This window comes from Paenibacillus glycanilyticus (assembly GCF_023715145.1).
Lineage (GTDB): Bacteria > Bacillota > Bacilli > Paenibacillales > Paenibacillaceae > Pristimantibacillus > Pristimantibacillus glycanilyticus_A.
On the sequence record NZ_JAMBNP010000012.1, the window covers coordinates 57,672 to 115,342 of the forward strand.

Genomic DNA, 57,671 nt, shown 5'->3' on the forward strand with positions numbered 1-57,671 from the left:
CTATCTGGAGAAATTCCCGGATTTCCCGAAGGTCTGGAACGAAGCGCGCCAAAAGGCCATCGAAGATCTGAAGCAGCATGAGGAAGAGTACTATCAGTTTATTGCCGACCTGAACAAAACAACGGTCGAATTGGCGAAGAAGATCAGCCCGATCAGTTATATAACGGAAGATCCGTTCCCGGCGGAAGGGATTACCCGCATTACCGGAACAAAGGACTTCCTGGTGGAGGAAGGATTAGCGAAGAAGGATTACAAGATTGAAGATTGGGAAGTAAAATAGTTAATTGACAGAGCCATTACGGATCCTCGTTTATCGACCTTAAAGGCAGGGGATATGGCTAAGGAAAAGGGAGAAGAAAGGGCAAGCCTTGTCGTAGCAAATGAAGGCGAGCATAAATTAAGGGGGCCGATTCTGGAGGATCCCAACTCCCCCTTTTACCTTCCGGAAGGTCACTTATATTGGTCAGAGTTGCCATGCGATTAAACCATATTTGAACCTTTTTCATCATTGTGCTCGTTCTATTCTTTGTGGTAAATTTTGAGAATGGAAAGGGCGTGGCTTTCATGCGGAGCAATTACTTATCCTGCAGTCGAGTTCCGGCCGGGAGATCCGTCTTCAGTTGATGATACGACGATTACGGTTAAAGGAACCTTGCACCGGAAGCTGTTCCGCAATAAGAGTTTTACGGGAGAAATGGAGATTGCGAAGTATGACGTGACGAAATCAAGGATGTTCCCGGTAACGTTCCATAACGACATTCATAATGGCTGGGGCAGTTTTACTTATATGCTGGGTTTGCGAGACGCGAATGGCGCTCCCATTACAGCCAATTTGATTGGATTTGGCTCGATTTGGATGACTGAGGAATTTGAAAGTGTAAAACTGCTGCTTACGGAACCAGTAGGAAAAGGAGAGGGCCAAGGCAAAGACCTCCAAATCCTGGCTCCGGCCACGGACTACGTTAGCGCCCTTGCACTCTCCGAGCAGTATAAAGAACGCGGGCAATATTAATCCCATGCAAAAATAGAGCGAAGTCTGCGACGGCTATCATGGCCATACGCAAGCTTCGCTCTTGTTTGTTTCGCGGCTATTTGCTACAATATTTATCGTAGTTTAGTAAATTTATTAACTAAATCTTTAGTGAATGAGGCATATATGGCTACGATTAAACAAATTGCGAGCGAAGCGGGCGTCTCGCCTGCGACGGTATCCCGGGTGCTGAATAATGATTTGACGCTGAGTGTCAGTGATGAGACGCGCAGCCGCATCTTTAGTATTGCCGAACAGCTGCAATATAAGCCGGCACGCCTCAAGCGAATGAAACAGGAAAAGCTGCTCTCGACGTTAAGGATTGGGCTCGTTATGTGGTCAACACTCGAAGATGAGCACAGCGATCCGTATTTCGGCGCCATCCGGCGCGGGATCGAGACCCGCTGCGAGGAGCTTGGCATCGGAATCGATAAGGTCATACGCGGTGTGCTGAAGACGGAACTGACGCCTCTAACCGAGCTGGACGGGCTTATCGTTGTTGGGTCTGTTGACGATCAGGAGATTAACCGGCTCTACCCGCACAAGGAGAGAGTGATCTTCGTCAACCACGATATGACGCCGGATGATTGCGATTCCGTGCAGCTGAACTTCGCGCAGGCGATGAAGGAAGTGCTTCGCCATTTGTACGAGCTTGGGCATGCGGAGATCGGCTTTATCGGAGGCAGCTCGGATCCAAGCCTGCAGCGGGATGAGGGGCATTACGAGGATCAGCGGACGAGAATATTTGCCGAGCTGCAGCAGAAGCGGGGAATCTACAATCCGAATCTGATGTACTTGGCGGACTGGTCCTCGAACGGCGGTTACGAGGCCATGCTTCGGATGCTTGATGACGGCTACCGGCCGTCGGCATGCTTCATTGCCAGTGATCCGATGGCGGTTGGCGCGCTTCGCGCCCTTCATGAACGCGGACTGCGCGTTCCGGAGGATATGGCGGTTATCGGCTTCGACGATATCGAAGTATCCGCTTTTCTTACGCCTCCGCTTACGACGGTTCGCGTTCATACGGAGCTGATGGGCCGCACGGCCGTACAGCTCCTGCTCGAACGGGTAGAAGGAAGAGAAATTACGTCGCACATTACGATTAACACCAAGCTGGTCGTCCGGGAGAGCAGCGGAAGCAGCAAATAGCAAGTTGCAAACCAACCACTTTTATCCCCTATGAGGAGGAACACGAGAATGGCTATTTTATACGATAAGGAACTGCGTTTATTCCATCTGCAATCGAAGAATACAAGCTACGCTTTTCAGATTCTGAAGCAGGGCTATCCCGCTCACATTTACTGGGGCAAGAAGGTAAGAGGCCTGCAGCTTGACCGCCTGCTTCAAATTAAAGAAAGAGCATCGTTCAGCCCGAACCCGGATCAGAACCAGCTGAATCTGTCGCTCGACGCGCTGCCGCAGGAGTATCCTTCTTATGGAGCTACCGACTTCCGTACGCCGGCCTACCAAGTAAAGCTGCCTAACGGCTCGACGATTCTTGAACTGACGTATGATTCCCATGTGATCTACGACGGGAAAAAGAAGCTGGAAGGCTTGCCGGCCGTCTATGTCGAGTCGGATTCGGAAGCACAAACGCTTGAGCTGAAGCTCAAGGATGATATGACCGGGCTGACAGCGGTATTATCCTATACCGTCTTCGAGAATCATGATGCGATTACGCGTTCCGTGAGGTTTATCAATGGCGGCGATATGACGCTTGATCTGCAGCGCGCGCTTAGCATGAGCGTAGACTTCGTCCATGACCGGTTCGAACTGCTGCAATTGTCGGGCGCATGGGCGCGCGAGCGATATGTTCACAAGCGCAAGCTTGAGCCTGGCATGCAATCGGTTGAGAGCCGCCGCGGTTCCTCGAGCCATATGCAAAATCCGTTCCTCGCTCTGCTAAGCGAAGGCGCTACAGAAGATCACGGCGATGTTTATGGCGTTAACCTTGTGTACAGCGGCAGCTTTATCGCCGGCGTAGAAGTGGATCAGTACCATTCGTCGCGTTTGTTTATCGGCATTAATCCATTTGATTTTAACTGGAAGCTGGAAGCCGGTCAGGAGTTCCAAACGCCGGAAGCGGTTATGGTCTTCTCGTCTGAAGGTCTTGGCGGCATGTCCCGCACTTACCATGAGCTGTACCGCACAAGACTGGTCCGCGGAGAGTTCCGTGACAAGACCCGTCCGATCCTCGTTAACAACTGGGAAGCGACTTACTTCAACTTCAACGCGGATAAAATCGAAGCGATCGCAACGGCCGGCAAAGAGCTCGGCATCGAAATGTTTGTCCTCGACGACGGCTGGTTTGGCAAACGGAACGCGGATACCACGTCGCTTGGCGACTGGTTTGTTGACCGTAACAAGCTGCCGAATGGACTTGAAGATCTGGTTGATCGCGTGAAACGCCTGGATATGCAATTTGGCCTGTGGTTCGAGCCGGAAATGATCTCGCCGGAGAGCGAGCTGTACAAAGCGCATCCTGACTGGTGCCTCCATGTGGAAGGCCGCCGCAGATCCCAGGGCCGCAACCAGCTTATTCTCGACTTCTCCCGTCAGGATGTTAGAGACTATATCGTGAAGACCGTATCGGATATCTTGTCGAGCGCGCCTATTACGTACGTAAAATGGGATATGAACCGCAACATGACGGAGATTGGCTCCGCTCTCCTGCCGGCAGACCGCCAGCGCGAGACGGCTCACCGCTACATGCTGGGTCTGTACGAAGTATTGGAGACGATCACGTCGTCGTTCCCGCACATCCTGTTCGAGAGCTGCTCGGGCGGCGGCGGACGTTTCGATCCGGGCATGCTGTACTACATGCCGCAAACCTGGACCAGCGATAATACCGACGCGGTATCCCGTCTGAAAATCCAATACGGCACCAGCATTGTCTATCCGATCAGCACAATGGGCGCCCATGTATCGGCGATTCCGAACCATCAGGTTGGCCGTAAAGCCTCTCTTGAGACTCGGGGCAATGTCGCCTTGTCGGGCAACTTCGGCTACGAGCTGGACTTGACTGTATTTACGGAAGAAGAGAAGGAAGCCGTGAAAGAGCAGGTTGCTCTGTACAAAGAAGTGCGCCCTTTGGTGCAATTCGGCGACTTCTACCGTCTTCTCAGCCCGTTTGAAGGCAATGAGACGGCTTGGATGTTCGTGTCGAAGGACAAGAGCGAAGCCTTTGTCGTGTATGTATCTGTTCTTCAAGAAGCAAACGCTAAGCTGGACCGTATCCGCCTGAAAGGCCTTGATCCAAACCGTGATTATGAGCTTGTTGGCGAGGCAGGTGCATTTGGCGGCGACGAGCTGATGAATGCCGGCCTGCAGACGCCATTGTTCCATGGCGATTATTCGAGCAAGGTTTACCGTTTCCGCGAAGTAAAATAATGTTCAAAGATCCTGAGGGGGCGCAAGTCCTTTCGGGATCTTTTTTATATCAAAAAGAGTTTGTATAAATTTGCGGGCTAAGCATATGTATATGGCGGGGAACGAGTACAATGGAAGGAAGAGAATCGATCAATAACCGAAGGAGGTTATGATGAGGGTGAACATAAATATTCGCAGCTATTCGCTTGACCGGATCTTTACGATCAAGAGCCTGACGGCACTGCTGATTGCTTTCATGCTGACTCCTTTGCTGTTTACCTTGCATGCCGTGCTCCAGAAGCGGTATTCCCAGTCCGTTATGGAGGACCGCATTCTCTCGCAGAGCGGTTACCGGATTACGAGCCAGCAGCAGGCGGTTAAGCTGGATTTTCGAATCGATCCCAAGTACATCCCCAAGAAGCAGGGTGAGGTGTTTCAGCTCCACGAGGTTATTTATAACCGCAATCATACGAAAATCTATTTGGAGACGGTTGCCTGGTACAACCCGCCTAATAATTCTGACCATATCTATATAAAGCTTAAGTTCGAGCCTACCTATCTGTACGGCAAAGGAAGCTTTGTCACCGACACGATATTTAATGAGGATAATACTTATAGCCAAGTAATGTTTATGCCCCGATATTATGCCGACGATGGCAGCCTGCTGCCGATTAATGACGGGAACAGCAGCCGCGATGTCTTTATTCCTGCGGAGCAGCTGGAGGGTTTGGCAGGAGGGGTAACGCTGAAGTTCGAAGGATTTAACCTGGTGAAATACGAGCGGGAGTAGGAGGCGGACACGTGATCATTCAGCATTTAGAACTATACACGCATGTTTTGGAGGAGCAGAAAAGCTTTTATGCCCGGGTGCTTGGCATGCCAATAACGAAGGAAACGGCGGATTCCTTCACCGTCCGGGCCGGATATACGCGATTAACGTTTAAACGGGCTAATGAAAGACGCATCTATCATTTTGCCGTTAATGTTGAGGAGAATAAGCTGGATTCAGCGGTCGGCTATCTAAAAGCAAGGATTCCGCTGCTGAGCGATGGGGCGCAGGAGATCTTTCGTTTCGAGGACTGGAATGCACATGCCTGTTATTTCTACGATGCCGCTGGCAATATCGTCGAATTTATCGCGCGGCATAACCTCGCGAGCCACTCGCCCGGAGCATTCTCCATCCAAGATCTGATGGGGATCAGTGAGCTTGGCATGGCGGTGGAAGCTGTTGCGGACACGGTCCGGTATTGCTCGGAAGAGCTGGGGCTCGCGCCTTGGCGCGGCAACGGGACAACCTTTCAGCCCGTCGGGGACGAGCATGGCCTGTTTATCGTTGCGACGCAGGACCGTGCATGGTTTCCCACGCAGGACCGTGCGGAGGCAGCTCCGTTCTCCATAACGATAGCCGGGCCATCTGAACGGCAGGTTACCATTCCCGGCTATCCCTATGAGATCATCATCTCCGGCTCTCAATGAAATTGCTTCTTGTATTCGCTAGGCGGAATGCCAACCGTACTGCGGAAGATCCGGCTGAAGTAGAGCGGATTATCGTAGCCGACAACGGCAGCGACCTCCTTCACGTGAAGCGATGATTCCGAGAGCAGCTTTTTCGCTTCGTTCATCCGGATCTCGGTTATATATTTCATCGGCGTCATGCCGGTTACTTCCTTAAACTTATGAATAAACCGGAATACGCTAAGGCTGCACTCTCCGGCCAGATCGGCGATGCTTAAGCTTTCGCTGTATTTCTCGTGGATAAAAGCGATCATATGATTAATGTCGGGATGCCGGCCTGGCGTTCCCGGTTCATCGGCTGCTTGCAGTCTTCGGCCAACCAAGGTGAGCATCTCGAACAGATAAGCGGCTGTTAATGGGAGGGCTAGCGGCATATGGCTGTTTAATTCTTGTATGATTTTCTTGAACAGGGCAATCACTTCATCCATGATCCCAACCGTATGAACGGACTGCTTCAGAAGACCAAATTGCTGCAGGTAACGATGGGCGTCATGTCCGGTAAAATGAATCCAGTAAGCCTCCGTGCCATCCTCCGCATTGTAGCTGTAATACTGCGGCTGACCAGGGGTATAGATAACCAGGTTTCCGCTTGCTACCTCCATCGTTTCATGGCCAATATGGAACGTTCCTTTTCCCTGCGTAATATAGATCAGCTGGTAATCCACCCTGCCTTGATCCCGGCTGCGAGATAAGCTTTTTGTCAGCAGCTTCTGATAACCGCACCAATTAACGGCCAGAAACTGTTCTTTATTCTCAATGCCATATTCCTGCCAGCCGTGCGCATCGCCGGAAATACTGATCAACAGACTCACGCTCCCGCAACAATTTTGTGTATGTTTACAGCAATTTGATTCATTCTATATTCCCTATTATAGCTCTATAATCTAGGTGAATCGCAATTTTGTGAATGCGAAAGGGGTAAGCAGATGAACAAGGGGCGTATCATTAAAAATATCAATTTGAATTGGAAATTTCATAGAGGTGATGAGCCGCGCGCCTGGTATAAAGGCCTGGACGATTCTAATTGGCGTCAGGTTACTCTTCCTCACGACTGGTCGGTCGAAGAGCCGTTCTCGGAGGAGCATTCCAGCGGGACGGGCTATCTGCCCGGCGGTATCGGCTGGTATAGGAAAGCGGTAAACCTTCCTTCAGACCTCCAGGGAAAACGCGTCTACATCACTTTTGAAGGCGTTTACAATAACTCTCAGGTATGGTGCAACAGCTATTATATCGGAAAACGTCCTTACGGCTATAGTTCTTTTACGTATGATATAACGGATTTTGTTGCATTTGGAGACCAAGATAATGTGATTTCGGTAAAAGTAGACCATAAGGATATCGCCGATTCCAGATGGTTTACCGGTTCCGGTATTTATAGGGATGTATACGTGACGGTTACGGATCAGGTTCATATCGATACTTACGGGGTGTTTGTCACCACGCCTGTCGTATCGGAGGAGCAGGCTGAGGTGTCCGTCCAAGTGAAAATAGCAAATGGTTCGGACAAGGATGAGTCCGTGCAAATTCGGAATGTCCTTCTGGATCAGACAGGGCAAATTGTTCAAACCGTGAACAGCATCGTCACCGTGCCGGGCGATTCTGCAAAAGATACGGAGCTGACGCTTATCGTTGCCAATCCGAAGCTATGGTCGCCAGGCAGCCCTTATCTCTACACGGTAAGGACGGAGGTCAGCAGAGACGGCGAGCTGATCGACCATGTCGAGACTCCGGCCGGGATCCGCTGGTTCGACTTTGATCCGGCGAACGGCTTCAGCCTTAATGGCGTGAATATGAAAATGAAAGGCGTATGCGTTCACCATGATGCAGGCGGCTTAGGCGCTGCCGTTCCGGCAAAGGTATGGGTTCGCAGGCTGGAGACGCTGAAGGAATTGGGCTGCAACGCGATCCGGATGAGCCATAATCCGCCGGCCTCCAATCTGCTGGATCTATGCGATCAAATGGGCTTCCTTGTTATTGACGAGGCGTTTGACGAATGGGAAGGCGTGAAGAACAAATGGTCGACGGGTCATAACGTGTATCCGCCGAAGCACTTTGGCTATTACGAGGATTTCCCTCAATGGGGCGAGATCGACTTGAAGGAAATGGTGCTGCGCGACCGCAATCATCCGTCGATCATTATGTGGAGCATCGGCAATGAAGTGGATTATCCGAATGACCCGTACTGCCATCCTTATTTTGAAACGATGACCGGCAACAACGATGCCAATAAACCGGCTGCGGAGCGTCAATACGATCCGAATAAGCCAAACGCGGATCGTCTTGCGGTTATCGCCAGAAAGCTTGCGAAGGCGGTCAAGGAATGCGATACGACAAGACCGGTTACGGCAGCGCTTGCTTTTCCGGAGCTGTCCAACCTGACGGGTTATGCGGAAGCGCTCGACATTGTCGGCTACAACTATAAGGAGCATCTGTACGAGGAGGATCTCCGGAAGTTTCCGGACCGGGTTACTTACGGCAGCGAGAACGGCTCCAGTCTGCAGGCATGGCTTGCCGTCCGGGATAATGATGCGATAAGCGGGCAGTTCATCTGGACCGGCATCGATTATTTAGGCGAAGCCAAAGGCTGGCCGGTGCGCGTAGCCGGAGCCGGGTTTATGGACACGGCGGGATTCAAGAAGACAAGCTATTATTACCGCCAAAGCTTATGGAGCGATCAGCCGGTTGTTTTCCTTGCCGCGATCAAGGCAGAGGATTCCGAGAAGGGCTCGAGAAGATGGACAGGCGGCGTGCCGCATTGGAACTGGGAAGCGGGAGAGCGGATCAAGGTCAGCTGTCATACGAACTGCGATGAGGTGGAGCTGTTCCTGAACGGCCGCTCTCTTGGCGCGAAGAAGCTGGCGGATGCGCCGGAATTGTACCTGACGTGGGAGACCGCTTATGAGGAAGGAACGCTCGAAGCGGTAGCGAAAGGGAAAAACGGAGCAAGCCATACCAGCACGCTTAGCACGGTCTCGGAGCCTGCTCAGCTGCAGCTGAAGGCCGATGCTACCGAGCTTCATGCCGATGGGTTGGATATTGCGCATATCGAGATTCAGGTGGCTGATGCCGATGGCCGTCCTGTTTATCTGGCGGATCACCCAATCGCGGTGAGCATTGAAGGTCCCGGAGAAATTATCGGGATGGAAAATGGCGATATTCAAGACCTGGAGCCGTACAGCTCGCGGGTTCGCAAAGCCCATCGCGGCAAGCTTCTCGCTTACGTGAGAGCAACAACAGAGGCGGGAGAGATTGTGGTGACCGCAGCAGCGGATGGACTCCAATCCTCGAAAGTAACCATTAAAGCCATTGACGTCACGGAAGCCGTAAACGCATAAGCAGGCTTACAATTCATATATCCAGGGAGGCTACTCAATAACATGAACGCTTTTAACGGATTAGGTATGGGACTTGGCAATTTGGCAAGAGTTTCGAATGCGGTATCGAGATCGATATCCCCGGAGAACTTTACGGGCGAGAAGGGCAAAGGCGCCATGGCGTCTGAGGGTACGGGCGCTCAAGCGGCCCGTGACCTTGGCGTTGGCTGGAAGGTCTCGCCTTCGGTCAAGATTGAAGGTCATCAGGAGTTCACGATGGGGGTTATCGACGGGCCTGGCGTCATTCAGAATATTTGGCTGACCTGTCCTCATCAGGCGGTAAGATCCCTTATCTTCAACATTTATTGGGATGAAGAAGAGAATCCGTCGGTAAGTGTGCCGGTAGGGGATTTCTTCTGCAACGGCTGGGGAGAACGCGCGCTAGTTAATGCGCTGCCGATCTCGGTTAATCCGGCGGGCGGCTTCAACAGCTATTGGGAGATGCCTTTCCGCAAGAAGGCTCGTATTGTGATGACCAATCTGTCGCATGAAGCTACTTTCCTGTATTACCAGATTAATTACACGCTGACGGAAATTCCGGATGATATGGCTTATTTCCACGCCCAGTGGCGCCGGAGCAATCCGGTTAAATATATGGATGTCCATACGATTGTTGACGGGATTAAAGGTAAAGGGCATTACGTCGGCACTTATCTCGCCTGGCAGGTAAACAGCAACAACTGGTGGGGGGAGGGAGAACTGAAGTTCTTCATGGACGGCGACAAGGAGTATCCGACGATATGCAGCACGGGCACAGAGGATTATTTCGGAGGTGCCTGGAACTGGGATATGAACGGGCAGTACGTGACGTATTCCACGCCGTTCCTCGGCATGCATCAGGCGATTAAGGCCGACGGCTTGTACAAGGCGAATCAACGCTTTGGCATGTACCGGTTCCATGTAATGGATCCGATCCGTTTCGAGGATGATCTGAAAGTAACGGTGCAGGCGCTGGGCTGGCGCTCGCACGGACGTTATCTGCCGCTGCAGGACGACATCGCTTCGGTGGCTTACTGGTATCAGCTTGAGCCGCATGTCCCACATCCCCCGACTCCAACCATTGATGAGCTGGAGATTATCTAGGTCGTAAAATAGGAAGCTGGCCTCAGGTCTTTGACTTTGAGGCCAGCTTTTTCTTTTATGCGAGTTCGGATTGATAACGTTTAAATAGCGTCCGCATAGAGTTTGGACTTCGGTCCGAGGTGGCATGAATCGCCTGAATCAGCTCGTTGATGCGGTATGTCATCATGAGGAGATAACGTGCCGGCTCCGCCTTTGGGTTCCAGTAGGTATGGGCACTCCCTCGGGGAGCCAAGACGCAGTCACCGGCTTTAGCCTCTACGATCTGATCGCCAATTCGAAAGCCTAATGTTCCCTCAAGCACGTACCACGCTTCATCATCCTCGTGATGAATGTGCAGCGGGGCGATCCATTCGGGCTCCGTTCCTTCCGCGCAGCCTTCTGCCGTCCATTCGGCAATGACCAGATTGGATCGTTCGCTTGACAGCAGGTGTCCGGCTAATGGAGATTGAATAATCGTCATAACTTCTTGCCCCTTTCTAGATTAGAGATAGCTTATTTTCCGAACAAAGGAATTTAGATGTCTAAGCTTTGAACTAGTATGTCTATTATATCGAAATGAGGAATGAAGCATTGTATCGGTATTCCAAACGGTCAGATTTCAGCAAAAGATCAGACGGCAACGGCTATTCACTGGAATAGGAGAGAATTTGATAAGTCATTTTCCGTATCTTAGTTGACACTCAAAATCCAGATATTATATAGTTAGAGCAAGGATTAGCACTCTGACTCATAGAGTGCTAACGTAATCAAACGATATTGGAAGGGGAACATCACACGAATGGAAAAGCAACAGTTCAAAGCGGAATCGAAACGGCTGCTGGAGATGATGATCAACTCCATTTACACGCAGCGCGAAATTTTCTTGAGAGAGCTTATCTCGAATGCCAGCGATGCAATCGATAAAATCTACTACAAAGCTCTAACGGACGATACGCTGGTATTCAACAAAGAGAGCTATTACATAAAGGTTACTGTCGATAAGGCTGCCCGCACGCTGACTCTGTCCGACACGGGTATCGGCATGACAAGCGAGGAGCTGGAGAACAATCTTGGCGTTATCGCGAAGAGCGGATCGCTCGCTTTCAAGAAGGAGAATGAAGCGAAGGACGGCCACAACATTATCGGACAGTTCGGCGTAGGCTTCTACTCCGCGTTTATGGTGGCGGACAAAGTCGAAGTCATCAGCCGCGCACTCGGCTCGGACGAGGCCTTCAAGTGGGAATCGGAAGGCGCGGACGGCTACTCGATCACAGCTGCGGAGAAAGCATCGGTGGGTACGGACATCATCATGACGATCAAGCCTAACACCGAAGACGACAACTATGACGAGTTCCTGGAAGAATACCGCCTGAGAGCGATCATCAAGAAATATTCCGATTTCATACGTTACCCGATCAAGATGGATATGAAGGGCCAACGGCCGAAGGAAGGCAGCGAAGGCGAGTTCGAGGAATACCAAGAGGAACAAACCGTCAACAGCATGGTTCCGATCTGGCGGAAAAACAAAAACGAGCTGACGCAGGAAGATTACGATAACTTCTACTTCGAGAAGCGTTACGGCTTCGACAAGCCGCTGAAGCATCTCCATATCAGCGCGGACGGCGCGGTTGTCTATAACGCCATTCTGTTCATTCCGGAGAATACGCCATTCGATTATTACACGAAGGATTTCGAGAAGGGCCTTGAGCTTTACTCGAACGGCGTCCTCATTATGGACAAATGCGGCGACCTGCTTCCGGATTATTTTGGCTTCGTCAAAGGGATGGTGGATTCCGAGGATCTGTCGCTGAACATTTCCCGGGAACTGCTGCAGCATGACCGTCAATTGCAGCTTATCGCGAAGAACATCAAGAATAAGATCAAGAGCACGCTGCAAAGCCTCTTGAAGGAAGAGCGCGAGAAATACGAAAGCTTCTACACGTCGTTTGGCCGACAGCTGAAGTTTGGCGTATACAACGACTACGGCGCGAACAAGGATACGCTGCAGGATCTGCTCCTGTTCTACTCGTCGAAGGAGAAGAAGCAGGTTACGCTTGATGAATACGTAGCGCGTATGCCGGAAGACCAGAAGTATATCTACTACGCATCAGGCGAGTCCATCGAGCGTCTGGAGAAGCTGCCGCAAGCCGAGATTGTAACGGACAAAGGCTACGAACTGCTCTACTTCACGGACGATATCGACGAGTTCGCAATCAAGATGATTAACGCGTACAAAGACAAGTCGTTCAAAAACGTCTCGAGCGGCGATCTCGGTATCGAAGCGGACGAAGCGGATAAACAAACCGAAGAAGAAGTAAGCGAGAACAAGGATCTGTTCACGTCGATGAAGGAATTCCTCGGTGACAAAGTAACGGGCGTCAAAGCTTCGAAACGTCTGAAGTCTCATCCGGTCTGCCTGTCTTCCGAAGGCGAAGTGACGATCGAGATGGAGAAAGTGCTGAAGGCAATGCCAAGCGGCCAAGATGTGAAAGCGGACAAAGTGCTCGAAATCAACGTTAACCATGACGTGTTCAAAGCGCTGAAGGATGCTTACGCAAGCGATAAAACAAAGCTGAATCTCTACACGAATCTTCTGTACAACCAGGCGCTTCTTATTGAAGGCTTGACGGTGCAGGATCCGGTGGAGTTTACGAACGATATTTGCAAAATCATGGTGTAACCGCCGCACTAAGCGGTAACGCAGACAACCGGCCAAGGATATTCCCTTGGCCGGCTTTTTTGCGTCTTCGTTCTAACACTAACCTGCCATGCATAGGCTTGTATCACTATGGTAGCGTTTTCGTGGAACTGCGCGTCGAAATCTATCAATAACGCTAGCAAGCTACTTTTCGAAAAGGAGATGGTTAGCCCATGATTTATGCTGAGCCGGGTAAGCAGGATTCGAAGATTACGTTCAAGAAGCGGTACGATAACTACATAGGGGGAAGATGGACGCCTCCAACGCAAGGCCAATATTTCGAAAATGTTTCCCCCGTGAACAACGCGGCCTTCTGCGAGGTAGCCCGTTCCACCTCCGAGGATATTGAGCTTGCGCTGGATGCGGCGCATGCGGCAAAAGCCGCCTGGGGACGGACGTCGGCTGCGGAACGCGCCAATATCCTGAACAAGATTGCAGACCGAATAGAGAGCAATCTGGAGATGCTTGCCGTTGCGGAGACCTGGGATAACGGCAAGCCGATCCGTGAATGCCTGGCAGCGGATCTGCCGCTTGCGATCGATCATTTCCGTTATTTTGCCGGCTGTATCCGGGCGCAGGAAGGCTCGCTCAGCCAGCTCGACAACGATACGGTTGCTTACCATTATCATGAACCGCTAGGCGTGGTTGGTCAGATCATCCCGTGGAACTTCCCGCTGTTGATGGCTACCTGGAAGCTGGCCCCGGCGCTTGCCGCCGGCAACTGCGTGGTCCTGAAGCCTGCCGAGCAGACTCCGTCGTCGATCTGCGTTCTGATGGAGTTGATCGAGGATTTGCTGCCTGCAGGCGTTGTTAACATCGTTAACGGCTTCGGGCTGGAGGCGGGCAAGCCGCTGGCATCGAGCAGCCGGATTGCAAAGATCGCCTTCACGGGCGAGACCACAACCGGCCGGCTCATCATGCAATATGCCTCCCAGAATCTCATTCCGGTTACGCTGGAGCTTGGCGGCAAATCGCCAAACATCTTCTTCGAGGATATTATGGCGAAGGACGATGCCTTCTTCGACAAGGCGCTCGAAGGCTTTACGTTGTTTGCGCTCAACCAAGGCGAAGTGTGTACCTGTCCGTCCCGCGCGCTCATTCAGGAGTCGATCTACGACAGCTTTATGGAGAAGGCGCTGCGGCGGGTTGCTTCGATCCGTCAAGGCAATCCGCTGGATACGGAAACGATGATCGGAGCTCAGGTGTCCACCGAGCAGATGGAGAAAATCTTAAGCTATATCGACATCGGCCGCCAGGAAGGGGCGGAATGCCTGATTGGCGGAGGACGCGCGGGGCTTGCCGGCGATATTTCGCAGGGCTATTATATTCAGCCGACGGTGCTTCGCGGGGATAACAGCATGAGGATTTTTCAGGAGGAGATCTTTGGCCCCGTTGTAGCCGTCACCACCTTCCGTTCGCCGGAAGAAGCGCTGGCGATCGCCAATGATACGCTGTACGGGCTTGGCGCCGGCGTATGGACGCGGGATATCAACGCGGCGTTCCGGATGGGCCGTCAGATCGAAGCGGGGCGCGTCTGGACGAACTGCTATCATGCTTATCCTGCGCATGCGGCGTTTGGAGGCTACAAAATGTCCGGCGTTGGCCGCGAGAACCACAAGATGATGCTGTCTCATTACCAGCAAACGAAGAACCTGCTCGTCAGCTACAGCCCTGATGCGCTGGGCTTCTTCTAAGAGGCCCGCCGGCTTATGGCAGCGGAATCCGTGCTGAAGGTGCTTGCGACGGACAGCGCGCTTGAACTGATCGGGCGGCTTAGGGCCAAGTATGGCGACGTCATGTTTCATCAGTCGGGCGGATGCTGCGACGGCAGCTCGCCGATGTGCTTTCCGATCGGCGAACTCCTAATCGGCGAGCAGGATGTGTTGCTTGGCGAGATTGGCGGCGCCCCCTTTTATATGACCAAAGCGCAATACGAGTATTGGAAAAACACGCAGCTGATCATCGACGTTGTCCCCGGGCGGGGCGGGATGTTCTCGCTGGAAGGACCGGAGGGACTGAGATTCCTGACGAGATCCCGCGTCTTTACTGCAGGGGAGCTGCGAAGCTTGGGTCTGTTGTGAATTTAAAACGGTCTCTGCTTTGCCTGAATCAGGCAAAGCAGAGACCGTTTTTCGTAGGGTGCGTTTAGTTTTCCAGTTCCTCGTCTTCTTCATAGGCGCCGACGCGGTAATCATCGGTCTTCTCGCCGTCTTCCCAAATCTCGACGAACAGCGCGTCGCAGTTCTCGAAATCCTCCGGATTCAGCGCCTGCACTCTTTCCTCGTCGTCACCGACGTATACATTCTCCATCCCGTCTTCCGTGAACGAGACAACGACATAAATTTTCATTGCTGCTGGCCCTCCAATGCAATTCTTTATTGAAGCAGTATACCATAAACGGCTTATCTCGCACCTGCCTTAATCAAGAGATTATGGCCATCATTTGAATCAGTCCCGGAAAAATGGGTAATAGTAGTGGAAGAGTTAGGAACGGGGGGATTGAAGGTGAAGTTTACGCCCGAGCAGCGGATTACGCTGCATGGTTTTAACAATTTGACGAAGTCGCTCAGCTTTAATATGTACGATATCTGTTTTACGAAGACGAAGGAAGAGCGCGAGGCTTACATCGAATACATTGACGAGCAGTACAATTCGGACCGGCTTACGAAAATCTTAAAGCAGGTTGCCGACATCATCGGCGCGCATGTGCTTAATATTGCGAAGCAGGATTATGTCCCGCAAGGCGCGAGCGTCACGATACTGGTCTCGGAAGGGCCAATCGTTGAGGTGCCGAACGAATCGACGTATGACGAATCGCCGGGACCGCTCCCGGACAATGTTGTGCTCCAGCTCGACAAAAGCCATATTACCGTTCATACGTATCCCGAATACCATCCGAGTGAAGGAATCAGTACCTTCCGTGCCGACATCGACGTTGCTACCTGCGGAGAAATCTCGCCGCTTAAGGCGCTGAATTATTTGATTCATTCGTTTGACACGGACATTATGACGATTGATTACCGGGTGCGGGGGTTTACGAGGGACATTAACGGCAACAAGCTGTTTATTGACCACGATATCAACTCGATCCAGAATTACATACCGGATGAAGTGATCGATCAGTACGATATGATTGACGTGAACGTGTATCAGGAAAATATTTTCCACACCAAATGCAAGCTGCGGGAATTCGATCTCAATAACTACCTGTTCGGCTATACGAAGGACAAGCTGAGCATGGACGAGCAGATCGAGATTACGGAGCGTCTGACGGACGAGATGTACGAGATCTTTTACGGGAAAAATATTAAATGAGCTTACGGACCGGGGGAGGAAGCATCTCCCGGTTTTTTGGCGCGTCCCGCTGACCTATACACCGGCATGAAACGCGATTCGTCGCCAATAGATGGCGAAATCGCCTTATGGTATGATAAAGCAAATTCATGTTTATGGGGGAGAACCATTTATGGCATTAGAGATTGAACGCAAATTTTTGCTGGCGGTACCATATGAGCAGCTGGAGGGCCGGATTCAGGTCCGCTCGGAGCAGCGGATTGAGCAGACGTATTTGGCACTGGAAGCCGACCAGGAGCTGCGCGTACGCCGGATTACGGACGTGGGCAGCGGCGAAGTGACGTATACGCATACGTTTAAGAAGGGCTTTGGCATTAAGCGCGAGGAAGTCGAGTATTCCATAAATGAGGGACTATATGAGCAGGTCGTGAAGGCGTTTGGAGCGGTGGCTCTAACGAAGAACCGCATTACGGCGGATTGGAACGGTATCATCATAGAGATCGATGTGTATGACCAGATCCAATTAACTGTGCTTGAGGTGGAATTCGACTCCGAGGAGGCGGCGAATGCTTTCGCGGCACCGGACTGGTTCGGCCAGGACATCAGCAGCTCGAAGGAGTACAGCAACAAGACCGTCTGGAAGCAGCTGCAGCAGAAGTAGGAGGCGGATTAGATGCGTAAGCTTGTGTTTTTCGTAGGCGGCGCGGGCGCGGGGAAAACTACGCTGGCTAAAGCGCTTGCTCGCAAACGCGGCGTGGCGGTATTCGATATGGATACGATGCTGCGGCCTGCTGCCGTGCAGATCATGACGGTCGCGGGGCTGGATCCAAATGACCGCGATTCGGAAGAATATAAGGTGCTGTGCCGGGATCTGGGCTATCGGATTACGATGGATGCAGCGCTTGAGAATATTGATATAGGTACGGATGCCTTTGTTATCGGACCTTTCACGAAAGAGATCGGAGATCCGTCCTGGCTTGTGAAGGAATTGGCTTCCGTTGGCGCCTCTGTGCAGGATGTGGACGTGAAGGCGGTTATGGTCTATTTGCAGAATGACCGGCAGCATTACAGCCGGATCGAGAAACGCGGGCTGGAGACCGATCAATACAAGCTGGAGCATTGGGAGTCCTTCAGCCGTTCGCTAGCGAAGAAAACGCTGGCTTGGGAGCTGCCGGAATCGTCGGTACTGTATTACGATAACTCTCCGGCAATGGAGGAAGAGGCGCTTCAGCGGCTGGAGAGGTTTGTGTATGGCGATGTTATTTGACCCGACCATCTTTGATAACCTGAAGATCGCTTTGGAAAACCAGCTGTATGATTTGGACAACCTGGATGAACGGGTGAGGATCGTTAATCGCGTGGACCGTCTCGATATGGCCGTCATGTCGCGCGAGTTCGCGCTGCAATTTATCCTGGCCGGAGGCGAGCGGTCAAAGCGGATTATTGGCGAGATCCGGCTCGATACGTCACTCCGCGATTTGGCGGCCGAGCTGCTGGAGCTGCAGGAGGGCGATCCGCCGGGCTGCAGTCTTCGCCTGCTCTTCCATCTGAAGGTGACGGATGCGGACGCGCATTGTCCTCGAATTGAAGCGGCTCTGCGCGGGCAATGGGGAGCGGAACTGTCGCTCACCCAGACGCTTTGCTTTGTCTACGGCGGTGAACGCGGCAGCGGGAATTACAAGAACACGGTGGAGCTCCGCTTCAACCGCCGGATTGACGAGGAGCAAATGAATGATTTGCCCGAGCTGCTCGAGCATATGATGCTTACGCTCGAGGTACTGGAGCGGCTGTAGCCTTGAATAGAGGATGGATGAAACGAGTGGCCATGCATGATTCATGCTGGCCGCTTTTTTTATGCCTATCGTCCGTTCGGAGCTCCTTGGCTGTCTCGGAGCACAACCGGACCTGTCGAACCTCTGACAAGCAGCCGGGTAGACAACAGCGTCTCCGTGCGCGGCTGCTCGGAATCGTTAAGCCGGCTGATCAGCTTCTCGACCGCGCAACGCGCGTACAGCTGAAGATCGACATCTACCGTTGTTATTGGCGGGGTAGCAAGTCTGGAGAGGTAGCCGTTGTCGAAGCTGACGACGGAGATATCCTCCGGCACATTCATTCCCATCTGCTGCAAAGCCGAATTCACCATAAAGCCAAACCCGTCGTTGACGCAGAACCAGGCGGTCGGCAAATCGGCCATTCCCTCGAGCAACGATCGAATTTCCCCGCTTTCTTCCTTCGCCGTGGTTACGATCCATTGCTCTTTAAGTTCGATCCCCAGCTCAAAAGCTGCCAGGCGCATCCCTTCGAGCCTTTCGTAATAGCTTGGCGAGATGCGGATATTCCCCATGTATCCAATGTCCCGGTGCCCTAAACCGGCCAAATGACGGATCGCTTCGTATGCGCTGAACCGGTTGTTGGTCAGTATAGAGTCGGCCGCAAGGTCGGGGTGGTGATGGTCAATCAGTATGGAAGGAATGCCGGTCTCGAGAACCGCGCGAATATAAGGCGTCGTTATATGAGACAAAATGAGAATGCCGTCTACGGCGCGCTGCTGAATAAAAGGCGGCAGCGTAAGGGAGGCTGCGTCCTCCGGGCTGATGGACTGAATAATGAGCTCCATGCCCCTTTGTTTCAATTCCTTATCGACGCTGAGATATATGTCGCCAAAGAAGCTCTTCATGGAGAACGCATAATTGGAAGCGATCAAGGCAATCGTACGAGGACCCGAATATGTCGAATTTGGCTGTTGGGCCCTCTTGCCGTACACATAGCCCATATCGTCGGCCGTCTGCATGATCAATCGGCGCGTCTCATCGCTTACGCCCGGTTTGCCGGTGAGCGCTTGAGAAATAGAATTCTTGGACAACCTTAGTTTATCTGCGATATCCTGCATCGTAGTTTTTCTGTTCACAAGGTAACCTCCGTTGGAATTTGGGACTGCGACAAGTGCAAAATGCCCAAATAAAGCTGGTTGTCTTTCATTGTTCCCGTTCCTCGAAAGAGTGTCAAGCAAGCTCTTCATGAATTGGATGAGCGGAATCAAAACAAACATCCTGCATACAATTGTAACGTTACAAAACAAAATAGTAAAGTTAATTGTAATGTTCGTTTGTCGACAAAATTCGATAAAATCACTTGACAAAGAGGTGCTTACGACGCATAATCTAGGTAGCAAACGCTTTCAGTTACTTTACGTCATGTCGCTTTACATGACAGGTTTATTTTTGTAATTATAAATCATGTTTCCGGGAGGTTATTGATCAATGAAGAAAAAAACACCGATTTTGCTTACGGCTGTCGCGGCGCTTGGCATGCTCAGCGCCTGCTCCACCGGCCAAGGCGGCCAGGCTCAGACGGGAAACAACTCGTCAAACGGGGGCAAGGTAACGACAATTGAATTCTGGGCGGCTCCAAACCCGACCCAGCAAGCTTATTGGCAAGAGCTCGCCAAAGCCTACGAGGCAACTAACGATAAGGTGAAGATCAATGTCAGCGCCATTAAGGAATCCCCAACGTCCGAGGCCAGCATTCAATCGGCCATCGCGGCGAAGAGCGCGCCGACGATTTCCGAGAACATCAACCGCGGCTTCGCCGCGCAGCTGTCCAACAGTAAGGCGCTTGTGCCGCTCGATACGCTGGAGGGCTACGACGAAATCATTCAAAGCCGCAGCATGACCAAAACGATCGAGCCATGGAAATTCGCGGACGGCCATCAGTACGTGCTGCCGATCTACTCCAACCCGATGCTGTTCGGATGGCGCCTGGACGTTCTGAAGGAGCTCGGCTATAACGAACCGCCTAAGACTTACAGCGAAGTGCTTGAGGTGACGAAGAAGCTGAAGGCGAAATACGGAGACAAGAAATTCCTGTGGGCAAAGCCGGATCTTGCCGATCCTACGGCGTGGAAACGCTGGTTCGACTTCTACATGCTGTATGACGCGGCTTCCAACGGCAATAAGTTCATCGAAGGCGATAAGTTCACCGGAGACGAGAAAGCCGGAACCGCAGTGCTTACCTTTGTTGACAATCTGCGCAAGGAGAACGGTCTGCTGTCCCGCCAGGTGACGGATCCGTTCGAGAACGGAACGGGCATCTTCACCGACGTTGGTCCATGGACCTTCACGACCTGGGCAGCGAAATATCCTAACCTGAAGTTTAACGAAACGTTCGCGCTTAGCATGCCGCCTGTGCCGGACGACGTTGATCCGGCGCAAAGCAAAACGTTCGCCGACACGAAAGGACTCGTCATCTACGCTTCCTCGACGAAAGAGCAGCAGCAGGCAGCCCTTGATTTCATCAAATGGGTGTACAGCGACGCGAAGAACGACGCCAAGTGGTTTGAGCAGACAAATCTGCCGCCGGCTCGCGACGACCTGTCGACGAACGATTCGTTCAAGGTCATTCTGGATGAGAAACCTCAACTGAAGCCATACGCGGATAACGTGCCGAATGCCGTGCCGCCGATGGACAATGCCAAATACAACGACCTGCAGACGATTATCGGCGAGCAGGCATTCAATAAAGTCGTCAAAGGCGAAATCGCTCCAACTGAGGGCTGGGCGGCGATGAAGGCTGCTTTGGAAAAAGCCCTGAAGTAAGGGAGGCTCCTACTCATGGACCAACGCAATAACAAACTGGGCTGGTTATTTACCAGCCCATATCTCATCTATTCCTTGATCTTCTTTTTCGGGCCGCTAATCTGGTCGTTCTTCCTGTCCATCACAGACTGGGACCTGATTGCCCCGACATTTAATTTCGTAGGCTTTGCCAACTTCATGGACGCCTTGCAGGATTCGAGCGTGCATGCGGCCTTCTGGAATACGTACAAGTTCATGATGATCTTCGTTCCGCTCGTTATCGTATTGGCGATCGGCGTGGCGGTGCTCGTGCACGGGCTGCACCGGTTCAAGAGCCTGTTCCTGATCGGGTTCTTCCTGCCTTACCTGAGCTCTGGCGTTGTTAGCGCGCTGATCGTGAAAGGATTGCTGTCCTATACGAGCCCGGTAAACGTCTCTTTGCGCAGTATTGGGCTGGACATCAACTGGCTGGGCTCGCCTTTCTCGGCGCTCTGCGTGGTAGGCGCAATTCTCGCTTGGAAGTTCACGGGCTATTACGCGCTTATTATTACTTCGGGTCTTGAGAGCATAGACAAGGAAGTGTATGAGGCAGCCGCGATTGACGGCGTGAAGGACAGCCAGCGGTTCTGGCGCATTACGCTTCCGCTGCTGTATCCGTCGCTGTATACGACGCTCATTCTCGCGTTTGGCGTCACCTTTGGCATTTTCACCGAGGTGTATCAATTGACGGGCGGCGGACCGGGTCATGCGACGAATACGTGGCAGATGGAAATTTTCAAGCAGGCCTTCCAGAACATGCAGGTCGGCTACGCATCCGCGGTAGCGCTGCTGGCTTCGGTGGCGACATTTATTTCTATCTTCGTTATCCGCAAAATTTTGGAGATATGGGGGAAACGCAATGGTTGGGTCTAAACAGCACAGCGGTACAAGAAGGGCGATCCGTTACGGAATCGCGGCCGTGCTCCTGCTCATTATGGTGTATCCGTACCTGTATATGGTGCTCAGCTCCTTCGCGGATTGGACGCAGATCGACAAGCAGCTCTTTCCGACCAAATTTACGACCAAGTCGTACGATTGGCTCTTCAGCGGCGGCGAGACCGGCATTACCCGGCCTTGGGTAAACGCCTTTTTCAACAGCATCTTTGTTTCTCTCGCCTCAACGGCGCTAATGATGTTCTTTGGCATTATGGTCGCTTACGCCCTGTCGAAGCTGAACTTCTTCGGCCGGAACGCGATCAATAACTTTGTTCTGTTCCATATGTTCTTCCCGGCTATCATTTTGCTCGTGCCGTCGTTCCTGATCATTCAGCGGGTGGGCTTGTATGATACGTACCTGGGACTAATCATTCCGAAGGCCGTCAGTCTTTGGGCGATCTTTATGTATACGAACTTCTTCAAGGCGGTACCGACAGTCTTCATCGAGGCGGCCAAGCTGGACGGGGCATCCGATTTGAAGATTATGTTCCGAATTATGCTGCCCATGTCGAAGTCGATCACGACCGTTATTTTCCTGTTCCTGCTTATGGAACGGTGGACGGAGCTGCTGTGGGACATGATTGCGGTCAAGAGCGACTCGATGCTGACGCTGAACGTGCTCTTGTCTCAGATGTTCGGACCGTACGGTTCTTATCCGGGTCCTCTTTACGCGGCTTCAACCATCCTGACGCTGCCGATTATCGTAATGTTCCTGATATTCAGCAAGAAATTCCAAGAGGGCATGCAGTTCAGCCTGAAATAATCTCAACCTTGGAGGTACCGAAACATGACCGTTCACGAAACAAACGCCCGCCGGGCGCTGGCTTGCTCGGAGCTTCTCGAAGCTTACCGCGCCTCCGCAGCCCGGGCCGACAACCCGTCGCACATCGTCTTTGAAGGCGTAGGCGACAAAGACGTGTACAATATCGCCGCTCCAATCCGGGAGAACGGGAAGGACATCATTCCGGGGCGCGTGGAATCCCGGGACAGCGAGCATTCCGACGTCGTCTTCTTCGCCGAGCAAGACGGCAAGTGGCTTCCCGTAGAGGATGCTCCCGTGCTGGCGCTGCAGGATCCGTTTCACTGCCGGATCGGCGGAGAGCTGGTGCTGGGCGGCGTCGAGATCTATCCGCATCCGGAAAAGGAGGACGCGCTCATGTGGCGCACGGTCTTCTACCGCGGCAGCGGTATTCGCGATTTGAAGCCTTTCTTCAAAGGTCCGGACGGAATGAAGGATATCCGTCTCGTCGAGCTTCCGGGCGGCAATGTTGGTGTCTTCACCCGTCCGCAAGGCGAGAAGGGCGGCCGAGGCAAGATCGGCTTCGCGCAAGTCGCGTCGCTGGATGCCTTGTCGAAGGCCGTCATCGATGACGCTCCGCTTCTTGAGGGACAATTCGCGGAAGGCGAATGGGGCGGCGCTAACGAAGCCCATTTGCTGAATGACGGCCGCGTCGGCGTGCTCGGTCACACGGCTTGCTTCGACGAAGCCGGGGATCGTCACTATTATCCGATGGCCTTCGTATTTGATCCGCGGGACGCTTCGTTTACCGATATGGCGATCATCGCCGAGCGCTGCCGATTCCTGCCTGGACCGTCCAAGCGGCCGGATCTGCAGGACGTTGTATTTAGCGGAGGCCTCGTGAGGCATGCGGACGGCAGCGCCGTGCTGTATGCCGGCATCAGCGACGCCGACGCCCAGACACTGACTATCGCCGACCCTTTTGCCGGTTTGTAATGGTTATCCGGCCCAATGCGGCCGTTCAAGCAATGAACGAAAGAAAGGAATCATCCTATGAACATTTACAGATATGAACAGAACCCGCTGGTTACGCCTGCGGACGTTAAGCCGCACCGCTCCGATTTTGAAGTCATCGGCGCATTCAACGCCGGTATTGCGGAATATAACGGCGAAGTCATTATGCTGCTCCGCGTCGCGGAACGGCCTATCAGCCCGGATCCGAGCGTTGTGCTGGCACCGGTCTATAACGTGGAACGAAACGATCTGGACCTTTTCCCGATCCGTTTGGATGACGAGCGCTACGATTTTTCCGATCCGCGCGTCATCGTGCGGAAGGAGAACGCTCCGTCTTTTGAATATCTGACTTCCTTGTCCTACTTGCGCATTGCGCGGAGCAAGGACGGGCGGAACTTTACAATCGACGACCAACCGTTTGTCTATCCGTCCCAATCGCTCGAAACGTTTGGCATCGAGGATCCCCGCATTACGCAGATCGGGGATACCTACTATATTTACTTCTCGGCGGTTTCCCCAGTCGGCATCGGGGAATCGCTCGTGTCGACGAAGGACTTCGTGAACGTGACTCATCACGGGATGATCTTCGGCCCGGACAACAAAGACGTGCTGATCTTCCCTGAACGCGTGAACGGCAAGTATTACGCGCTGCACCGTCCAACGACCAAGAGCGTCGGACGTCCGGAGATGTGGATTGCGGAGTCCGACAACCTGCTCTACTGGGGCAATCACCGCCATTTGATCGGGCTGCGCGATGGCATGTGGGACAGCGGCCGTCTCGGCGGCGGCGCCGTGCCGATCAAGACGGACAAAGGCTGGCTGGAGCTCTATCACGGAGCGACTAAGGATAACCGCTACTGCATGGGCGCGGTACTGCTGGACCTGAACGACCCGTCCAAGGTCATTGCCCGTTCCGGCAAGCCGGTCATGGAGCCGGAGGCCGACTATGAGCAGAATGGCTTCTTCGGAGGGGTTGTCTTCTCCTGCGGCGCACTGGTAGACGGCGATCGCATCCGTATGTACTACGGTGCAGCCGATACGTCCATGGCTTGCGCAGAGCTTAGCCTAAGCGAGATTCTGGACAGTCTGGAAGCCGTATAAGATTAATCACAAAGCCGTTTCTTCTGCCTTTGGGCAGCAGGGACGGCTTCTTTTGCTGTAGCTGGCTGCTAGTAGTGATCATAAGACCCCGAAGCGGGTCTTATTTGCTTAGGTTAGGCGGGAAATGCACGTGTTGCTGCCCATACGGCCAATGCTCGCCAGGTTAAGGTCCCTGAGGGACCTTAACCTGCCTTGGGCAGACAAAAAGAAAGCCGTTAAGGCCCTTAATGGACCTTAACGGCCAACGAAGTGACTGAAATGGCGAGAGAACCGCCAATGTCAGCTAAGTTAAGGTCCCTGAGGGACCTTAAACTGCTTTGAGTAGACCAAAAGAAAGCCGTTAAGGCCCTTTATGGACCTTAACGGCCAACGAAGTAACTGAATTGCGAGAGAACCGCCAATGTCAGCTAAGTTAAGGTCCCTGAGGGACCTTAAACTGCTTTGAGTAGACCAAAAGAAAGCCGTTAAGGCCCTTTATGGACCTTAACGGCTAACAAAGTGACTGAAATGTCGAGAGAACCGCCAATGTCAGCTAAGTTAAGGTTCCTGAGGGACCTTAAACTGCCTTTGGTAGACCAAAAGAAAGCCGTTAAGGCCCTTAATGGACCTTAACGGGTAACAAAGTGACTGAAATGTCGAGAGAACCGCCAATGTCAGCTAAGTTAAGCTCCCTGAGGGACCTTAAACTTCTTTGGATAGACAAAAAGAAAGCCGTTAAAGCCCTTAATGGACCTTAACGGCTAACGAAGTAACTGAATTGGCGGGAGAACCGCCAATGTCAGCTAAGTTAAGGTCCCTGAGGGACCTTAAACTGCCTTGAGCTGACAAAAAGAAAGCCATTAAGGCCCTATATGGGTCTTAACCGCTGACGAAGTAACTGAATTGGCGAGAGAACCGCCAAGGTCAGCTAAGTTAAGGTCCCAGAGGGACCTTAACTTGCCTTGAGTAGACAAAAAGAAATCCGTTAAGGTCCTATATGGACCTTAACGGCCAACGAAGTGACTGAAATGTCGAGAGAACCGCCAATGTCAGCCAAGTTTAAGGTCCCTGAGGGACCTTAAACTGCCTTGGGTAGATAAAAAGAAGGCCATTAAGGCCCTTTATGGACCTTAACGGCTAACGAAGTGACTGAAATGGCGAGAGAACCGCCAATATCGCCAAAGTTAAGGTCCCTGAGGGACCTTAAACTGCTTCGGGTATACAAAAAGAAAGCCGTTAAGGCCCTATATGGACCTTAACGGAGAAACTGACGGGAAAGGTGCACAGGCAAGGGCGCCACGCCGGGCTGTGCGGCATGCCGGGGGAATCCCAGCACTACATGCCATCCCCGTGCTCGCTGCCCATCTCCGCGTACGCTACGCGAACGGCCAACGCTGGCGCTACAGCGGCAGATCACGCTTGCTGAAGGCAATAATGCCTGCGGCAAAGCAGGCAAGACCGATCGCAAGCAGCACAAGCGAGGCGAGCAGCGGATCGCCGCTGCCTGCGGCGATATCGCTTGGGCGGTACAGCGAGAAGATGGAGCCGTAACGCAGCCAATCGACGCTGCCGCTTATTTTGCCAAGCATATCGAGGGCGAACATTCCGATAATGATAAACCCGGAGGTGCCAAGCGCCTTCTTCTCGTCATTTATGACCGAGGAAATCAGAAAGGTTATGCCGCTTGCCGCGATAAACAGCATCCAGGCCACTACGTTCATCTCGATGTAACGCGCGCCGTTGAATTCGAACTGATCCCCGATAAACCATACATAACCGAGCAGGCCGGCACCTGTTGTCACCAGGATAATCAGCAGCAATCCTGCGGACAGCACGCCTGCCTGAGTAATAGCAACCTGCCTCCGCGTAGTTGGCGTAGACAACAGATAGGACATCGAGCCTTGATCCACAAGGCGGGCCATCAGACCGGTGGACAGCATAATGCTGAATATGGACAGCAGAAGAGGAAGAATAAGTCCGTAATATTCGCCGGAGATGAAGGCCTCCATGCTGCCAAAGCCGCCTTGAATATTAAAGGCATTTACGATGCCTTCGGGCATGGATTTCAGCAGCTCGTTCAGCGCGCCCGTATTATCCGCAATGCCGGGATACAGCCAGAACATCAGCAGAATATAAAAGGCAGAGCCAAACGCGTAATTGCTCATGCCCTTCGCATGAATCTTCATCATTTGCTTAAACAGGGGAAGGTTCATCGCGCAGCAGCCCCTTTCCGATCGTAATACTGCATAAAGACGTCCTCAAGATTCTGCGCGGTAATGTCCAGGCTCCGCACCTTGTATTTCGCCGCCTCATGAATCAGCTCGTTGTAATTCCCCTGGACGGCCACGGTGACCCTTCTTCCGTCTCGCGACTCTGCCGGGACCTGGCCGCTTTGCACAAAAGCCTCGGCATCCTCCGGATGCTCGAACACGATCACAACCAGCTTCCGCTGCATCGACTGCAGCTCATGAATATTATTGGTGGCGACAAGGACGCCATCCTTTATAATCGCGGCGCGGTCGCAAGTCCGCTCAATCTCCGGAAAGCTGTGGGAGGACATGAGGAAGGTCGTGCCCCGGGCTTTCTCTTCCAGCACAAGCTCGATGAACAGCTGCTGCATAAGCGGATCAAGGCCGGAGGTTGGTTCATCCAGAATAATGAGCTCCGGGCTATGCATAAAGGCAGCGACAATCCCGACCTTTTGCTTCATCCCTTTGGACATTTTACGGATCGGGGTGGAGACGTCGAACTGGAGCCGGTCGATCAGCTGCTTGCGCCGGACCGCGCTGTCCACGCGCTGCATGCGGGCAAGGAAGTCCAGAAACTCCTTGCCCGTCATCCCCTCGATAAAAGCGATTTCCCCCGGCAGATAGCCAACCAGCTTCTGAACGATGCCCTGCTGCTTCCATGTATCAAGTCCCTTAATCGACGCGCTTCCGCGATCGGGCTTCATGAAGCCCATAATATGGCGGATTGTTGTCGATTTCCCGGCGCCGTTAGGGCCAAGAAAGCCAAACACCTCACCTTGCTCCACGGTGAAGGACACGTCGTTAATCCCTTTTCCTCCCGGAAAAAGCTTCGTTAAACCGTCTACGACCAGCATGCTGACCGCACCTTCTTTCGAAAAGTTATGAAATATGATAATCCTTATATTTCATCATTATGATAGGCTCGGTCAAATGAGAAGTCAATGGGTTTATGAAATATTTATGTGCTATAATTTCATTAAATTCATCTTCATACAAAAGCCGGAGGGTATATGAACGGATTCGAAAAAAGAGCCGAGCAGCTCAAAGCGAAGATCAGGACAACTGTCTTGACCATGCTGCAGACATGCGAGCCTAAAAATATCCGCATCGCCGACATCGCTGCCGAAGCAGGAGTGTCGCAGGTGACGATCTATAACTATTTTGGCAGCAAGGAGGATCTCATCCGGGATGTCTTTAAGCAGTACGTGACGGAGCATGTCGATGATTTTGAGGTCTTTATGAGCCGCGGGCCAACGTTTCAGCAGTTTGTGGAGTATGTGGTGTTAGCCGACAAGGAAGCCTTCAGCCGATTCTCGCCCGAATTCATTCAGCAGATGATGAGCGGTGATCCGGGGTTTGCCGAATACGTGGAGGAAGTGACGCAGATGAGGGCGATGCCGCTCATGCATGCCTTCATCGAGGAATGCCAGCAGCAAGGGCAGATCTCGGATAAAGTATCCACGGAAATGATTCTGACCTACGTCAATATGTTTGTATCCCAATCTCAAAAGCTGCTGGAGCAGGCGCAGCAAAGCGGGAAGGGAGAGCGATTCTTCGAGGAGTTCCTTCATTTGTTCTTCTACGGCGTATGCGGGCTGGAGCCCGAAGCTTGAACTATAGAAGGCGATAACAACGTAATAATTGCTATTACGCCCCGGCTATTGGTACAATACAGCGTAGTAGAAGACAAGGGAGCGGTATAGATTGACTAAGGCAAAAAAGAGCGGCATCGGACAAGGAACCGGCAAGAAGGGCTGGAGCCGCTGGGACAAGGCAGCAAAGAAGAAAAGCGCAAAACGCGTATTCAGCAAAGGTCCTAAGGCTGGCGCAGACAAGAAGGATTCGGCTGAAAGCAAGGACGGAGCAGGCGAATAATAGGTTATTGCCTAATATTCTCATATCCGTTATAGTGAATGTAATTGCATAATGCGTGCGGGTGCTGGATGAAGTCCGGCTGAGATAGGCAACTTGTTTGCCTGACCGTTAATCTGAACCAGGTAATGCTGGCGTAGAGAACCGATCGAATTTTCGCCATTCGTGTATTCTCGAATGGCTTTTTCTGTTGTTCGAACGCCCTCGCGTTTAGTTACCTAAGGTTACTAAAACGAAGGAGTGACCAGAAACAATGAAGACCGAAACCAAAACCGGCAAATTCACCGAAAGATTGTACGAGAGCTCGAAGGGAATCTGGGAACGGAGCCACCGTCATCCTTTTCTCGAGGAGCTCAAGGCAGGGACGCTGGATCCCGCGAAATTTATCTACTACCTCAAGCAAGACTACGTCTACTTAATCGATTATGCCAAAATGTTCGCTTACGGCAGCATTAAGGCTAATGACCTCCATACGATGGGGAAGTTCTCCGAGCTGTGCCATTCCATTCTGAACGTGGAGATGGGACTGCACCGGCTGTATGCCGAGCGATTCGGCGTCTCGGGTGAAGAGCTGGAGAGTACGGAACCGTCGCCTACCACTATCGCTTATACCAAATATTTGCTTGATGTTGCCGCGCATGGCTCCCTTGCGGAGGTAGCGGCTGCCGTTCTGCCCTGCATGTGGAGTTACAGGGAGATTGGCGTTTTATTCGCGGAGGAGCCGGGCGCGCTCGATCACCCTCTCTACCGCGACTGGATTCTCATGTACAGCTCGGAGGAGTTTGGCGAGTTGACCGACTGGTGCATCGGCATTATGGATCAGCTGGCTGACGGATTGCCTGAGCAGGAAATGGCAAAGCTGGAGCAGCATTTCATCATGGCATCGAGGCTTGAATATATGTTCTGGGATATGGCCTACAGAGAGGAAGAGTGGCCGGTGTGAGCGGGGGGCATGCAGCCGCGGATCCGCCTCTTCACGCCGGCTTGTCGGTACAAGGCTTAACCTACGGATTTGAAGGGGAGGAACCGCTGTTCAAAGGGCTTGATCTGGAAGTGCCCGAGGGACAATTCGTCAGTATTGTAGCGGCAAGCGGCATGGGCAAAACAACCTTGTTCCGCCTGCTCGCCGGTCTGCTCCAGCCGGAATCCGGCACGATAAAAGCAGCCGGTGCCGTCCAAGGTCAACTAGGGCAAGGCGTCCACGGCGCAATCGGCTATATGCCGCAGCGGGATTGCCTGATGCCTTGGCGGACGGTGCTGGATAACGCCGCTATTGGTCTCGAGCTTGCTGGCGTACCGAAGCGCGAAGCGAGACGCCGGGTGCGCGAGCTGCTGCCGGAGCTTGGGCTGGCCGGCACGGATGCGAAGTATCCCCATGAGCTGTCCGGGGGAATGAGGCAAAGGGTGTCCTTTCTCCGCTCCTTGCTTGCCGGCGGGGACCTGTTGCTGCTCGACGAACCGTTCAGCGCACTTGATGCGATGACCCGGGTCAGCATGCAGCAATGGCTGCTTGAGGTGTGGGAGAAGCATAGGAAGACCATCCTGTTCATCACGCATGATATTGACGAAGCGCTGCTGCTCTCGGATCAAGTGCTGGTGGCCGCATCAAGACCCATTACAAAGCTGGAGCCGCTCGTGGTTGATCTGCCTCGCCCGCGGACATACGAAGCTACGCTTGATGAGCGGTTTGTTTCGCTGAAGCGCCGGCTTCTCGGCCAGCTTGGACGGATAGCTTCCGGCGGGGAAGGGGGAGCAGACTGATGAAGCTGGTGAAGGATAACCTGCCCATTCTCCTGTTTATATTGCTGCTCGCGGCAGCTTGGGAGCTCTCGACCCGTATATTTCATATTCCGTCTTACATCATTCCACGGCTTTCGGATGTGTTTGCCGCACTTGGACATCATGCGGCCCTGCTGAGCAAGCATTTTGCCCTGACGCTGTGGGAAGCGCTGCTTGGACTTGCGTTCTCGGTTGTCTTCGGCGTATTGTCTGCTGTTTGGATCGACAGCTCCAGCCTAGCGCGAAAGACCATATACCCGCTGATCGTCGCTTCGCAGACGGTGCCGATCATCGCGCTGTCCCCCATTATGGTGATGTGGTTCGGCTACGAGATGGGAAGCAAAGTTGCGGTTGTTATATTGTTTACGTTTTTCCCGGTTGCGGTGAATACGGCGGACGGCTTCCGCATGGCCGACCGCGAGATTGGGGAGCTGCTTCGTTCGATGGGGGCAGGCAAGGCGCAGCTGTTTCTAAAGTGGAAGATCCCCTCGGCCCTGCCGTCCTTCTTCACCGGCCTCAAGATGGCAGCGGCCATCAGCGTTGGCGGCGCGACCCTTGGGGAATGGCTTGGAGGCGAATCGGGACTTGGCGTGTATACCAAGCGGGCGGCCAATATGCTTCGCGGCGATGATGTATTCGCTGGCGTGCTGCTGCTGTCGCTGATGGGAGTCGCCCTGTTTGTTGCCGCGCAATTCATAGAAAGACTGGTGCTTGGGCGCCGGCAAGCTAGATAAATGCCAATATGGCTGGAGTCAGCCATCTAAGAAGGCATAAATGCTTACGAAGTGAGAATTGCCATTATGGCTGGAGTCAGCCATCTGAGAAGGCAATTCTTAAGTTCATGCTTACGAAGTGAGAATTGCCATTATGGCTGGAGTCAGCCATCTGAGAAGGCAATTCTTTTAAAAGGAGATATTCACTTATGTTCAGGACTAATAATCGATTCATGAAATCAGGATTAGCCGTGGGGCTCATATTCGCTTTGCTGTTGTCAGCTTGCTCTTCGGAGAAGAACAGCAGCACCGGCGGCAGCTCGGAGAAACAAACAGAAGAGTTCACCGTTCTGCTGGACTGGTATCCAAATGCGGTACATACCTTTTTGTATGCGGCGGAGGAGCAAGGGTATTTTGAAGAAGAGGGCCTTAAGGTCAAGCTTCAGACGCCCGCCGATACGAATGACGCCTTGAAGCTGGTCGCTACGGGCAAAGCCGATCTGGCGCTCAGCTATCAGATTCAAGTTGCGGTTGCGCGGTCGGAGGATATTCCGGTTGTATCGGTTGGGGCAATCGTCCGCCATCCGCTTAATCAGCTGTTTGTCTCGGAGGAGTCGGGGATCAAGAGCCCCAAGGATCTGGCCGGCAAAAAAATCGGCTATCCTTCCCTCCCGCTGGATGAAGCAATCGTAAACACGATGGTGGAGGCCGATGGCGGGGATTCGTCGAAATTAGATTACGTAGATATCGGCTGGGATCTGATACCTGCAATGACAACAAACCGCGTAGATGGTATTATCGGTGGTTATATCAATCATGAGAAGCTGCTGCTGGAGAAGGAAGGCGAGAAGCTGACGGCGTTTAACCCGGCGGATTACGGCGTTCCTGATTATTACGAGCTGGTGCTGACGGCAAGCGAGAAGGAGCTGGAGGGCAAAGGCGACGCGATCAAACGTTTCCTCGCGGCGGCGGCCAAAGGCCAGGAGTATACGGCCAGCCATCCGGACGAAGCGCTGAAGCTGCTGCTCGACAAGCAGAGCACCGACTTCCCGCTGGATGCGGATATCGAGAAGCAAAGCCTGGCTATTCTCCTTCCTTTGATGGATGCGGGCGAGGAACCGTTTGGCAGCCAGTCCGAGGATTCCTGGAATAAGGTAATCGGCTGGCTGACGGAGCATGGTCAGATCACGAAGCCGGTGAAGGCGGCGGATGCTTTCCGCAACTTGTAGGCAATATTGGTTGATGCTTACGAAGCAAGAATCGCCACAATGGCCTTAAAGAGGCCATTTCTGTGACAATTCTTTAAGCGAATGCTTACGAAGCAAGAATCGCCACAATGGCCTTAAAGAGGCCATTTCTGTGACAATTCTTTTTAGGAGGTTTGACGGATGGACGAGAGACTGGAGAGATATTCAAGACAAATGCTGTTTGCGCCAATCGGCGAAATAGGTCAGCGGAAGCTGAGCGAGAGCTCGGTCTGCGTCATCGGAATGGGCGCGCTTGGCACCGTGCTGGCCAATCATATGGTTCGGGCGGGTGTTGGCAAGGTCCGCATTGTAGACCGTGATTATGTGGAGAAAAGCAACCTGCAGCGTCAGATGCTGTACGACGAGGATGATGTGCGGGAGGGCTATCCGAAGGCAATCGCCGCGGAACGCAAGCTCCGCCGGATTAATTCCGATGTGCAGGTCGAGGCCATTGTGGCCGATGTGACGGTTCACAATATAGATGATCTTCTGGAGGGAATGGACCTGGTGCTGGACGGCACGGATAACTTCCAGACCCGGTTCCTGCTCAATGACGCCTGCTTCCGCAAAGGTATTCCGTTCACGTACGGCGGCGCGGTCAGCTCGCGCGGCATGAGCGCGATTCTGGTGCCGGGCAAGACGCCATGCCTGCGCTGCTTCCTCCCGTCGGCGGACAGCGGCGGCCAGACCTGCGATACGATTGGCGTTATCGCCCCCGTTGTTGATATTGTCGCTTCCTACCAAGCGGTTGAGGCGCTTAAATATTTGGTTGAGGCCGCCGGGGCGAGACGGAGCAGCCTGGTTACGTTTGATCTATGGAGTAACTACTATTACGAGATGAAGCTTGGCGAGGCGAAGAAAGACTGCCCTTGCTGCCAGCTGAAGGAATATCCGGCACTGCAGGTGACGGAGACGGATCAGACGGTGTCCTTATGCGGCCGCAGCACCGTTCAGATCAGCGGGCACGGTCCGCTTGACCTGGGCCTATGGAGCAAACGGCTGGAGCCGGCCGGGGTGAAGGTAGAACGGAATGCTTATTTGCTTAAGGCGGAGCTGCCGGAAGGAGAACGGCTTGTGTTGTTCCCGGACGGAAGGGTGCTTGTGCAGGGGACAGAGGATATGGTCCGTGCCAAGACGCTGTACGCGAGATACATTGGTTATTAAGAAACGAACATCAGAGGAGATGAGAGCAGGATGAAGGATTTTCGTCTGTATGCGATCACAGGAGAGCAGTTCCACCCCGGCCGCGACATGCTGGAAGTAATGGAGGAAGCGATCAAGGGCGGCGTAGACATCGTTCAGCTGCGGGACAAAGACGGCAGCCCCGAGGAAGTGCTGCGTAAAGCGAAGGCATTGCGCGAACTGACGCGGAAATACGGCGTGACGTTTATTGTAAACGACTATATCGATATTGCTCTGGAAGTAGACGCGGACGGCGTCCATCTCGGACAAAATGACGTCACGCTTACAGAAGCAAGACGGCGCGTCGGAGACAAGATTATCGGCATTTCCACTCATGCGATTGAAGAGGCGCTGCTCGCCGAAGAACAGGGCGCCGATTATATCGGCGTTGGACCGGTATTCCCGACAAAGACCAAAGTGGATGTTGTGGACCCGGTAACGGTTGCGTATGTTCAGCAGGTGGCGGAGCGGGTCCGGATTCCTTTTGTCGCGATTGGCGGAATTAAGCTGAGCAATGTGGATGAAGTGCTTGCGGCGGGAGCAACCCGGATCTGTGCGGTAAGCGAAATCGTCGGAAGCACCGATGTTGCCGGCACCTGCCAGGCCTTCCTCCGCAAGCTGGAAGGAGCGGGAGAGTCTCATGCAGCTCATCATTAATGGCGAGGCAACGGAACTCGAAGCCGGTACGATTTCGGATGTCATTCGTCATTTTGGCCTGGAAGAGAGGCCGGTTGTCGTAGAAGCGGACGGAGAGATTGTGTCGAAGGAACAATGGCCGGCTATCGAAGTGCGGCCGCTGATGAAGATCGAGCTGGTTCATTTTGTCGGGGGAGGCTGAGCGTGGGATGAAGAAGGATGTATGGCATATCGGGGGACATGAGCTCACCTCGCGGTTTTTTATCGGGACGGGATTATTCCCAAGCCCTTATGTGCAGAAGGAAGCGATCCGGGAGTCGGGAGCAGAGGTACTGACCTTTGCAATCCGCCGGATTAACCTGGCTTCAACCGAAGATGATTCCATTCTGCAGCATGTGGAAGGCGAAGCATTCCGCTTCCTGCCTAATACGTCAGGCGCCAGCACGGCGGAGGAAGCCGTTCGCATTGCCCGGCTGGCGCGCGCTTCGGGGCTGAGCGACTGGATTAAGGTAGAGATCAGCGCCAATGAGCGCACGCTGCTGCCCGATCCGATGGAGACGCTGAAGGCAACGGAAATTCTCGTGAAGGAAGGCTTCACGGTGCTGCCCTACACATCAGATGACCCGATTCTTTGCAAAAGGCTCGAGGAGGCCGGCGCAGCCGCGGTTATGCCGGGCGCCGCGCCAATCGGCACGGGGCTTGGCATTCTAAATCCGTATAATATCGGTCTGATCGTGGAGGAAGCGAAGGTGCCGATAATCGTGGACGCCGGACTTGGATCGGTAACGGACGTGGCACAGGCGATGGAGCTTGGCGTGTCGGGCGTCTTGATGAATACGCCGGTTGCCAAGGCGAAGGACCCCGTCTCAATGGCCCGGGCCATGAGGCTGGCGATTGAAGCAGGCCGTCTGTCGTATCTGTCGGGGCGGATCTCGAAGAAGCGTTACGCATCGGCAAGCAGCGGACATGAGCAGTTTATCGTGAAATAACCTACCTGATATATAGAAAGCTGGTTTAACCATGGGAGAAACAATTGTCGTAATGGGCGGAGGCGTAGTAGGTCTCTCCTGCGCCTTCGAGCTTCAGAAGCGCGGCCATCAAGCGATTGTGCTGGAGATTGGCCGCTGCGGAGGGCAGGCTTCAGGTGCTGCTGCCGGGATGCTGGCTCCTTACTCGGAAAACGTAGAAGGACCGGATGATTTCTTCCGTCTATGCAGACAAAGTCTGGAGCTGTATCCTTCCTGGCGGGATGAGGTCAGGAAGATATCCGGGCGGACTTTCGAATATACCGATTCGGGCAGTCTCTATATTGCCTACCATGAGGCAGACCGTCTGGCACTCGAAGGACGGCGCCTCTGGCAGAACGAGCATGGGTCAAGCGGGGTTGTGCTGGAGGGGGATGAGCTGTTCCGTCAGGAGCCGATGCTCTCCCGCGAGGTGAAGGCCGCTCTGTACACGCCCGAAGAAAGCCATGTTTACGCGCCGGACTATGTTCTGGCGCTTGAGCATGCCTGCCGGTTAACCGGCGTTCAGATCTTTGATCAGCTTGGCAGGGTGTCGGTTGCGGAATGGCGCAACAACGTCGTTCTCGCTTCGCGGGATGGACGGAGGTTTACCGGCGACCGCCTGGTCGTCAGCTCCGGCGCCTGGGCACAGGAGCTGGAAGAGGAATTTGGCATCCGGATTCCGGTCTACCCGATCCGTGGCCAGATCTGCGCTTATGAGGCGGAAGTGAAGCCGGTGCAGCATATGGTGTTCTGCAATCAGGGGTATCTCGTTGCGAAAGCGAACGGAACGCTAGTATGCGGAGCCTCCGAGGATGTGGCGGGCTTTGATACAACCGTAACGGAGCGGGGAATTGAAAGGCTGCGCAAATGGAACAAGCAGGCGTTCCCGTTCCTGGCGGAGAGGGAGCCGTTCCACCGCTGGGCGGGCCTCCGGCCCTCCACGCAGGATGGGTTCCCGCTGCTTGGGCCGCTGCGGGAATCCGCAGGCCGCGTCGTCATGGCGGCGGGTCATTACCGCAACGGCATATTGCTCAGCCCGGTAACGGCACGGGTTGTTGCCGATTATATCGATCACGGCAGCAGGCTGCCGGCTTTTGCGCCGGAACGGTTTACCATATAAGAATTTATAAGAGATTGAAGTTTTCTCGCCTATTAAACGATAAACGGGGTGAAGCATAGATGGCGGAGTACATAAACGGGAACGTGGCCCGGGCACTGACGATTGCCGGCTCGGACAGCGGCGGCGGAGCCGGCATTCAGGCGGATTTGAAGACCTTCCAAGAGCTTGGCGCGTACGGGATGTCTGCTCTAACGGCGATTACCGCCCAAAATACGCTTGGCGTACAGGGCGTTTTCCCGCTGGCTAAGGAAGCGGTCAAAGCGCAGATTCACTCTGTCGGCAGCGATATCGGCGTTGATGCGCTGAAGACGGGAATGCTGTTCAGCGCCGAGATTATTGAGGAAGTGGCCGAGGCCATTGCTTATTTCGGCTGGACGAAGGTTGTCGTTGATCCTGTTATGATCGCGAAGGGCGGGGCATCTCTCTTGCAGGCAGATGCCGTCCGGTCACTGACCCGGAAGCTGCTGCCGCATACGATGATTGTTACGCCCAACATCCCCGAGGCAGAATATTTGACGGGGATGGCGATTCGCAACAAATCGGATAAGCTGGAAGCGGCAAAGAAGCTGATTGGCTTTGGTGCCAGGTATGTCTTAATTAAAGGCGGTCATGAAGCCGGTGATGAAGCGGTTGATCTGTTGTTTGACGGCAGCGGTTGCTCCGAACTGTCGGGCAAACGAATCGATACCGAGCGCACGCATGGCACGGGCTGCACCTACTCGGCTGCGTTAACCGCCGGTCTTGCTCAAGGGCTTGGCATCGAAGAAGCCGTGCATCAGGCAAAAGCTTATATTCAAGCCGCCATCGAGGATGGGATTGCGATCGGCGGCGGTCACGGACCAACCAACCACTGGGCATACCGCAAGAGAGGGCTTGTCACCAGGTAGCAGGACAAGTTATGTCCTAATTCCGCTTTTCACATCATACATATGTGATAGAGGAGCGTGAATAAGGTGGAAGATAAGACGGTCAAACGGTATTATCAGCTCAAGCAAAAGCAGAAGGAAATTGAACAGGAATTATCCGAGCTGCGCGGCGAGATTGTACAGCACTGTGCAGGACTGGAGCTCTCCGAGCTGGAAGTAGGCAGCTACAAGATTAAGATCATTTCACAGGAACGCAAGGAATTCGATGAGGCTAAGCTGTTCGCCGCTCTGCCGGATGCTGAAGTATGGCGGCTGCTCTCGAAGCCCGATACCTCCAAGATCGCGGGACTGATTAAGCTGAATGTCATTTCGGAAGAGACCATTAAGGATACGTATTCGGTTAAGCAATTATCTCTTCTTCAGGTGGATAAAAAATGATGAATTACCGCCCGGTCCGTTGGCGAACTCAGCAAATGAGCTTCCCTTTCGAACATGGGCTATTTTTTTACTGATTAATTGTTGACAATATTAAGAATTGTGAGATAATTATAATAAGCTTAGTTCTCGGCGATGCCGAGAAGCGGGGAAACCAATCTTTTGGGGCGAATCAGCCGGTATTTGGCTGTAGGGAACCATCTATCCCGAGTCCGTCAGCTAACCTCGTCAGCTTTAAGATGGGTCTTTTGCGCATATTTTGCAAAACGACAGACCCTACGAAGGGTCTTTTTCTGTTTTAAAGGCCCAAAACGCACACAGACCATGATCATGCTCTGTGCTGCGGGGGTCTTTTTTTTCATTTTTCGTGGAGGTGGGATGGACTTCCCGGCATAGGTGATGCTTCTAATAACCTTTTGGAGGGATGGGAAATGGTACAACCAATGGCCGATAACGGTAGAACGGATGGTCTGTCGGAGGCGGAAAGAGAGCAGCTCAAGAGGCATTTTCGCGTTAATGACTATTACTTAAACCTGATTGATTGGGATGATCCGAAGGATCCGATCCGCAAGCATCTCATTGCGGCGGCGGGGGAAGCCCCTCACGGGATCCAGGAGTACACTTGGGAAGCTGCCGGCTGCAAGCACATTTATCAATCCATGGTTCTTCTCCCTGTGTCCCAGGCAGCGGAAGGAATTGCTTACATTGCCGAACATAATGAAATTCATAAGGTTGTGCTGACGGGGGATAGTCTGCTGCTCGGGATTTCCAAGCTGCGCAGAATTATCGAACAGCTGCGGGAGATCGAGCATGTCGGCACGATCAGGCTGGATTCCAGAATGCCGGTTCATAATCCCATGCGGATTTATGAGGATCATGAACTGCTGGAATTGTTGAGCCAGTTCTCAAGTCCCGAGAAGCGGATCTATTTGATGACAACGATTAACCATCCGAGAGAAGTAACGGCAGAAGCGAAGAAAGCCTTTAATGCCCTTCACCAGGCGGGAGTTGTCGTTCTTAATCAAACCCCTATTGTCAAGGGCGTTAATAATGACCCTCTTCTGTTAGGCAAGCTGATTGATCAGCTGTCGCAGGCTGGGGTTTCGCCATATTCCTTTATCATTAACCGTCCTAATTCTTTGTATGCCGAATCTAATCTATCCCTGCAAACGCAGTTCTCCATTGTTCAGCAAGCCAAAGAATTAACGGCGGAGCTTGGGAAACGAATCAGGCTTTTGATGGCCCATGATTATGGCAAGGTTGAGCTGCTGGATGTAGAAGGCGGCAAAGCCTATGTCAAATATCATCACTACCAGGAAGAGGGGAAAGGCCGCTTTATCATGCTGGACTGTCCTCCTGAAGCATCGTGGCTGGAGGATCTGTCGGAGCATGACGATCATATGGTCTATCGGCCTTCCGGTCAGCCTGCCAAGAATAAATAAAGGAGGTTCCCGAGGCTAAGGAGAAGTAAGAAGGGATAGCATTTCACATCCCGGGAGGCTTCCGTTAATGAGAGAGTACAGCCAGGAACTTGTGAACGCCCTGCAGGCTCAGCAGGAAGAAGTGGACTTGAACGGCACGCAGATTATTGTAAAAGTAAATCCGGAAGAGACAAGAGCCGGTTATCTGGACCCTTATGAGCTTAAGCTCATGAAGAAAGGGGCTCAGAAGCAGCAGGAAGCTCCTGCCGTGCCGTTGTCTCCGGAAGAACAGCTTCAGCTTGTTCGTGATTCAATGGGATTTCCGAATCGGAACTTGAACACGGTGGAGATCTATACCGGCTATGAACGCGTGAAGCTGGGCGATAATGAGGTTGGCCTGTGGCGGTATTACCCGCGCAAGTCGATGCGGAAGCCGGGTAAGCCTTGCCTGATTTATATTCATGGCGGAGGCTGGATCGGCGGTACCGTGTTCGCGGTTGAGAACCCGTGCCGGCTTATTGCCGAGCTGGCGGATGCCGTTGTTTTCAATATCGATTATTCGTTGGCTCCGGAGCATAAATTCCCTAACGGGTTTAATGATTGCTTTAATGCCGTTCAATATATCTATGAACATGCCGAGGAGTACGGGATTGACCGGAATCGGATCGCCGTTGGCGGCGACAGCGCCGGAGGGAATCTGTCGGCTGCTGTTGCAACCAAGGACCGGGATCTGGGTACGGGTATGGTTGCGCAGCAGGTGCTTATTTATCCGTGCGTAACCTTCCTTAATGGGGTGAACGGTTATCGGTGGGAGCTGTCTCAGTTCGAGATGGCAGACGAACAACGGGCGATGATTGATCCGATGCTGGGCATTGGAAGGCCTACCGACGCCGATCCTGAATTGAGAAAAGGCTGGGAGTCCTACCTTCCTAGCGAAGAGGAGCTCCGTAATCCATACGTTAGTCCGCTTCTGGCAGACAGCAAAGGCTTGCCGCGTACGCTATGTATCGGAGCGGAATTTGACGGACTGCGCATTCAATCGGAAATGTACAGCAGGCAGCTTGCGGCGGCCGGCGTTCCAGTGAAGACGATCCGCTACAAAGGCTGCACGCATGCTTTTATTGACCGTTTGGGCTTTGTGCCGCAGGCTGAGGATTTATGTATCGAAATTGTAAATGCTTTGAAAGCACTAAAATAGAAGAGATATATCTGGAAGGCCCGCTCTCCTCCGTTGGAAGAGCGGGCTTTTTTGATAGACCAGCGTATATATCGTTTATCTATACGCGAGTCTGTATATGCAAAAATATGAAAAAAATCGGATTATAGCATAGAAGATCGGGAGCAACAAGTAAGAAAATACTCATCAAAGGCTCAGGGATTCTCAGAATGTGGTTAAGACCCAGCAAACGCCTAGATTTCAGCATTCATAACGCTTTCATTTACCGGTCGTTTCCATTTTTTGCGGGTATAAACCGGGTCGATACCTCCTTATAATTAACCCTATCACCAAAGATAGGGAGTGAACAATTAATGAAATTCATGACAAAAATCGCAATGCTTCTGGTGGCCATTACATTACCGGTTACGGCGCTGCTACATACGACAGCAGATGCCGCTTCGATGTCAGCAGATTCGAAGAGAGCAAAGGTTGTCCAAACCGCATTAAATCTAAAAGGTAAAGTTAACTATGTAAGCTGGCAGGACCGTCAAGAGAAAAAAGCCCCTTACAAGACAGATTGCTCCGGCTTCACGGCACTTGTATATAGACTTGCTAATGTTGGTGTTACCCTGGTTAACCGCGATGATGATGATCAAGCTAAAGTAGGAACTAAAGTAGGTTACGGCAGCTTCAAAAAAGGCGACCTGTTGTTCTTCTGGAACAGCGGCTCGAAAAACCATAGCGACGTAGGCCATGTCGGCATCTACATCGGCGACGGTAAAATGATTCACAACGCAAGCCCTTCGAAGGACGTTATCATTTCGAATGTTAACGACAGCTACTATAAAGAGCGTTTCATCGTGGGAAGACGCGTAATTAAATAGGTTGGCTGATTAGCTGAGTTAACACTTGCACTGCACATTCGAATATTCCTTTCAACCGCTGTTGTTCGGGGGATTAATGGAATAAGGTTGAATAGGAGAAATCCCCCGAACAAAGGCGGGCGCTACGCTTTTCAAGAAATATTCGAATTCTTCGTTCGAGGTTTAACCAAAGCTAAAAGGCAACTTAATTTAATTGCTAAAAGAGACCGAAAGAGGCCGTACGGAGCGATCCGTACGGCCTCTTTTTTATATGATTTCCGCGTTGACGGAGGAAGGATCTTTGACGATATGCTGGCGGACATGCTGTAACATCCGCTTTATGCGAACGGCTTCGGCACTGGCAGGGTCCAGCTTTTTTAGATGGGAAGTGAGAGGGAAGACGCGGAACGCGCTCCTGCCTCCCGACTTGCTGATTCGCGTCCAGGTTGGAATGAAGTCGGCTTTTCTGATGCGGATAGAGCCGTCGTCCAGCTTGCGGACCTGCAGCTGAGTGATAAGTCCGGTTAAGGTATGATCATTGTAGTAGAGGCGGGTAGAGATGATATTGCCGAGGGAATAGATGGCGAATTTGCTGATACCCGAGCCGCTCTTATAGAAGACAGCCGGCTGGATCGTATGCGAATGGGCTCCCAGAATAATGTCCGCGCCATTTTTGAATAATAATTGCACCATATCCTTTTGCTTCTGTACCGGATAATTCGCGTATTCTCTTCCCATATGCAGGCATACGATAATCAAATCCACGTTCTTCGCCTTCAGCCGTTTCAGATCGGAGACCATTTTGGTCGGGTTGATAAGGTCAACCGCCCATTTGTGATCCGAGGGAACCGGAATCTTGTTTGTTGTTTTGGTATAAGCTAGGAAGCCGATCTTGATGCCCTTCACTTCCTTGATGACAAGATGCTGGGCCTCGCTTGGCGTCCGGTAAGTACCGGTATGGGCGATCCCTTTGGCGTCCAATATTCGGAGCGTACGCTTCAGACCGTTAATGCCGTTGTCCATGCAATGATTATTGGCGGTCGAGACAAAGTCGAAGCTCAGGTTCTTTAATGTATCGGCGAAAGCATCCGGGCAGTTGAACATCGGCCAGTTCGTGCGAGGATGCCGCTTTACAACGCTGTAAGCGTCCTCGGATGTTTTGCCTGCGAAGACCGTCTCCAGGTTGCCGATTGTCAGATCGGCATTACGCAGATATGGCGCAATCGGCTCGAACAAATGGTCGAAGGAATAACCCTTTTCCCCTTTGCAGGAGTTGATAATTCGCGTCTTCATGAGGAAGTCACCGACCGCGGCTATCGTTATTTCCGTGCTCATGGTTCATCTCCGTTTATTTGGTTTTTGGATGCAGGCTGCGGGCATATTGGAAGTGAGTGTGCAGGCTTTGCTCCCAGGCTTTTTGTCCGTACAGCTGCCGCATAATCAATTTCCCCGGCTTGATGTTGATCTCGAGCAGCCATAGCTTGCCGTGCGTATCAACGGCGAGGTCAATGCCAAGCTCGCAGAGGCGGGAGCGGTAAGATTTCTCCGTGAATCCGGGAATATATTCCGCTACTTCGCGAATGGATTTGGCGAGTGCTTCACCTTTCTCGTCGCCAAATTCTTTCTTCAAATACGAGCTCGCTTCATAAGCATGGCCGCCGCTCTTCAGGTTGGACGTAATCCGGCCGCGCCTGGCTTCACGCACGGCAATCCCCGTAGTCTGCCAATTTCCTTCGCTTTTCTTCAGCATCAGCGCCCGAATGTCAAACACAATCCCTTGCTTGTTCCGGATATCAATCCACTGCTGCATCAAATGCCGTTCCTTGCTCAGCACTTTTCTGATCATGCTGCGGACGCCGGAAGCGCTCATTATCTGCGTCAGCTCGCCGTTTTTCTGCACCTTGTACTGGCCGTTCTCCAGCGAGATGCGCACGATACCTCTCCCGCCCCAGCCGTTAATGGGCTTTAGCATAACGCTGTTATATTTTTTTGCAAAAGCAATAAAGCTGTTCGGATCCTTTACCTGCTCGGTAGGCAGCAGATAGGGCTTCAGAACAGGAGAAGCAATCAGATGCTTCTGAATCCGGATTTTGTTGCCGATGCCATACCCGGTGAACGGGAATGAAGGGGCTTTTTTGACCAAGGTGGCTCTGGTGCTTTGGGTTCCCGTGTAAAATCCGATATCCATATTGATCTTTGGAAAAGGCATCGTCTGCCTGCTCCAGTTCCCGCCGTTATATACGTAGCCTGTAATTCTTCTGGTTGTCAGATTCACGTCTTTAGGGGTGTACACGAGTATGCCACTAAATTTCTCAGCCTGAGCCGATTTGGCATGTCGCGAGAAGCTGCCCGGATGGCCGATCCGATGGGTCATGATTCCTAGAATGTCGCTCATCTTTGTTTCTCCTGTCATGTGGCTTGGGGGCTGTAATCGGAACTGTGTAATATCATATGAAGCAAGGCTATTGTCCGGTATGGATAAACGCCCATTCCTGAAGGAGATGGCGGGTGCGGAAGGTACTTTTTGCCGCGTGAAGGAATAGTATGGAGCAAGCGACTAGCCTCATGCAGAAGGACATGTAACTGCTGTACATCAATGGAGGAGATTCCACCATGAAAGGCTATATGATTAAGTATCCCGGTCGAAAATGGTTAAAGCATGTAGCACTGTCGGGTGAAGAAGAGCTCCGCGATTACTTGCCGGATACGGAGCCATTTACGCCTAAAGGTTTTGTCAGCATGATTGATCGTTACCCCGTCTTGTTCGTGAAGCCGGATCTCGGCATGAAGGGACAGGGCGTTATGAAGATTTATTATAAGGATGGCAGAATTGTTATCCGCACGGAGGATGGCCGGTTTTCCTTCCAATCCGCAAAGTTTGCCGCTCTGAAGCTGAAGCAATTGATCGGAACAAAACGATATATTATGCAGCAAGGCATCGATCTGGTGCAGATAGACGGGAACCCGATAGATTTTCGCATCCTCTTGCATCTGAGGAAGGATGCGACGTGGAAGTATTTTGGCGTGATGGGCAAGGTGGCGGCACCCAACAAATACGTAACCAACCACAGCAGCGGCGGAAGAGCGATCCGGCTTCATCATGCGCTGGGAATCACCACGCAGGAATGCGAGCCGTGGGAGAAGAAGCTGAAGGAGATGGCGCTTAAGATCGCGCGCGGGATGAAAAAGCATTTTCCGCTCATTAGCGAGCTTGGCCTTGATATCGCGATCGACAACGAGCACCGCGTCTGGCTGCTGGAAGCCAATACAAGACCGCAGTTCCAGCTGTTCCGCCACCACTCGAATCCTCGGCTGTACGCGCAGATTGCCTCATCAGTGAAGCATATCCGGGCGGACGATTAGGGGAAGCAAGAGGCGGCAGGCGAATCTGCAGCGTCTACTGTTGTGGGTGTAATGCTTGGTGTATAATGGGAATCAAATAGCGTGTGAAGCACACCGCTCTTTTCCGTTGCTGACGGGAAGGGGCGGTTATTTTATTTTTAGGGGGAAAAGGTGTGGTGTCCGGCATTCGGGCAGATGGAGCATTTGTATGGAGAATATGAAGTAAATGACTATAAGGATGGCGTGCGTTACTTGAATTTCGCCTATCTACGACATCCGCACAAGATTGCGATAGAGATAGACGGTTACGGGCCGCATTGCCGCGATATCGATCGTCGGGGCTTTGCTGACCGTTTGCTTCGGCAGAATCATTTGATTCTGGATCACTGGTTGCTGCTTCGTTTCTCCTTAGATGATGTGAAGGAGCATCCGCGTCAATGCCAACAAATGATTCAGCAGATGCTGGGGATGCTATACAGCCATAGTGCCGTGAAGGAAATCAATTTGCATCAAAGGGAGATTATTCGAATTGTATCGCATCATGTGAAGCCTGTATCACCATCTGAGATAAGTGCTTTGTTAGGCATCAGCACGCAGTTTGCGAGAAAACTCATGCAGGAGCTGGTGACAAAGAAATTTTTAATGTCTGCCTCTCAAGGGGAACGTGTACGTTATTACCGTATCGGAAAAAGAAAGCTCGAGCGATAATCCTTGCTAGTGGTGCTCAGTCATACGTCGACGGTCAAACAAGCTAGGCCTTGACGATGTGCGGCAACGTTAAGGCTGCCGGAGCGGTGGTTAAAGCTGAGCTTAACGATATGGCATATCGTTAAGCTTGAAGAAAAATCCCATTTTGCCCGTCCAATGAGTTGAAATGGGCCTCTTAACGATGTGCCGCATTGTTAAGGCTGCTTTACCGGCAATAAATGTTGGGCTTAACGATGTACGGCATCGTTAAGGATTTTCAATCGTGTTAGGAAGACAGCAAAACGGCCTCTCACACTCATCGGATGTCCCAAAAAAAACCAATCAGATGGAGGACAGCTCTTTTTACGCGTCAAACGGGTCGGAATGGGTTGAAAATTTTACTTTTGGGGATGCGTTAAAGTAAGATGGATACATAAGAATTAACGTGAGATTACCGTGGTATGGAGGGAATTCCCATTACGAACATGATGTTGAATGATGCGATGGAAATGCTTAAGCTGACAAGCCGGACTTTTTATATTCCCATTAGCAAGCTTGTGCCTGAATTAAGAGAAGCGGTATCGTCTGCCTACCTGTGCATGAGAGCAATTGACGAGGTGGAGGACGACGAGAAATTGCCGGCTCCGATCAAGAAAGAACTGCTGCTTGGAGCGGCAAAAGCAATGAAATCGCCAAACATGGAGGAAGCGCTTCATCAGGTGTGGCAGCCGCATCGGGACAAGCTTCCGGAAGTAACGCTGCGGATGAACGAATGGGCGCAGTTGTGCCCGGCGGGCATTGCCCCTGCCGTGTACAACTATATTGCGATGATGGCCGAACAGATGGCAGATTGGGTCGGCACCTCGTGGAATATCCACACGGAAGAGGATCTGGACAATTACACGTACAGCGTTGCCGGCATGGTAGGCGAGATGCTGTCCGATATATGGCGCTGGTATGACGGAACGGAGACCGACCGCGACAAAGCGGTTGCATTTGGCCGCGGTCTGCAAGCGGTTAATATTATGCGCAATCGAGCGGAGGATATGGAACGCGGCGTTGATTTCTTCCCGGACGGCTGGGATCTCAAGGACATGCTTCGTTACACCCGCCGCAATTTAAAGCAAGCCGATGAATATCTCGCAGAATTGAAAAAAGGCCCTGCGCGCACCTTCTGCCAAATCCCGTTGTCGCTTGCCCATGCCACCGTTAATCTGATTGCCGTTGGCGGCAACAAACTGACAAGGGACGCCGTGCTGAAGATCGTAAGCAAGATCAAGTAATCCCCATATAAAGAAAGTGCCCCGCAGCATCGGGCTGCGGGGCTAAGTATTTATATTATTAAAAGGGGGGTTGAGTCCTATTATAGGCAATGTTCATTAAAGTAAGATGAACATTAGATTTCGAGTATGTTACAAATATTAACCAAATGATTCCAATTGCTTAAATGAGCTTATATATAAAGATAATTCTCCTATTGCGAAAAAAAACGATGCCAAGGTAACGGTGCTGCTCACAACGGGGGCGAGAAAGCTCATCACCTTTAATAAAGGCGGAACGGTCATCGTTGGCTCAGGCGGCGTAAGTCATTACAGCAAGCCGCATTGGGCGCTGGATATATAAGCGGATCAGCCTCTTGAAGCCGTATGGCAAAGCGATTTGAATTGTCCAAGCCATGCGGTTTCCAAGGGGGACATTTTTATAGTAAGATGGATTTGTTATGATTCGGATGCAGGGAGAGAAGCAGCTATGAACGATTTGATGAAGACATTGCTTGCACAGGAAGAGGAGCTTCAGTTCGATTCTTTCACGAATGAGGATGCGCTGCAACTAGGCAACATCGTAGTGCAGCACGCGAAGGACGTTATCGGCAAAGGTATCGCTGTACATATCGAGAACGATGAGCATCCGCTCTATACCCACTATATGGCGGGCACTTCGAAGGATAATATTTATTGGGTGAATACGAAGAAAAACGTTGTGAACCACTTTGGCCACAGCTCCCTATATGTTGGCGAGTCGTTCCGCGATCAAGGAACAACGTTCCCGGAAAGCTCGGGCCTGCCATTGTCGGAATATCAGGGCGAAGGCGGTTCGTTCCCGATTATCGTCCGCGGTCAGGGCAAAGTCGGCACTATTACCGTATCCGGCCTGACGGGTGAAGAAGATCATCAAGCGGCGGTTGACGGCATTCGCAAGTTCCTGAAGAAGTAATAGAATGGATAATTACAAAGACACCTCCGTGTAATCTTCGGGATTAATTAGGAGGTGTTTTTCATTTTGGATCACAAATCATTTCACATGGCTCTTGAGCTGTGGGAGATGGGGTGGGAGCAGTTGACGAGCACGCCTTCCCGCTTGACGGCGGAACCCATGGAGAGGGCGGAACGGGATCGGTTTTTCACGCAGGTTACGGCTAACGCTTATGTGGATAACTATACCGGAATCCGGATCTCCAGCTCGGGCCGGCGGTTTTATATCGTAAACGCCACGGTATGGAACCTGGTAGATGAGCAGGGGATATACCGGGGACAGGCGGCAACCTTCGTGGATTACAAATATATATATAGAGTTCCTGACCAGAGAGGAGCAAGATGCAATTATGCTAATTCAAGCCGTTAATTGTTCAAGCAAAGCGGTTGCTTTTACGTTTGATGATGGACCTAATCCGGTGTATACGCCCGAGCTGCTTGAGATTTTTGCTGAGGCGGGAGGAAAAGCGACCTTCTATATGATTGGCGAGCAGATCGCCGCTCATCCGGAGGTGGCGAGACTTGTTCATGAGCAGGGGCATGAGATCGGCAATCACTCCTATACGCATCCGAATATGACGGAGCTGACGGATGAAGAGATTGGAAGCGAGCTTTCCCGGACGGAGGAGCTCATCAAGCAGGTGACGGGCTCGCGGGCGGCAACGATGCGTTTGCCTTATTTGGCCGGGGACGAGAGAGTGCATTCTCTTCTTGAACGCGAAGGCTATCCGTCCATTGGCGCATTAAACATGGATGCGAAGGATTGGGAAATGCCCGGTGTTGATCATATTATCGAATGCTCGCGCAGAGAAGTCCGCAATGGAAGCATCCTGATATTCCACGACGGATATGGCGACCGTTCGCAGTCGGTTGAAGCAGTGCGCGTGCTGACGAAGGAGCTTACGGCGAGCGGATACCGGCTGGTAACCGTCAGTGAGCTGCTAAGTTTGGCCGAGTAGAAAAGCAATCTTTAAGCAAAAAAAAGTCATGGCCCGACAGGGGCCATGACTTTTTTTGTGCTTACTCCGTTGCAGGCGGACGCTTGCCATTCTGCAAATCTTTGATAGAATAGCCAAAATCCATTTGCAGGTGAGGGTAATCCTTGAAGCTTGTCCAATCTCCGCCCCATGCAAAACCAAGCTTTTTGGCTGCCGAGACAACCTCCATCCAGTCGGCCCTTCCGTTATCGTTCCCGTCATATTTCATATCCCAGATGACATCGCCATCGGGCTTTACCAGCGCAAAATCAACCGCAAGGCCGTAGTTATGGTACGAAGCGCCGCCCTTGACATTGGTGACAACTTGTCCGGGCTTGGATCGTCCCTGCTTGTAAAGCGCGTTCTGCTCCTCGCTGGAGCGGAAATCATCCGTAATCAGTATCTTTATGCCGATTTTACCGGTTTGAGCAACAAGCGCATCAGCTTTCTTCGCAACAATCGGGTTAAGGCCAGTGACCGTAGCACTTCCGGTTTGGCTCTGTTCCGGAGCGGGTGCAGGGCGGTTTTGCACGGTATCCATCCATCTCCAGCCCATCACGATAATCGCGATCAGCACAAGCGAGGTCATGACCCGGCTTCGTTTCTGCTTCTGCCGCGGTATGACATACGGCTGACCTATTCGGCCGACGGTTGTATCCTGCCGCGCCAAAGGTTCGGGCATTCTAAACGTCTCCTCTCCAAGCTGTCTCTCTCTTAATCTATAACTCTCTCTATTAGCATGCGCAATTATGTAGGGTCGTAAACCCGGATTGTCTTATTGTAGCATAGATGGACATACGCTACCCCCGACCAGGGGAGGGGATGGAAACCGGGCAAAGAGGTTGTACCGCAGCGTAAGGCGAATGGCACGAACAACACAAAAGGCCCATCGAAATGGGCCTTTTGCTTGCGCTATATGGTGCATACTCTGCTTCGGATGATTCGTGTTTATTAGCTAGGGATTAATAAAATTTACCAAAGCCACAACCGCAAATAATGATCACCAACAGTATAAAAAGCACCAGGATGAAACCTGTAGAGTTAACACCACCAACGTAACCGGACATTATACATGCACCTCCTTACGTTTTGAATACTCTATAACTTATGACATTTTGCGCCGAGGTGCTTGGGTGTTTGTTCCTGAGGCATTTGACTAATTATGAATGCGGCACTGCGTTGCTTGTACCGGATGTACACATACCGCATATCCAAATTCCCATTTTCTTGCCGATGAACACCCGCTTAAACTTTGTTACCATTAGAGAATCGTGACCTTATCTATGAATGATCATTCTTTTTAGGAGGGCATTCTCTTGATTGCTAGCAAGTTTAAGAGATGGCTCGCTGGCGCTGCGGCTTTGTCCTGTCTCATCGGAGTCGTGCCAACCGTTGATGCAGCAAGCGCGGACAAGCTGCCTTTCGACGATATTGCGGGAAGCTTCGCGAAAGACGCCATTATACGTTTATATGACAAACAACTATTATCGGGTACTTCTGCTAGAACCTTTTCGCCGAAACAACCGGTTACGCGTGCCGAATTCATCACGATTCTGGACCGCGTGCTCGGCATCAAGCCCGTCCACAGCGCAATCAGCCCATTTAAGGATATGACGGCGAGTGCATGGTATTACGACGCGATTACGGCAGCCGTCCAGATTGGTCTTGTGGATGGAACCGGCGTGCATACCTTCGAGCCTTCGAAGCCCGTAACCAGGCAGGAAGCCGCGTCTATGCTCGTTCGTGCTTTCAAGCAGTCTAATGTCACAGGCAGTACATGGGATTATGCCGACGCGGGCGAGATTGCCGCCTGGGCAGATACGGCGGTAGGAGCGGTTCGGACGCTAGGTCTGATGACCGGCGATTCGAATAACAACTTCAATCCGGCAGACGGATTGACCAGACAGGAAACAGCTGCCGTTATTGACCGCGCGCTGCAAAACGCGAAATGGGCTTCCGCTCTTGCCAAGCCGCAAAATGCAGCCCGCGTCCAATTCGGCTGGCAATATGGCCAGACGGCTGCCCAATATGAGCAGTCCGTGGTTCAAGCCAAAGTCACAACCTTGTCGCCAAGATGGTACTTCTTCGATCCGGCCGGGGGAGTGTCGGACTATACGGATCAGTCGCTCGTGAATTGGGCATCCAAGAACAAGAGGCAGATTTGGGCCATGGTCGGCAACCGGTCCAGTCAGGAAGTTACGCATCAGAACTTGTCCAATGCGACCTACCGCGGAAAAGTCGTTGATCGTCTGGCAAGCTACGTGCAGAAGTATGGCCTTAAAGGGCTCAATATTGACTTTGAAAATGTCGCTCCCGGCGATCGCGCCTACATGACGGCTTTTATTAGCGAGCTCAGCACGAGGCTGCATAAGCTGGGAGCCGTTGTCTCGGTTTGCGTATCTCCGGACCTTGGCAGCGACTGGACCGAAGGCTTCGATTATCAAGCGCTTGGCGCTTCAGCAGACTATATTGTAATGATGGCCTACGACGAGCATTGGAGTACGAGTCCCAAAGCCGGTTCCGTAGCTTCCATGCCTTATGTGAACAATGCCGTAAACACCCTGCTTCAGGTGGTGCCTGCGAACAAGGTTATTCTGGCGCTTCCTTATTACAACAGGGACTGGGCAATCCAAAATAACGGAACCGTCACGGCAACGGAGCTGACCTTGATTGAGCAAAATAACTTGATCCGCAAGTATTCGCTGACGCCAACCTGGGACGCCTCCGTCGGGCAGTATACGGTCACTTACCAGCTTAACGGCCTGAAGCACCAGATCTGGATCGAGGACGGCCGTTCGCTCGCAGCCAAATACAAAACCGCAATGGATCATGATTTGGCCGGTCTTGCCTACTGGTATATGGGCGGAGCAAGTCCGGATGTTTACGCCAGTCTCAGCAACGCGGAACGGTTCTACGGATTAAATTTTAATTAGGTTATGGATTCACGCCATTATTTATTAATCAGATTGTTAGGTCCAAGAACCACGCGGAAGGCGAAAGACGCCCGGCGTGGTTCTTTTGCTTGAGGCCATTTTATGCCATGATAAGATTATGCTTACGAAGCAAGAATTCCCGCCAAAAAGCGGCGTTAATTCTTTAGGTTTATGCTTACGAAGTAAGAATTCCCGCCAAAGAGCGGCGTTAATTCTTTAGGTTTATGCTTACGAAGTAAGAATTAACGCCAAAAGGCGGCGTTAATTCTTTAGGTTTATGCTTACGAAGCAAGAATTCCCGCCAAAAAGCGGCGTTAATTCTTTTTAGGAGGTGATGGGGTGTATTCTGATATTCAATTCGTTGGCGACCGGCCGGTATCGATGCAGGTCAAGGATTATATGAAACGGCTGATGATAACGGGCGCGCTGCAGGCGAATCAGAAGCTCCCCTCCACGCGAGAGTTAAGTCTGCTGATGAATGTCAGCCGCAATACGATCGTGACCGCTTATTCGGACTTGGTGGAAGAAGGATTTATTTATGCCGTAAAAGGCAAGGGCAACTTCGTCGCGCAATCGGCGGGCGGCGTTGCTGCGGAAGAAGGCGCCGGCAGGCAGCTGAACTGGAGCGAGCGGATCAATGATCTGGCCCGCACGGCCGAGGAGCATGATCTGATGAAGCATGGCATCCGCGCGAAGCGGGGGGCTATTTCTTTTACAAGCATCGCTCCGGACGAGAAGCTGTTTGACCTGCAAAATGTGAAGCGGGCGTTCCTCGACCGGATGTCGCTGGAAGGCAACATTATACTCAATTACGGCTACGCCAAGGGTTATAAGCCGCTGATCGAGTTCCTGATGCGTTATATGGAGAATAAAGGCGTCGATCTGAGCGGCAAAGACATGCTCATTACAAACGGCTTTACGGAAGGGTTCGACCTTGTCCTGTCGGCGCTTGGAAAGCGCAGCGGACACGCGTTATGCGAGAACCCTACCCATCATACGGCAATAAAAAATTTAAAGATGCACCAATTCGCCATAAACGGCGTAGATATGGAGCCTGACGGCATTAGCCTAGAGCAGCTGGAAGAGAAGCTTGGCAGGCAGGAATATGACCTCGCTTATCTTGTTCCTTCGTACCATAACCCTACCGGCATTGTGATGTCTCACGAGAAACGCGCGGAGACGGTACGCATGCTGAACGACCGCCAAATTCCGATTATCGAGGACGGCTTTAATGAAGAGCTGCGTTATTCCGGCGCTCATGTTGCTCCTCTTCTGGCTTATGGCGGCAATCGCAACAACGGGACGATCTATTTAGGCAGCTTTTCCAAGATTCTGTTCCCCGGCCTGCGCGTCGGATGGATTCTGGCGGATAAGGAGCTGATCGATTACCTGGAGAGCGTCAAGCGCGCGCGCACGATTCATACATCGACGCTCGATCAGTCGCTGCTGTATCAATATCTTCACAACGGCAACTTTGAGAAGTATCTGAAGCGGGCGAAGGCGGAATACAAACGCAAATACGAGCTGGCTGTCGAAAGCTGCAAGACGTATTTGCCGCTGAAGAGGCTCTCGGGCGACGGAGGACTTCATCTGTTTGTCGAATTCGGGGAGACCTTCTCCGCAAGAGAGCTGCTGCAGGCCTGCACCGAGCATGGCGTGCTGTTCACGCCGGGAGATATTTTCTATACGGACGGCGGCGGACGGCATACGATGCGGCTGGGCTTCTCCCGCGTGTCAGACGAGAATATCGTCAAAGGGATTCAAATCATAGGCGATACTGCGAAAGTTATTTTAGAGCGTTAACTTGCAAGCATGATTTCATTCGCAAATATTCAGGAGGTTAATCTACATCATGATGAAAATCGGTGTTATTATGGGCGGTATTTCGTCCGAAAGAGAAATTTCGTTACTTACGGGGCAAGAAATGATAGCGAATCTGGATCGCAGCAAATACGAGGTATTGCCGATCGAGATTAATACCAAACGCGACTTGATCGATAAAACGGCGGGCATTGACCTCGCGCTTCTCGCGCTTCACGGCAAATACGGCGAAGACGGCACCGTACAAGGCACATTGGAGTCGCTTGGCATTCCTTACACGGGCTGCGGGGTATTGTCGAGCAGCGTGAGCATGGATAAGGAATTGGCGAAAAAGCTGATCCGCTTCGACGGCATTCTGACAGCGGATTGGATTAACGTAGCCAGCATGGAGGAGCTTGCGGCGGCGAACGTGGAGCGCCTCGGCCTGCAGGTTGTCGTAAAGCCGAACTCAGGCGGTTCAAGCATCGCCACGCGCTTGGTCAAAACGCATGAAGAGATTGCGGAAGCAGTGGCGGAAGCGCTCAAATGGGATGATTCCGTAATGATCGAGCAATTTGTCGGCGGAGACGAGATTACATGCGCCGTGCTGAACGGCGAGCTGCTTCCGATCGTGTCGATTCAGGCGAACTCGGAGTTCTTCGACTTCGACTCCAAGTACCAGGACGGCGGAGCAACAGAAGAAATCATCGAATTGCCGGCCGACGTGCACGCCCGTGTTGAAGCGTCTGCGCTTGGCTGCTACAAAGCGCTGAAATGCAGCGTGTACGCACGTATCGATATGATCATCAAAGACGGCGTTCCGTACGTTCTGGAAGCCAATACGCTGCCGGGCCTTACGAAGAACAGCCTGCTGCCGAAGGCGGCAAAGGCGGCTGGCATCAAATTCAGCGAGCTGCTTGATTACATCATCGATTATTCTCTTGAGGAGCGTAAAGAGAAATAGTCGGCCAGGGAGAGGATTAACCATGCTGACGACGAGCACATGGGTGTCGCCGCTAGTCCGCGATTTGCCGCCATCGGGCATTCGCAAGTTTTTTAACGCGGCTGAGGGAAACAAGGAAATCATATCGCTAGGGGTTGGGGAACCCGACTTTGCAACGCCCAAGGCCGCCAGAGAGGCCTGCATACGGGCGCTGGAGCGGGGCAGGACGATGTATACGCCAAACGAAGGACTTAGGGAACTTCGGGAAGAAATTGCGGCGTATATGCAAGGAAGCTTTGGCGTCAGCTACGAGCCAGCCAAGGAAGTGCTGGTTACGGTAGGCGGCAGCGAGGCGATTGACCTGGCCATGCGGGCCATTCTCGAGCCCGGCGACGAAATGATTATTCCGGTACCCGGTTATATTGCTTACGCGCCGATCTGCAAGCTGAACGGAGGGGTCCCGGTTGAACTCGAGATGACGGCGGCCCAATCGTTCAAGCTGACGGCAGAGGCGCTGAAGCAGGCGATAACCCCCCGTTCCAAAGTGCTCTTCGTCAACTTCCCGAGCAATCCCACAGGCGCAGTTATGAGCTATGAGGATTGGCTGCCGATTACGAAGGTTGTAGAGGAGCATAACCTGATCGTCTTGTCCGACGAGATTTACGCGGAGCTGAGCTATGAAGATAAGCATGTCAGCTTCGCCTCCTTGCCGGGGATGAAGGACCGTACCGTTGTGATCAGCGGCTTTTCCAAAGCTTTTGCCATGACGGGAATGCGGGTCGGCTATGCTTGCGGCGGTCAAGAGCTGATTGCGGCTATGACAAAGATCCATCAGTATACCGCGTTATGCGCGCCGATAGTGGGGCAGGTTGCCGCTATCGAATGCCTGCGGAATTGCATGGAGGATAAGGATGAGATGGTTGAGGCCTTCAACCAGCGACGCCGGCTCTTCGTCAAAGGACTAAGCGAGCTTGGACTGCTCTGCCGCGATCCTCAAGGTGCCTTTTATGCATTCCCGTCCATCGCTTCAACGGGACTCAGCTCCGAGCAGTTCGCTCAGCGGCTGCTGCTGGAAGCGAAGGTGGCCGCGGTTCCCGGGTCCGTATTTGGCCGGGGCGGCGAGGGCTTCATCCGCTGCTCGTATGCTTCATCGGTGTCGAACCTGACGGAAGCGATGGAGCGCATCGGCAACTGGATGCGGACGGCGATGTAGGGATCACCGGTCAGGCAGTTTGCCGGATCGCGACCTACTGAAATGGCGCTTCCGAGCACATCTATTGCACAACATGCAGCCAATAGGGCTGAAATGATGCTCCCGGGCATGATAGGCTGCACGATATGCAGGATTTTCGTCTCTAATAGGTTCATTTGGGCTGTTACGTACCGGATATCCTGCATATCATGCAGGATATCGTGAGTTGTTGAGCGATAAGGCATCGGTATACTGTATTTCATACAATGGCCGCGTTGCCAGAATGTCATATATGAACACGAATAAGCAGGGTATTTCTGCAAATCAGTCTTTCCGGCTGGTTCGCGGAAATAACCTGCTTTTATTTTTGGAATAGGGGGGGAGGTTTGCGCAATACTCGGCAGGTATGATAGGTTGAAGACAGAGAGAGCATGAGCGAATGAGCGAAGGCGGTGAAAAGAGATGCCTATACATATCGGACTTGCGGGCTGGGGCGATCAGGACCGGCTGTATGGCCCCGGCGTCAAAGCGAAGGATCGTCTGAAGGAGTATGCGAAGCATTTCCCGCTTGTGGAGGTGGACAGCAGCTTCTATGCCATCCAGCCTCCGGAGCGGTTTGCGAAATGGACGGAGGAGACGCCGGAGTCCCTTCATTTTATCGTGAAGGCCTATCAGGGCATGACAGGCCATCAGCGCGGACCGGCGGCGGCCGCTGCCGCAAGCGATCCGGACAGCACCTTTGCGGCATTCCGCGAATCCATTAAGCCAGTGATGGAAGCCGGGCGTCTTGGAGCGGCGCTGTTTCAGTACCCTCCTTGGTTTGATTGTACCCGCGAGAATGTGCGTCTGCTGCGCGAGACGAAGCAGCGGATGGAAGGCGTGCCATGCGCGCTGGAGTTCCGGCATCAAAGCTGGTTCACCAAGGAGTACCGGGAACGCACGCTGGACTTCATGCGACAGGAAGGCTGGGTGCATAGCGTATGCGACGAGCCGCAGGCGGGGCCTGGATCGATCCCGACGGTGCTTGAGGCGACGGATACCAACATGACGGTCGTCCGTTTCCACGGCCGCAACGCTAGCGGCTGGAACCAGGGAGGAGCGGCGAACTGGCGGGATGTCCGTTACCTGTACCGTTACAATTCGGACGAGCTGAAGCAGTGGGCGGAATATCTTCAGCAGCTACAGCAGCAGAGCGAGCATATTTGCGTGATCTTCAACAATAACTCCGGCGGCGATGCGGCGGACAACGCGAAGCAGATGATGGCCTTGCTCGGGCAGCTCCGCCCGGATGGCAGGGACTCGCTGGAGCCTCGCGAAGAACCGCCACAATATGAGCAGCTTGATCTGTTCTAATACTGACGTATTTGCAAAAGGGAGGCGGGGGTCCCTCGTGGTACACTAAATGAAAGTTATCATTTAAGCGGTTTTTAAGCGAGGTTGCTCCTGTGAGACAAACAAAATGGCTGTACCTAGTCACGTTCATCGTGACCGTTGTATTTATTCTATATACGACCTATGCAAATTTCATTTATGATCCGGAAGCGAGCCGATTCCTTCGTCATAAAATCGACCTGGAGCATGTGTCGCTCTGGCTGACCGTCATGAATGTGCATATCGTGGCGGCTTGCGCGGCTATGCTTGCCGGACTTATCAACTTTTCCAGGCGGTTAAGAGAGCGAAGCGCCAAGCTTCATAGACTGATCGGCTATGTTTACGTATTGTCCGTGGCAATCGTTGATCTGACCTCCGGTTACATGGCTCCGTCTTCAACCGGCGGAAGAGTGAACAGCATCGCGTTCAATTTCATTAATATGATCTGGCTTGTCATCACGGTAATTGCCGTCGTGAAGATCCGGAAGAAAAAGGTTGCGGAACATCGCAGGTGGATGATTCGAAGCTACGTTTTTGTATTCACCAATATGTTCACTCATCTGATTACGGCGGCTCTTCACAATGGCTTCGGGGTAGATTATACCTTAAGCTATACCGTCTCCGTGTACAGCACAATCATGCTGCTAATGCTGCTGGCGGAGCTTGTGATCAGACGGTTGAATGACCCGGTAAGGCCATGAGTTTTGGCTTAGTCGGGTCTTTTTTGTTTCATCCTTATGCCCTCAGCATCCCCATTGCTTCATAGGAGCCGAGTATGGACAGCCGGGTAAGCTGCCCTTGTCAGCAGAACCCGGTAGAACATCTCGTTTTCTTCCATTTGACTGAACAAGAGGACGAAGAAAGGATCCGGCGAATGAAAGTCGGGCGTGTAGCTCCCGGA

The 57,671-nt window shown here is 52.4% G+C and carries 57 protein-coding genes and 1 riboswitch (1 of these 58 only partly in view); of the genes, 48 read left to right on the forward strand and 9 right to left on the reverse strand.

Annotation, left to right across the window (positions count from 1 at the left end):
- The 6 genes from M3194_RS25250 to M3194_RS25275 all read left to right on the forward strand — a co-directional run.
- Positions 1 to 280, forward strand: partial view of an ABC transporter substrate-binding protein gene (locus tag M3194_RS25250; RefSeq protein ID WP_251656866.1) — the final stretch only. The gene continues 770 nt to the left of window position 1, outside the view; only the last 280 of its 1,050 coding nucleotides appear in the window; the start codon falls outside the window, past its left edge; it ends in the stop codon at positions 278 to 280.
- 264 nt (positions 281 to 544) lie between these two features.
- On the forward strand, positions 545 to 1,012 hold the full coding sequence (locus M3194_RS25255; RefSeq protein WP_251656867.1) for a hypothetical protein: 468 nt from the start codon (positions 545 to 547) through the stop codon (positions 1,010 to 1,012).
- Positions 1,013 to 1,156: 144 nt separating this feature from the next.
- Entirely contained in the window at positions 1,157 to 2,179 is a 1,023-nt protein-coding gene (locus tag M3194_RS25260; protein WP_251656868.1) for a LacI family DNA-binding transcriptional regulator, read from the forward strand.
- Between the two features lie 48 nt (positions 2,180 to 2,227).
- Entirely contained in the window at positions 2,228 to 4,420 is a 2,193-nt protein-coding gene (locus M3194_RS25265) for an alpha-galactosidase (protein ID WP_251656869.1), read from the forward strand.
- A gap of 157 nt (positions 4,421 to 4,577) precedes the next feature.
- Positions 4,578 to 5,189 carry a hypothetical protein gene (locus tag M3194_RS25270; RefSeq protein WP_251656870.1) on the forward strand — a complete coding sequence of 204 codons (612 nt, stop codon included), beginning with the start codon at positions 4,578 to 4,580 and terminating at the stop codon, positions 5,187 to 5,189.
- 11 nt (positions 5,190 to 5,200) lie between these two features.
- Positions 5,201 to 5,875, forward strand: a complete 675-nt coding sequence (locus tag M3194_RS25275) for a VOC family protein (protein WP_251656871.1) — start codon at positions 5,201 to 5,203, stop codon at positions 5,873 to 5,875.
- Here the strand turns inward: M3194_RS25275 and M3194_RS25280 are convergent.
- The gene (locus M3194_RS25280) at positions 5,869 to 6,717 is read right to left on the reverse strand and encodes a helix-turn-helix domain-containing protein (protein ID WP_251656872.1); all 849 of its coding nucleotides are present in this window, start codon (positions 6,715 to 6,717) and stop codon (positions 5,869 to 5,871) included. The genes M3194_RS25275 and M3194_RS25280 overlap by 7 nt on opposite strands.
- A gap of 123 nt (positions 6,718 to 6,840) precedes the next feature.
- Between M3194_RS25280 and M3194_RS25285 the strand changes: the two genes are divergently transcribed.
- Both M3194_RS25285 and M3194_RS25290 read left to right on the forward strand, forming a co-directional pair.
- The gene (locus tag M3194_RS25285; RefSeq protein WP_251656873.1) at positions 6,841 to 9,249 is read left to right on the forward strand and encodes a glycoside hydrolase family 2 TIM barrel-domain containing protein; all 2,409 of its coding nucleotides are present in this window, start codon (positions 6,841 to 6,843) and stop codon (positions 9,247 to 9,249) included.
- A 42-nt stretch (positions 9,250 to 9,291) separates the two neighbouring features.
- Positions 9,292 to 10,371: a glycoside hydrolase family 172 protein gene (locus M3194_RS25290; RefSeq protein ID WP_251656874.1), complete on the forward strand. Its 1,080-nt coding sequence runs from the start codon at positions 9,292 to 9,294 to the stop codon at positions 10,369 to 10,371.
- 55 nt (positions 10,372 to 10,426) lie between these two features.
- Here the strand turns inward: M3194_RS25290 and M3194_RS25295 are convergent, their stop codons facing one another.
- Positions 10,427 to 10,831 carry a cupin domain-containing protein gene (locus M3194_RS25295; protein ID WP_251656875.1) on the reverse strand — a complete coding sequence of 135 codons (405 nt, stop codon included), beginning with the start codon at positions 10,829 to 10,831 and terminating at the stop codon, positions 10,427 to 10,429.
- 318 nt (positions 10,832 to 11,149) lie between these two features.
- Between M3194_RS25295 and htpG the strand changes: the two genes are divergently transcribed.
- The 3 genes from htpG (at position 11,150) to M3194_RS25310 (ending at position 15,129) form a co-directional block, all read left to right on the forward strand.
- Entirely contained in the window at positions 11,150 to 13,030 is a 1,881-nt protein-coding gene (htpG, locus tag M3194_RS25300) for a molecular chaperone HtpG (protein ID WP_251656876.1), read from the forward strand.
- Positions 13,031 to 13,221: 191 nt separating this feature from the next.
- Positions 13,222 to 14,742, forward strand: a complete 1,521-nt coding sequence (adh, locus tag M3194_RS25305; protein ID WP_251656877.1) for an aldehyde dehydrogenase — start codon at positions 13,222 to 13,224, stop codon at positions 14,740 to 14,742.
- Positions 14,743 to 14,757: 15 nt separating this feature from the next.
- Positions 14,758 to 15,129, forward strand: a complete 372-nt coding sequence (locus tag M3194_RS25310) for a DUF779 domain-containing protein (protein WP_251656878.1) — start codon at positions 14,758 to 14,760, stop codon at positions 15,127 to 15,129.
- A 64-nt stretch (positions 15,130 to 15,193) separates the two neighbouring features.
- Here the strand turns inward: M3194_RS25310 and M3194_RS25315 are convergent, their stop codons facing one another.
- A complete protein-coding gene (locus tag M3194_RS25315) occupies positions 15,194 to 15,397 on the reverse strand; it encodes a hypothetical protein (protein WP_251656879.1) in 204 nt (67 codons plus the stop codon).
- Between the two features lie 156 nt (positions 15,398 to 15,553).
- Here M3194_RS25315 and speD point away from each other — a divergent pair, with 156 nt between their 5' ends.
- The 4 genes from speD to M3194_RS25335 all read left to right on the forward strand — a co-directional run bounded on the left by speD (position 15,554) and on the right by M3194_RS25335 (position 18,135).
- Positions 15,554 to 16,363, forward strand: a complete 810-nt coding sequence (gene speD / locus M3194_RS25320) for an adenosylmethionine decarboxylase (protein WP_251656880.1) — start codon at positions 15,554 to 15,556, stop codon at positions 16,361 to 16,363.
- Between the two features lie 151 nt (positions 16,364 to 16,514).
- A complete protein-coding gene (locus M3194_RS25325) occupies positions 16,515 to 17,003 on the forward strand; it encodes a CYTH domain-containing protein (RefSeq protein WP_251656881.1) in 489 nt (162 codons plus the stop codon).
- A 12-nt stretch (positions 17,004 to 17,015) separates the two neighbouring features.
- Positions 17,016 to 17,609: a P-loop nucleotide/nucleoside kinase family protein gene (locus M3194_RS25330; RefSeq protein ID WP_251656882.1), complete on the forward strand. Its 594-nt coding sequence runs from the start codon at positions 17,016 to 17,018 to the stop codon at positions 17,607 to 17,609.
- Positions 17,593 to 18,135: a hypothetical protein gene (locus tag M3194_RS25335; protein ID WP_251656883.1), complete on the forward strand. Its 543-nt coding sequence runs from the start codon at positions 17,593 to 17,595 to the stop codon at positions 18,133 to 18,135. Before M3194_RS25330 ends, M3194_RS25335 begins: the two co-directional genes overlap by 17 nt.
- Before the next feature lie 65 nt (positions 18,136 to 18,200).
- Here the strand turns inward: M3194_RS25335 and M3194_RS25340 are convergent, their stop codons facing one another.
- Positions 18,201 to 19,250, reverse strand: coding sequence for a LacI family DNA-binding transcriptional regulator (locus M3194_RS25340; RefSeq protein WP_251656884.1), 1,050 nt, complete (start codon positions 19,248 to 19,250; stop codon positions 18,201 to 18,203).
- A gap of 352 nt (positions 19,251 to 19,602) precedes the next feature.
- Between M3194_RS25340 and M3194_RS25345 the strand changes: the two genes are divergently transcribed.
- The 5 genes from M3194_RS25345 to M3194_RS25365 are packed head-to-tail and all read left to right on the forward strand — an operon-like array spanning position 19,603 to position 24,745.
- A complete protein-coding gene (locus M3194_RS25345; RefSeq protein ID WP_251656885.1) occupies positions 19,603 to 20,937 on the forward strand; it encodes an ABC transporter substrate-binding protein in 1,335 nt (444 codons plus the stop codon).
- 15 nt (positions 20,938 to 20,952) lie between these two features.
- The gene (locus M3194_RS25350) at positions 20,953 to 21,828 is read left to right on the forward strand and encodes a carbohydrate ABC transporter permease (protein ID WP_251656886.1); all 876 of its coding nucleotides are present in this window, start codon (positions 20,953 to 20,955) and stop codon (positions 21,826 to 21,828) included.
- Positions 21,815 to 22,654 carry a carbohydrate ABC transporter permease gene (locus tag M3194_RS25355; RefSeq protein WP_251656887.1) on the forward strand — a complete coding sequence of 280 codons (840 nt, stop codon included), beginning with the start codon at positions 21,815 to 21,817 and terminating at the stop codon, positions 22,652 to 22,654. Before M3194_RS25350 ends, M3194_RS25355 begins: the two co-directional genes overlap by 14 nt.
- Before the next feature lie 24 nt (positions 22,655 to 22,678).
- Positions 22,679 to 23,626 (forward strand): MTP-1 family protein, encoded by a 948-nt coding sequence (locus tag M3194_RS25360; RefSeq protein ID WP_251656888.1) that lies wholly within the window; start codon positions 22,679 to 22,681, stop codon positions 23,624 to 23,626.
- A gap of 57 nt (positions 23,627 to 23,683) precedes the next feature.
- Entirely contained in the window at positions 23,684 to 24,745 is a 1,062-nt protein-coding gene (locus M3194_RS25365) for a BtaManbiosPhlase (protein WP_251656889.1), read from the forward strand.
- A gap of 1,379 nt (positions 24,746 to 26,124) precedes the next feature.
- Here the strand turns inward: M3194_RS25365 and M3194_RS25370 are convergent.
- Both M3194_RS25370 and M3194_RS25375 read right to left on the reverse strand, forming a co-directional pair.
- Positions 26,125 to 26,937: an ABC transporter permease subunit gene (locus M3194_RS25370; RefSeq protein ID WP_251656890.1), complete on the reverse strand. Its 813-nt coding sequence runs from the start codon at positions 26,935 to 26,937 to the stop codon at positions 26,125 to 26,127.
- Positions 26,934 to 27,827 (reverse strand): ABC transporter ATP-binding protein, encoded by an 894-nt coding sequence (locus tag M3194_RS25375; RefSeq protein WP_251656891.1) that lies wholly within the window; start codon positions 27,825 to 27,827, stop codon positions 26,934 to 26,936. Before M3194_RS25375 ends, M3194_RS25370 begins: the two co-directional genes overlap by 4 nt.
- A gap of 156 nt (positions 27,828 to 27,983) precedes the next feature.
- On the opposite strand from M3194_RS25375, the gene M3194_RS25380 reads away from it, so the two are divergent.
- The 16 genes from M3194_RS25380 (at position 27,984) to M3194_RS25455 (ending at position 41,294) form a co-directional block, all read left to right on the forward strand.
- The gene (locus M3194_RS25380) at positions 27,984 to 28,586 is read left to right on the forward strand and encodes a TetR/AcrR family transcriptional regulator (protein ID WP_251656892.1); all 603 of its coding nucleotides are present in this window, start codon (positions 27,984 to 27,986) and stop codon (positions 28,584 to 28,586) included.
- Between the two features lie 91 nt (positions 28,587 to 28,677).
- Positions 28,678 to 28,848, forward strand: a complete 171-nt coding sequence (locus M3194_RS25385) for a DUF3934 family protein (RefSeq protein ID WP_251656893.1) — start codon at positions 28,678 to 28,680, stop codon at positions 28,846 to 28,848.
- A 250-nt stretch (positions 28,849 to 29,098) separates the two neighbouring features.
- Positions 29,099 to 29,788, forward strand: a complete 690-nt coding sequence (gene tenA, locus M3194_RS25390) for a thiaminase II (RefSeq protein WP_251656894.1) — start codon at positions 29,099 to 29,101, stop codon at positions 29,786 to 29,788.
- Complete coding sequence (locus M3194_RS25395; protein ID WP_251656895.1) at positions 29,785 to 30,606, forward strand: ABC transporter ATP-binding protein; 822 nt, start codon at positions 29,785 to 29,787, stop codon at positions 30,604 to 30,606. Before tenA ends, M3194_RS25395 begins: the two co-directional genes overlap by 4 nt.
- Complete coding sequence (locus M3194_RS25400) at positions 30,606 to 31,358, forward strand: ABC transporter permease (RefSeq protein ID WP_251656896.1); 753 nt, start codon at positions 30,606 to 30,608, stop codon at positions 31,356 to 31,358. Before M3194_RS25395 ends, M3194_RS25400 begins: the two co-directional genes overlap by 1 nt.
- A gap of 188 nt (positions 31,359 to 31,546) precedes the next feature.
- A complete protein-coding gene (locus tag M3194_RS25405) occupies positions 31,547 to 32,566 on the forward strand; it encodes an ABC transporter substrate-binding protein (protein ID WP_251656897.1) in 1,020 nt (339 codons plus the stop codon).
- Positions 32,567 to 32,725: 159 nt separating this feature from the next.
- Positions 32,726 to 33,748 (forward strand): thiazole biosynthesis adenylyltransferase ThiF, encoded by a 1,023-nt coding sequence (locus tag M3194_RS25410; RefSeq protein WP_251656898.1) that lies wholly within the window; start codon positions 32,726 to 32,728, stop codon positions 33,746 to 33,748.
- 30 nt (positions 33,749 to 33,778) lie between these two features.
- Positions 33,779 to 34,423, forward strand: coding sequence for a thiamine phosphate synthase (gene thiE, locus M3194_RS25415; RefSeq protein ID WP_251656899.1), 645 nt, complete (start codon positions 33,779 to 33,781; stop codon positions 34,421 to 34,423).
- Positions 34,407 to 34,604, forward strand: a complete 198-nt coding sequence (thiS, locus tag M3194_RS25420) for a sulfur carrier protein ThiS (RefSeq protein WP_251656900.1) — start codon at positions 34,407 to 34,409, stop codon at positions 34,602 to 34,604. Before thiE ends, thiS begins: the two co-directional genes overlap by 17 nt.
- Positions 34,605 to 34,611: 7 nt before the next feature.
- Positions 34,612 to 35,391, forward strand: a complete 780-nt coding sequence (locus M3194_RS25425; protein WP_251656901.1) for a thiazole synthase — start codon at positions 34,612 to 34,614, stop codon at positions 35,389 to 35,391.
- Between the two features lie 31 nt (positions 35,392 to 35,422).
- Positions 35,423 to 36,529 carry a glycine oxidase ThiO gene (gene thiO / locus M3194_RS25430; protein WP_251656902.1) on the forward strand — a complete coding sequence of 369 codons (1,107 nt, stop codon included), beginning with the start codon at positions 35,423 to 35,425 and terminating at the stop codon, positions 36,527 to 36,529.
- Positions 36,530 to 36,588: 59 nt separating this feature from the next.
- Positions 36,589 to 37,416, forward strand: a complete 828-nt coding sequence (gene thiD, locus M3194_RS25435; protein WP_251656903.1) for a bifunctional hydroxymethylpyrimidine kinase/phosphomethylpyrimidine kinase — start codon at positions 36,589 to 36,591, stop codon at positions 37,414 to 37,416.
- Positions 37,417 to 37,482: 66 nt separating this feature from the next.
- On the forward strand, positions 37,483 to 37,833 hold the full coding sequence (locus M3194_RS25440; protein ID WP_251656904.1) for a hypothetical protein: 351 nt from the start codon (positions 37,483 to 37,485) through the stop codon (positions 37,831 to 37,833).
- 106 nt (positions 37,834 to 37,939) lie between these two features.
- Positions 37,940 to 38,078: riboswitch (cyclic di-AMP (ydaO/yuaA leader) on the forward strand.
- A 183-nt stretch (positions 38,079 to 38,261) separates the two neighbouring features.
- Complete coding sequence (locus M3194_RS25445) at positions 38,262 to 39,272, forward strand: KamA family radical SAM protein (protein ID WP_251656905.1); 1,011 nt, start codon at positions 38,262 to 38,264, stop codon at positions 39,270 to 39,272.
- Positions 39,273 to 39,339: 67 nt separating this feature from the next.
- Complete coding sequence (locus M3194_RS25450) at positions 39,340 to 40,449, forward strand: alpha/beta hydrolase (protein WP_251656906.1); 1,110 nt, start codon at positions 39,340 to 39,342, stop codon at positions 40,447 to 40,449.
- Positions 40,450 to 40,781: 332 nt separating this feature from the next.
- Positions 40,782 to 41,294, forward strand: coding sequence for a C40 family peptidase (locus M3194_RS25455; protein WP_251656907.1), 513 nt, complete (start codon positions 40,782 to 40,784; stop codon positions 41,292 to 41,294).
- A gap of 246 nt (positions 41,295 to 41,540) precedes the next feature.
- Here the strand turns inward: M3194_RS25455 and M3194_RS25460 are convergent, their stop codons facing one another.
- Positions 41,541 to 42,608, reverse strand: coding sequence for a CapA family protein (locus M3194_RS25460; RefSeq protein ID WP_251656908.1), 1,068 nt, complete (start codon positions 42,606 to 42,608; stop codon positions 41,541 to 41,543).
- A 13-nt stretch (positions 42,609 to 42,621) separates the two neighbouring features.
- On the reverse strand, positions 42,622 to 43,668 hold the full coding sequence (locus M3194_RS25465; RefSeq protein WP_251656909.1) for a YheC/YheD family endospore coat-associated protein: 1,047 nt from the start codon (positions 43,666 to 43,668) through the stop codon (positions 42,622 to 42,624).
- Between the two features lie 218 nt (positions 43,669 to 43,886).
- On the opposite strand from M3194_RS25465, the gene M3194_RS25470 reads away from it, so the two are divergent.
- From M3194_RS25470 to M3194_RS25495, 6 genes are all read left to right on the forward strand, one after another.
- Positions 43,887 to 44,636: a YheC/YheD family protein gene (locus M3194_RS25470; RefSeq protein ID WP_251656910.1), complete on the forward strand. Its 750-nt coding sequence runs from the start codon at positions 43,887 to 43,889 to the stop codon at positions 44,634 to 44,636.
- Between the two features lie 150 nt (positions 44,637 to 44,786).
- Complete coding sequence (locus tag M3194_RS25475) at positions 44,787 to 45,323, forward strand: DNA-binding response regulator (protein WP_251656911.1); 537 nt, start codon at positions 44,787 to 44,789, stop codon at positions 45,321 to 45,323.
- Positions 45,324 to 45,763: 440 nt separating this feature from the next.
- The gene (locus tag M3194_RS25480; RefSeq protein ID WP_251656912.1) at positions 45,764 to 46,585 is read left to right on the forward strand and encodes a squalene/phytoene synthase family protein; all 822 of its coding nucleotides are present in this window, start codon (positions 45,764 to 45,766) and stop codon (positions 46,583 to 46,585) included.
- 466 nt (positions 46,586 to 47,051) lie between these two features.
- Positions 47,052 to 47,516 carry a heme-degrading domain-containing protein gene (locus tag M3194_RS25485; protein ID WP_251656913.1) on the forward strand — a complete coding sequence of 155 codons (465 nt, stop codon included), beginning with the start codon at positions 47,052 to 47,054 and terminating at the stop codon, positions 47,514 to 47,516.
- 66 nt (positions 47,517 to 47,582) lie between these two features.
- Complete coding sequence (locus M3194_RS25490; protein ID WP_251656914.1) at positions 47,583 to 47,924, forward strand: MEKHLA domain-containing protein; 342 nt, start codon at positions 47,583 to 47,585, stop codon at positions 47,922 to 47,924.
- The gene (locus tag M3194_RS25495; RefSeq protein WP_251656915.1) at positions 47,905 to 48,513 is read left to right on the forward strand and encodes a polysaccharide deacetylase family protein; all 609 of its coding nucleotides are present in this window, start codon (positions 47,905 to 47,907) and stop codon (positions 48,511 to 48,513) included. The genes M3194_RS25490 and M3194_RS25495 overlap by 20 nt, the downstream gene beginning before the upstream one ends.
- A 61-nt stretch (positions 48,514 to 48,574) precedes the next feature.
- On the opposite strand, the gene M3194_RS25500 is transcribed toward M3194_RS25495, so the two are convergent.
- Positions 48,575 to 49,213: a M15 family metallopeptidase gene (locus M3194_RS25500; protein ID WP_251656916.1), complete on the reverse strand. Its 639-nt coding sequence runs from the start codon at positions 49,211 to 49,213 to the stop codon at positions 48,575 to 48,577.
- 634 nt (positions 49,214 to 49,847) lie between these two features.
- On the opposite strand from M3194_RS25500, the gene M3194_RS25505 reads away from it, so the two are divergent.
- The 6 genes from M3194_RS25505 (at position 49,848) to M3194_RS25530 (ending at position 57,471) form a co-directional block, all read left to right on the forward strand.
- Entirely contained in the window at positions 49,848 to 51,464 is a 1,617-nt protein-coding gene (locus M3194_RS25505; protein ID WP_251656917.1) for an S-layer homology domain-containing protein, read from the forward strand.
- A gap of 339 nt (positions 51,465 to 51,803) precedes the next feature.
- Positions 51,804 to 53,267, forward strand: a complete 1,464-nt coding sequence (locus M3194_RS25510; protein ID WP_251656918.1) for an aminotransferase-like domain-containing protein — start codon at positions 51,804 to 51,806, stop codon at positions 53,265 to 53,267.
- A gap of 52 nt (positions 53,268 to 53,319) precedes the next feature.
- Positions 53,320 to 54,228: a D-alanine--D-alanine ligase gene (locus tag M3194_RS25515; RefSeq protein WP_251656997.1), complete on the forward strand. Its 909-nt coding sequence runs from the start codon at positions 53,320 to 53,322 to the stop codon at positions 54,226 to 54,228.
- A gap of 22 nt (positions 54,229 to 54,250) precedes the next feature.
- Positions 54,251 to 55,420, forward strand: coding sequence for an aminotransferase class I/II-fold pyridoxal phosphate-dependent enzyme (locus M3194_RS25520; protein WP_251656919.1), 1,170 nt, complete (start codon positions 54,251 to 54,253; stop codon positions 55,418 to 55,420).
- Between the two features lie 441 nt (positions 55,421 to 55,861).
- Entirely contained in the window at positions 55,862 to 56,752 is an 891-nt protein-coding gene (locus tag M3194_RS25525) for a DUF72 domain-containing protein (protein WP_251656920.1), read from the forward strand.
- 92 nt (positions 56,753 to 56,844) lie between these two features.
- A complete protein-coding gene (locus M3194_RS25530; protein ID WP_251656921.1) occupies positions 56,845 to 57,471 on the forward strand; it encodes a DUF2306 domain-containing protein in 627 nt (208 codons plus the stop codon).
- Positions 57,472 to 57,671: the final 200 nt, after the last annotated feature.

Coding starts and splice junctions, on each gene's coding strand:
- M3194_RS25255 (WP_251656867.1), top strand. CDS start 545: ATGGAAAGGGCGTGGCTTTCATGCGGAGCAATTACTTATCCTGCAGTC.
- M3194_RS25260 (WP_251656868.1), top strand. CDS start 1,157: ATGGCTACGATTAAACAAATTGCGAGCGAAGCGGGCGTCTCGCCTGCG.
- M3194_RS25265 (WP_251656869.1), top strand. CDS start 2,228: ATGGCTATTTTATACGATAAGGAACTGCGTTTATTCCATCTGCAATCG.
- M3194_RS25285 (WP_251656873.1), top strand. CDS start 6,841: ATGAACAAGGGGCGTATCATTAAAAATATCAATTTGAATTGGAAATTT.
- M3194_RS25290 (WP_251656874.1), top strand. CDS start 9,292: ATGAACGCTTTTAACGGATTAGGTATGGGACTTGGCAATTTGGCAAGA.
- M3194_RS25295 (WP_251656875.1), bottom strand. CDS start 10,831: ATGACGATTATTCAATCTCCATTAGCCGGACACCTGCTGTCAAGCGAA.
- htpG (WP_251656876.1), top strand. CDS start 11,150: ATGGAAAAGCAACAGTTCAAAGCGGAATCGAAACGGCTGCTGGAGATG.
- adh (WP_251656877.1), top strand. CDS start 13,222: ATGATTTATGCTGAGCCGGGTAAGCAGGATTCGAAGATTACGTTCAAG.
- M3194_RS25310 (WP_251656878.1), top strand. CDS start 14,758: ATGGCAGCGGAATCCGTGCTGAAGGTGCTTGCGACGGACAGCGCGCTT.
- M3194_RS25315 (WP_251656879.1), bottom strand. CDS start 15,397: ATGAAAATTTATGTCGTTGTCTCGTTCACGGAAGACGGGATGGAGAAT.
- M3194_RS25325 (WP_251656881.1), top strand. CDS start 16,515: ATGGCATTAGAGATTGAACGCAAATTTTTGCTGGCGGTACCATATGAG.
- M3194_RS25330 (WP_251656882.1), top strand. CDS start 17,016: ATGCGTAAGCTTGTGTTTTTCGTAGGCGGCGCGGGCGCGGGGAAAACT.
- M3194_RS25335 (WP_251656883.1), top strand. CDS start 17,593: ATGGCGATGTTATTTGACCCGACCATCTTTGATAACCTGAAGATCGCT.
- M3194_RS25345 (WP_251656885.1), top strand. CDS start 19,603: ATGAAGAAAAAAACACCGATTTTGCTTACGGCTGTCGCGGCGCTTGGC.
- M3194_RS25350 (WP_251656886.1), top strand. CDS start 20,953: ATGGACCAACGCAATAACAAACTGGGCTGGTTATTTACCAGCCCATAT.
- M3194_RS25355 (WP_251656887.1), top strand. CDS start 21,815: ATGGTTGGGTCTAAACAGCACAGCGGTACAAGAAGGGCGATCCGTTAC.
- M3194_RS25360 (WP_251656888.1), top strand. CDS start 22,679: ATGACCGTTCACGAAACAAACGCCCGCCGGGCGCTGGCTTGCTCGGAG.
- M3194_RS25365 (WP_251656889.1), top strand. CDS start 23,684: ATGAACATTTACAGATATGAACAGAACCCGCTGGTTACGCCTGCGGAC.
- M3194_RS25370 (WP_251656890.1), bottom strand. CDS start 26,937: ATGAACCTTCCCCTGTTTAAGCAAATGATGAAGATTCATGCGAAGGGC.
- M3194_RS25375 (WP_251656891.1), bottom strand. CDS start 27,827: ATGCTGGTCGTAGACGGTTTAACGAAGCTTTTTCCGGGAGGAAAAGGG.
- M3194_RS25380 (WP_251656892.1), top strand. CDS start 27,984: ATGAACGGATTCGAAAAAAGAGCCGAGCAGCTCAAAGCGAAGATCAGG.
- tenA (WP_251656894.1), top strand. CDS start 29,099: ATGAAGACCGAAACCAAAACCGGCAAATTCACCGAAAGATTGTACGAG.
- M3194_RS25400 (WP_251656896.1), top strand. CDS start 30,606: ATGAAGCTGGTGAAGGATAACCTGCCCATTCTCCTGTTTATATTGCTG.
- M3194_RS25405 (WP_251656897.1), top strand. CDS start 31,547: ATGTTCAGGACTAATAATCGATTCATGAAATCAGGATTAGCCGTGGGG.
- M3194_RS25410 (WP_251656898.1), top strand. CDS start 32,726: ATGGACGAGAGACTGGAGAGATATTCAAGACAAATGCTGTTTGCGCCA.
- thiE (WP_251656899.1), top strand. CDS start 33,779: ATGAAGGATTTTCGTCTGTATGCGATCACAGGAGAGCAGTTCCACCCC.
- thiS (WP_251656900.1), top strand. CDS start 34,407: ATGCAGCTCATCATTAATGGCGAGGCAACGGAACTCGAAGCCGGTACG.
- M3194_RS25425 (WP_251656901.1), top strand. CDS start 34,612: ATGAAGAAGGATGTATGGCATATCGGGGGACATGAGCTCACCTCGCGG.
- thiO (WP_251656902.1), top strand. CDS start 35,423: ATGGGAGAAACAATTGTCGTAATGGGCGGAGGCGTAGTAGGTCTCTCC.
- thiD (WP_251656903.1), top strand. CDS start 36,589: ATGGCGGAGTACATAAACGGGAACGTGGCCCGGGCACTGACGATTGCC.
- M3194_RS25445 (WP_251656905.1), top strand. CDS start 38,262: ATGGTACAACCAATGGCCGATAACGGTAGAACGGATGGTCTGTCGGAG.
- M3194_RS25450 (WP_251656906.1), top strand. CDS start 39,340: ATGAGAGAGTACAGCCAGGAACTTGTGAACGCCCTGCAGGCTCAGCAG.
- M3194_RS25455 (WP_251656907.1), top strand. CDS start 40,782: ATGAAATTCATGACAAAAATCGCAATGCTTCTGGTGGCCATTACATTA.
- M3194_RS25460 (WP_251656908.1), bottom strand. CDS start 42,608: ATGAGCACGGAAATAACGATAGCCGCGGTCGGTGACTTCCTCATGAAG.
- M3194_RS25465 (WP_251656909.1), bottom strand. CDS start 43,668: ATGAGCGACATTCTAGGAATCATGACCCATCGGATCGGCCATCCGGGC.
- M3194_RS25470 (WP_251656910.1), top strand. CDS start 43,887: ATGAAAGGCTATATGATTAAGTATCCCGGTCGAAAATGGTTAAAGCAT.
- M3194_RS25480 (WP_251656912.1), top strand. CDS start 45,764: ATGGAGGGAATTCCCATTACGAACATGATGTTGAATGATGCGATGGAA.
- M3194_RS25485 (WP_251656913.1), top strand. CDS start 47,052: ATGAACGATTTGATGAAGACATTGCTTGCACAGGAAGAGGAGCTTCAG.
- M3194_RS25495 (WP_251656915.1), top strand. CDS start 47,905: ATGCTAATTCAAGCCGTTAATTGTTCAAGCAAAGCGGTTGCTTTTACG.
- M3194_RS25500 (WP_251656916.1), bottom strand. CDS start 49,213: ATGCCCGAACCTTTGGCGCGGCAGGATACAACCGTCGGCCGAATAGGT.
- M3194_RS25515 (WP_251656997.1), top strand. CDS start 53,320: ATGAAAATCGGTGTTATTATGGGCGGTATTTCGTCCGAAAGAGAAATT.
- M3194_RS25520 (WP_251656919.1), top strand. CDS start 54,251: ATGCTGACGACGAGCACATGGGTGTCGCCGCTAGTCCGCGATTTGCCG.
- M3194_RS25525 (WP_251656920.1), top strand. CDS start 55,862: ATGCCTATACATATCGGACTTGCGGGCTGGGGCGATCAGGACCGGCTG.